The organism is Acinetobacter sp. ANC 3929 (genome assembly GCF_000369405.1).
In the GTDB taxonomy this organism is placed as follows: Bacteria; Pseudomonadota; Gammaproteobacteria; order Pseudomonadales; family Moraxellaceae; genus Acinetobacter.
On the sequence record NZ_KB849998.1, the window covers coordinates 1 to 57,671 of the forward strand.

General features: G+C 41.2%; 55 protein-coding genes (1 of these 55 running past the window's edge). 21 read left to right on the forward strand and 34 right to left on the reverse strand.

The window, feature by feature from the left end:
• The first annotated feature begins 491 nt into the window (after positions 1-491).
• The 7 genes from F909_RS16270 to F909_RS16240 all read left to right on the forward strand — a co-directional run bounded on the left by F909_RS16270 (position 492) and on the right by F909_RS16240 (position 5,629).
• Positions 492-1,382 carry an MlaA family lipoprotein gene (locus F909_RS16270; RefSeq protein ID WP_005146477.1) on the forward strand — a complete coding sequence of 297 codons (891 nt, stop codon included), beginning with the start codon at positions 492-494 and terminating at the stop codon, positions 1,380-1,382.
• 130 nt (positions 1,383-1,512) lie between these two features.
• Positions 1,513-2,481 carry an RsbU family protein phosphatase GigA gene (gene gigA / locus F909_RS16265; protein WP_005146478.1) on the forward strand — a complete coding sequence of 323 codons (969 nt, stop codon included), beginning with the start codon at positions 1,513-1,515 and terminating at the stop codon, positions 2,479-2,481.
• A 102-nt stretch (positions 2,482-2,583) separates the two neighbouring features.
• Positions 2,584-3,105, forward strand: a complete 522-nt coding sequence (gene gigB / locus F909_RS16260; RefSeq protein WP_005146481.1) for an anti-anti-sigma factor GigB — start codon at positions 2,584-2,586, stop codon at positions 3,103-3,105.
• A 28-nt stretch (positions 3,106-3,133) separates the two neighbouring features.
• Positions 3,134-3,958, forward strand: coding sequence for a carbon-nitrogen hydrolase family protein (locus F909_RS16255; RefSeq protein WP_005146483.1), 825 nt, complete (start codon positions 3,134-3,136; stop codon positions 3,956-3,958).
• A gap of 210 nt (positions 3,959-4,168) precedes the next feature.
• Positions 4,169-4,531 carry a DUF4951 domain-containing protein gene (locus F909_RS16250; RefSeq protein ID WP_005146486.1) on the forward strand — a complete coding sequence of 121 codons (363 nt, stop codon included), beginning with the start codon at positions 4,169-4,171 and terminating at the stop codon, positions 4,529-4,531.
• Between the two features lie 138 nt (positions 4,532-4,669).
• Positions 4,670-5,107, forward strand: coding sequence for a MarR family winged helix-turn-helix transcriptional regulator (locus F909_RS16245; RefSeq protein ID WP_005146488.1), 438 nt, complete (start codon positions 4,670-4,672; stop codon positions 5,105-5,107).
• 87 nt (positions 5,108-5,194) lie between these two features.
• A complete protein-coding gene (locus F909_RS16240; RefSeq protein WP_005146490.1) occupies positions 5,195-5,629 on the forward strand; it encodes an organic hydroperoxide resistance protein in 435 nt (144 codons plus the stop codon).
• Positions 5,630-5,691: 62 nt separating this feature from the next.
• On the opposite strand, the gene gspE is transcribed toward F909_RS16240, so the two are convergent.
• Complete coding sequence (gene gspE, locus F909_RS16235; RefSeq protein WP_005146491.1) at positions 5,692-7,182, reverse strand: type II secretion system ATPase GspE; 1,491 nt, start codon at positions 7,180-7,182, stop codon at positions 5,692-5,694.
• Between the two features lie 93 nt (positions 7,183-7,275).
• Between gspE and F909_RS16230 the strand changes: the two genes are divergently transcribed.
• Together F909_RS16230 and F909_RS16225 are read left to right on the forward strand one after the other, a co-directional pair.
• Positions 7,276-8,097 (forward strand): hypothetical protein, encoded by an 822-nt coding sequence (locus F909_RS16230; protein ID WP_005146492.1) that lies wholly within the window; start codon positions 7,276-7,278, stop codon positions 8,095-8,097.
• 9 nt (positions 8,098-8,106) lie between these two features.
• On the forward strand, positions 8,107-9,024 hold the full coding sequence (locus F909_RS16225; RefSeq protein ID WP_005146493.1) for a mechanosensitive ion channel family protein: 918 nt from the start codon (positions 8,107-8,109) through the stop codon (positions 9,022-9,024).
• Here F909_RS16225 and F909_RS16220 read toward each other — a convergent pair whose 3' ends face one another.
• Positions 9,025-11,889, reverse strand: coding sequence for a DUF2339 domain-containing protein (locus F909_RS16220; RefSeq protein WP_005146494.1), 2,865 nt, complete (start codon positions 11,887-11,889; stop codon positions 9,025-9,027).
• A 188-nt stretch (positions 11,890-12,077) separates the two neighbouring features.
• Between F909_RS16220 and polA the strand changes: the two genes are divergently transcribed.
• Both polA and F909_RS16210 read left to right on the forward strand, forming a co-directional pair.
• Entirely contained in the window at positions 12,078-14,843 is a 2,766-nt protein-coding gene (gene polA, locus F909_RS16215; protein ID WP_005146500.1) for a DNA polymerase I, read from the forward strand.
• A gap of 126 nt (positions 14,844-14,969) precedes the next feature.
• The gene (locus F909_RS16210; protein ID WP_005146502.1) at positions 14,970-16,100 is read left to right on the forward strand and encodes an acyltransferase family protein; all 1,131 of its coding nucleotides are present in this window, start codon (positions 14,970-14,972) and stop codon (positions 16,098-16,100) included.
• Between the two features lie 41 nt (positions 16,101-16,141).
• On the opposite strand, the gene F909_RS16205 is transcribed toward F909_RS16210, so the two are convergent.
• From F909_RS16205 to ppx, 5 genes are read right to left on the reverse strand one after another with little or no spacing between them, the layout of a single operon-like run.
• Positions 16,142-16,711 carry a YggT family protein gene (locus F909_RS16205; RefSeq protein WP_005146504.1) on the reverse strand — a complete coding sequence of 190 codons (570 nt, stop codon included), beginning with the start codon at positions 16,709-16,711 and terminating at the stop codon, positions 16,142-16,144.
• Positions 16,712-16,727: 16 nt separating this feature from the next.
• Positions 16,728-17,567 (reverse strand): pyrroline-5-carboxylate reductase, encoded by an 840-nt coding sequence (proC, locus tag F909_RS16200; RefSeq protein WP_005146506.1) that lies wholly within the window; start codon positions 17,565-17,567, stop codon positions 16,728-16,730.
• 3 nt (positions 17,568-17,570) lie between these two features.
• Complete coding sequence (gene tilS / locus F909_RS16195; protein WP_081401898.1) at positions 17,571-18,962, reverse strand: tRNA lysidine(34) synthetase TilS; 1,392 nt, start codon at positions 18,960-18,962, stop codon at positions 17,571-17,573.
• On the reverse strand, positions 18,899-19,723 hold the full coding sequence (locus F909_RS16190; RefSeq protein WP_005146510.1) for an acetyl-CoA carboxylase carboxyltransferase subunit alpha: 825 nt from the start codon (positions 19,721-19,723) through the stop codon (positions 18,899-18,901). Before F909_RS16190 ends, tilS begins: the two co-directional genes overlap by 64 nt.
• Before the next feature lie 28 nt (positions 19,724-19,751).
• Positions 19,752-21,272, reverse strand: a complete 1,521-nt coding sequence (ppx, locus tag F909_RS16185) for an exopolyphosphatase (RefSeq protein WP_005146515.1) — start codon at positions 21,270-21,272, stop codon at positions 19,752-19,754.
• Positions 21,273-21,545: 273 nt separating this feature from the next.
• On the opposite strand from ppx, the gene trxA reads away from it, so the two are divergent.
• From trxA to F909_RS16170, 3 genes are all read left to right on the forward strand, one after another.
• On the forward strand, positions 21,546-21,872 hold the full coding sequence (trxA, locus tag F909_RS16180; RefSeq protein ID WP_005146523.1) for a thioredoxin: 327 nt from the start codon (positions 21,546-21,548) through the stop codon (positions 21,870-21,872).
• A 330-nt stretch (positions 21,873-22,202) separates the two neighbouring features.
• Positions 22,203-23,471: a transcription termination factor Rho gene (gene rho, locus F909_RS16175; protein WP_005146524.1), complete on the forward strand. Its 1,269-nt coding sequence runs from the start codon at positions 22,203-22,205 to the stop codon at positions 23,469-23,471.
• A 396-nt stretch (positions 23,472-23,867) separates the two neighbouring features.
• Positions 23,868-24,110, forward strand: coding sequence for a hypothetical protein (locus tag F909_RS16170; RefSeq protein ID WP_005146526.1), 243 nt, complete (start codon positions 23,868-23,870; stop codon positions 24,108-24,110).
• A 91-nt stretch (positions 24,111-24,201) separates the two neighbouring features.
• Here the strand turns inward: F909_RS16170 and F909_RS16165 are convergent, their stop codons facing one another.
• The 3 genes from F909_RS16165 to pheS are packed head-to-tail and all read right to left on the reverse strand — an operon-like array spanning position 24,202 to position 27,890.
• The gene (locus tag F909_RS16165; protein ID WP_000126166.1) at positions 24,202-24,498 is read right to left on the reverse strand and encodes an integration host factor subunit alpha; all 297 of its coding nucleotides are present in this window, start codon (positions 24,496-24,498) and stop codon (positions 24,202-24,204) included.
• Positions 24,495-26,876: a phenylalanine--tRNA ligase subunit beta gene (pheT, locus tag F909_RS16160; protein WP_005146535.1), complete on the reverse strand. Its 2,382-nt coding sequence runs from the start codon at positions 26,874-26,876 to the stop codon at positions 24,495-24,497. The genes F909_RS16165 and pheT overlap by 4 nt, the downstream gene beginning before the upstream one ends.
• 33 nt (positions 26,877-26,909) lie before the next feature.
• Positions 26,910-27,890, reverse strand: a complete 981-nt coding sequence (gene pheS, locus F909_RS16155) for a phenylalanine--tRNA ligase subunit alpha (protein ID WP_005146537.1) — start codon at positions 27,888-27,890, stop codon at positions 26,910-26,912.
• 230 nt (positions 27,891-28,120) lie between these two features.
• On the opposite strand from pheS, the gene F909_RS16150 reads away from it, so the two are divergent.
• Positions 28,121-29,125, forward strand: coding sequence for a hypothetical protein (locus F909_RS16150; RefSeq protein ID WP_005146539.1), 1,005 nt, complete (start codon positions 28,121-28,123; stop codon positions 29,123-29,125).
• Positions 29,126-29,182: 57 nt separating this feature from the next.
• Here the strand turns inward: F909_RS16150 and F909_RS16145 are convergent, their stop codons facing one another.
• Positions 29,183-29,380, reverse strand: coding sequence for a hypothetical protein (locus F909_RS16145; RefSeq protein WP_005146541.1), 198 nt, complete (start codon positions 29,378-29,380; stop codon positions 29,183-29,185).
• 106 nt (positions 29,381-29,486) lie between these two features.
• On the reverse strand, positions 29,487-29,864 hold the full coding sequence (locus F909_RS16140; protein ID WP_005146544.1) for a hypothetical protein: 378 nt from the start codon (positions 29,862-29,864) through the stop codon (positions 29,487-29,489).
• 72 nt (positions 29,865-29,936) lie between these two features.
• Here F909_RS16140 and F909_RS16135 point away from each other — a divergent pair, with 72 nt between their 5' ends.
• Positions 29,937-31,073, forward strand: a complete 1,137-nt coding sequence (locus F909_RS16135) for a hypothetical protein (protein WP_005146546.1) — start codon at positions 29,937-29,939, stop codon at positions 31,071-31,073.
• A 40-nt stretch (positions 31,074-31,113) separates the two neighbouring features.
• Here F909_RS16135 and rplT read toward each other — a convergent pair whose 3' ends face one another.
• Both rplT and rpmI read right to left on the reverse strand, forming a co-directional pair.
• A complete protein-coding gene (gene rplT / locus F909_RS16130) occupies positions 31,114-31,473 on the reverse strand; it encodes a 50S ribosomal protein L20 (protein WP_004664213.1) in 360 nt (119 codons plus the stop codon).
• An 11-nt stretch (positions 31,474-31,484) separates the two neighbouring features.
• Positions 31,485-31,679, reverse strand: a complete 195-nt coding sequence (gene rpmI, locus F909_RS16125; protein WP_004278281.1) for a 50S ribosomal protein L35 — start codon at positions 31,677-31,679, stop codon at positions 31,485-31,487.
• Between the two features lie 237 nt (positions 31,680-31,916).
• On the opposite strand from rpmI, the gene F909_RS16120 reads away from it, so the two are divergent.
• Positions 31,917-33,170: an MFS transporter gene (locus F909_RS16120; RefSeq protein WP_005146550.1), complete on the forward strand. Its 1,254-nt coding sequence runs from the start codon at positions 31,917-31,919 to the stop codon at positions 33,168-33,170.
• Positions 33,171-33,205: 35 nt separating this feature from the next.
• Here the strand turns inward: F909_RS16120 and F909_RS16115 are convergent, their stop codons facing one another.
• The 7 genes from F909_RS16115 to thrS all read right to left on the reverse strand — a co-directional run bounded on the left by F909_RS16115 (position 33,206) and on the right by thrS (position 38,825).
• On the reverse strand, positions 33,206-33,631 hold the full coding sequence (locus F909_RS16115) for a YqaA family protein (protein WP_005146555.1): 426 nt from the start codon (positions 33,629-33,631) through the stop codon (positions 33,206-33,208).
• A 64-nt stretch (positions 33,632-33,695) separates the two neighbouring features.
• On the reverse strand, positions 33,696-34,547 hold the full coding sequence (locus F909_RS16110) for an arylamine N-acetyltransferase family protein (protein WP_005146558.1): 852 nt from the start codon (positions 34,545-34,547) through the stop codon (positions 33,696-33,698).
• A 120-nt stretch (positions 34,548-34,667) separates the two neighbouring features.
• Positions 34,668-35,111, reverse strand: a complete 444-nt coding sequence (locus F909_RS16105) for a hypothetical protein (RefSeq protein WP_005146560.1) — start codon at positions 35,109-35,111, stop codon at positions 34,668-34,670.
• Positions 35,108-35,728: a glutathione S-transferase N-terminal domain-containing protein gene (locus F909_RS16100; protein ID WP_005146562.1), complete on the reverse strand. Its 621-nt coding sequence runs from the start codon at positions 35,726-35,728 to the stop codon at positions 35,108-35,110. The genes F909_RS16105 and F909_RS16100 overlap by 4 nt, the downstream gene beginning before the upstream one ends.
• 126 nt (positions 35,729-35,854) lie before the next feature.
• Positions 35,855-36,175, reverse strand: coding sequence for a DUF7709 family protein (locus F909_RS16095; protein WP_005146564.1), 321 nt, complete (start codon positions 36,173-36,175; stop codon positions 35,855-35,857).
• A gap of 170 nt (positions 36,176-36,345) precedes the next feature.
• Entirely contained in the window at positions 36,346-36,897 is a 552-nt protein-coding gene (gene infC / locus F909_RS16090) for a translation initiation factor IF-3 (RefSeq protein WP_081401483.1), read from the reverse strand.
• Positions 36,898-36,902: 5 nt separating this feature from the next.
• Positions 36,903-38,825, reverse strand: coding sequence for a threonine--tRNA ligase (gene thrS, locus F909_RS16085; protein ID WP_005146567.1), 1,923 nt, complete (start codon positions 38,823-38,825; stop codon positions 36,903-36,905).
• Positions 38,826-39,086: 261 nt separating this feature from the next.
• On the opposite strand from thrS, the gene F909_RS16080 reads away from it, so the two are divergent.
• On the forward strand, positions 39,087-40,733 hold the full coding sequence (locus F909_RS16080) for an acyl-CoA synthetase (RefSeq protein ID WP_005146569.1): 1,647 nt from the start codon (positions 39,087-39,089) through the stop codon (positions 40,731-40,733).
• A 251-nt stretch (positions 40,734-40,984) separates the two neighbouring features.
• Positions 40,985-42,049, forward strand: a complete 1,065-nt coding sequence (locus F909_RS16075) for a hypothetical protein (protein ID WP_005146571.1) — start codon at positions 40,985-40,987, stop codon at positions 42,047-42,049.
• A 61-nt stretch (positions 42,050-42,110) separates the two neighbouring features.
• On the opposite strand, the gene yjgA is transcribed toward F909_RS16075, so the two are convergent.
• The 9 genes from yjgA to mazG form a co-directional block, all read right to left on the reverse strand.
• The gene (gene yjgA / locus F909_RS16070) at positions 42,111-42,647 is read right to left on the reverse strand and encodes a ribosome biogenesis factor YjgA (protein WP_005146572.1); all 537 of its coding nucleotides are present in this window, start codon (positions 42,645-42,647) and stop codon (positions 42,111-42,113) included.
• Between the two features lie 2 nt (positions 42,648-42,649).
• On the reverse strand, positions 42,650-42,919 hold the full coding sequence (locus F909_RS16065; RefSeq protein WP_004637957.1) for an HPr family phosphocarrier protein: 270 nt from the start codon (positions 42,917-42,919) through the stop codon (positions 42,650-42,652).
• On the reverse strand, positions 42,916-43,767 hold the full coding sequence (gene rapZ / locus F909_RS16060; RefSeq protein ID WP_005146575.1) for an RNase adapter RapZ: 852 nt from the start codon (positions 43,765-43,767) through the stop codon (positions 42,916-42,918). Before rapZ ends, F909_RS16065 begins: the two co-directional genes overlap by 4 nt.
• Before the next feature lie 19 nt (positions 43,768-43,786).
• Positions 43,787-44,632: a pantoate--beta-alanine ligase gene (gene panC / locus F909_RS16055; RefSeq protein ID WP_005146582.1), complete on the reverse strand. Its 846-nt coding sequence runs from the start codon at positions 44,630-44,632 to the stop codon at positions 43,787-43,789.
• A gap of 3 nt (positions 44,633-44,635) precedes the next feature.
• On the reverse strand, positions 44,636-45,445 hold the full coding sequence (gene panB, locus F909_RS16050) for a 3-methyl-2-oxobutanoate hydroxymethyltransferase (protein WP_005146585.1): 810 nt from the start codon (positions 45,443-45,445) through the stop codon (positions 44,636-44,638).
• 39 nt (positions 45,446-45,484) lie between these two features.
• On the reverse strand, positions 45,485-45,973 hold the full coding sequence (folK, locus tag F909_RS16045) for a 2-amino-4-hydroxy-6-hydroxymethyldihydropteridine diphosphokinase (RefSeq protein ID WP_005146587.1): 489 nt from the start codon (positions 45,971-45,973) through the stop codon (positions 45,485-45,487).
• Entirely contained in the window at positions 45,970-47,424 is a 1,455-nt protein-coding gene (pcnB, locus tag F909_RS16040; RefSeq protein WP_005146588.1) for a polynucleotide adenylyltransferase PcnB, read from the reverse strand. Before pcnB ends, folK begins: the two co-directional genes overlap by 4 nt.
• A gap of 139 nt (positions 47,425-47,563) precedes the next feature.
• Positions 47,564-47,992, reverse strand: coding sequence for a ComEA family DNA-binding protein (locus tag F909_RS16035; RefSeq protein WP_005146589.1), 429 nt, complete (start codon positions 47,990-47,992; stop codon positions 47,564-47,566).
• Positions 47,961-48,767: a nucleoside triphosphate pyrophosphohydrolase gene (mazG, locus tag F909_RS16030; RefSeq protein ID WP_005146590.1), complete on the reverse strand. Its 807-nt coding sequence runs from the start codon at positions 48,765-48,767 to the stop codon at positions 47,961-47,963. The genes F909_RS16035 and mazG overlap by 32 nt, the downstream gene beginning before the upstream one ends.
• A gap of 101 nt (positions 48,768-48,868) precedes the next feature.
• Here mazG and F909_RS16025 point away from each other — a divergent pair, with 101 nt between their 5' ends.
• Positions 48,869-49,642, forward strand: a complete 774-nt coding sequence (locus F909_RS16025; RefSeq protein ID WP_005146596.1) for an SDR family oxidoreductase — start codon at positions 48,869-48,871, stop codon at positions 49,640-49,642.
• 46 nt (positions 49,643-49,688) lie between these two features.
• Here F909_RS16025 and F909_RS16020 read toward each other — a convergent pair whose 3' ends face one another.
• The 4 genes from F909_RS16020 to cysM all read right to left on the reverse strand — a co-directional run bounded on the left by F909_RS16020 (position 49,689) and on the right by cysM (position 55,254).
• Entirely contained in the window at positions 49,689-51,995 is a 2,307-nt protein-coding gene (locus F909_RS16020; RefSeq protein WP_005146598.1) for a RelA/SpoT family protein, read from the reverse strand.
• Between the two features lie 31 nt (positions 51,996-52,026).
• A complete protein-coding gene (gene rlmD, locus F909_RS16015; protein ID WP_005146600.1) occupies positions 52,027-53,436 on the reverse strand; it encodes a 23S rRNA (uracil(1939)-C(5))-methyltransferase RlmD in 1,410 nt (469 codons plus the stop codon).
• A gap of 9 nt (positions 53,437-53,445) precedes the next feature.
• Positions 53,446-54,261 carry a 3'-5' exonuclease gene (locus tag F909_RS16010; protein WP_171067272.1) on the reverse strand — a complete coding sequence of 272 codons (816 nt, stop codon included), beginning with the start codon at positions 54,259-54,261 and terminating at the stop codon, positions 53,446-53,448.
• Positions 54,262-54,330: 69 nt separating this feature from the next.
• Entirely contained in the window at positions 54,331-55,254 is a 924-nt protein-coding gene (cysM, locus tag F909_RS16005) for a cysteine synthase CysM (RefSeq protein ID WP_032877665.1), read from the reverse strand.
• Between the two features lie 149 nt (positions 55,255-55,403).
• Between cysM and F909_RS16000 the strand changes: the two genes are divergently transcribed.
• A protein-coding gene (locus F909_RS16000) for a GacS-like sensor histidine kinase (protein WP_005146604.1) crosses the window boundary here: on the forward strand, positions 55,404-57,671 show its 5' portion. It continues 537 nt past the right edge of the window; only the first 2,268 of its 2,805 coding nucleotides appear in the window; its start codon is at positions 55,404-55,406; the stop codon falls past the right edge of the window.

Sequence of the window (57,671 nt, forward strand, 5' to 3'; positions counted from 1 at the left end):
TCGAGAAATTCTTACCATTCAATCAATGAAATATTTTCGATTGATCAACCAGTAAAAATCCACACAAGTTGTTCTTCTATTCTCTTAATGATCTTCTCGATGATTCGTCATCATCAAGCTAGGTCGGCTATATTACTCTAAATTTCTTTAAAGTCAACAGGTAATTTAGATATTTTTAAAACTTATTCTCAAACCCAAAAATTTAACCCTTAAGCCAAATCCTTGTTTCTCAACAAGTTTTTATCTGCATCACCGCCGATGGATGTGCATTCTACAGCATTTCACATCAGACACAACCCCATTTTTTAATCTTTTTACTTGAGTGAACATTTTTAAACCAAATTCACAATTTTTCTTATATTTTTCGACCGAATTTGTTTTAATAATAAGAGAAGAACTAAACTGTATGTCTTATCTTTATGTCTAGCGTTCAGTGACGCACTCATTTTAATGGTTGTATTATTTCGCTCTCACAGCGATTAAGGACTTATATGCATTACTCCAATTTTATCTTGCTTGGGTTGTTAACTGCTGGAGCATGTTCATCAGTATTCGCACAAGAGGCCCCTGCCAGTGATTCAGCCAATCGAGCGAATGCTGTAGCAACTCAAGTCACTGCTGAACAAAAGACATCAACCATTCAAGCAATTAAAGATTTAAAACATCTCACCAAAAACGATTTAAAAGTAAATGCCAATGCAGCGCAACCAGATTCAGTGAAAGATCCATTACAACCCCTGAATCGACAAATTTATGCATTCAACGACATGTTAGACCGTAACCTATTAAAGCCAGTTGCGATTCAATATGTTGCCAAAGTGCCAGAACCGGTACGTAGTCCATATCGCCAGTTTCGTAAAAACTTAGGTGAGCCATGGAATGCAGTAAATCAGTTAATTCAAGGCCGACCTTCACGCGCTGCAAAAAGTTTAGGTCGTTTCACCCTGAATACCTTAACAACTTTAGGTTTTGCTGATCCCGCACGTCGTTTAGGTTTAACCACTGAAGAAGAAAGCTTTGGTGTAACACTCGGCTATTATGGTGTTCCATCTGGCCCTTACGTCATGTTGCCATTTTTTGGGCCGAGTACTTTCCGTGATGGCTTTGGTTTGGCAGCAGATAGTTTCGGTCGCCCACAAAAATACTTATTAGAAGATCAAGATGGGATTTACTGGTCTACTAATGTATTGCAAGCCATTGATGCGCGCTCTCAGATCCTTGATATTGAAGAAAGCTTAAAAGGCGATAAATATTCAATGATTCGCGATTTTTATTTGCAACGTAAATCCTTCCAAATTGCAGAGAAACGCGGTGATACGAATGATGTATCTTTCATTGGTGATGCGGATGACGTTGACGATGCTTCTTCTGACGATAAATGATTAAGCTAAAATAATGTTTTACAAACTAATGTATTGCCAGAGAATTTAAACTCTGGCAATACTATGTATAAGGTCATGTTTCATCTATGATGAATTTTAAGTGATCATACAAAGGATTGACTATTCATCTATGTATTTCATACAACCCACGCGTTCCGTACCTTGTTTAGATCAAGCTTTAACTGAGTTACCGAGTTTGCAGATCATTCAAATTGATGATTTGGATTTGTATGATCAAACCATCATTGCGATTGCTGATGTACAAGACTTTTTAAAGTATCAGTGGAAACTTCCAACAATTGTGCTTGCATTTGAAGATGAGGGTACAGCGTTAGCGCAAGCATGGGAACAAGGTGCATTAGCAGGTTGGATTTGGGATAGTTTGCCAAAAAATCCGATTCATTCTTTGTTTAAAATAGATGCTCAATACAAACGTAATCAAGATAGTCGAGATTTACCCTCTGCTGCCGAATTGCAAAAACGTCTTTTGCCAAACCCAATTGAATTACCAAACTATCAGTTTGAATCCCTTTTTCAGCCGTCCGCTTACTTGTCTGGCGATTGGTATGATTATTGGCGCTTAAATGATGAAGAGGTTTTGTTTTATCTTGCAGATGTATCGGGACATGGTGTCACCAGTAGCTTATTGACATCTTGGATGGCAGCCTTTCATGGTCGCTCAAAAACACCAAGCCAATTGATTCAAAAGCTTAATGCGATGTTGGTCCAAGAGAATATTGAAAAACACATTACCATGGTTGCTGGCATCTTAAACTTAGTTACCCATGAAGTGCGTTGGTCAAGTGCAGGACATTACCCTCCCCCTATTATTTTTGAACCGAATCAACCGCCCCAGATATTAACCACAAGTAGCTTCCCACTGGGCTTGACTGAGGAGCTTGAAGTCGAAGAACATCATTGTAAATTAAGTCGCCATGCACGGTTTATTTTATGTTCAGATGGTGCCTTGGAGCCCTTCGATGGCGGCCTCAATGATCAGTTCAATCAATTGGTCGAACATCTTAAAAATGACTCATTCAAAGCCCCTGAACATGTAGCTGATGACATTGCAATCTTAAGCATATGTCGAATGAATTAACATTAAATTCAATATCTTAATTAAATCTCACCTCTCAACCACTTGTGTCTACAATATCACTATGGGATAATTTGATATCCTTTCTCTGAAAATGGCATTTATATGTCAACAGGTCATGTTGAATATGCAAGTTTGAACGGAACGCATATTTTCAAGCTTATTGGCGAAGTGCGTGCTCACTCTTGTATAAGTCTAGACAAACTACTCAATCGAATTGAACAACAGCAGAATGTTGTTGGCGCAATCGTTGATTTAACTGAAACCACGTTTATTGACAGTACTGTTTTAGGCATACTGGCAAAACTAGGTTTAAAGCTTAAGCAAGTTCATCACATACAAGCTGTTATGCTCTCGACAAATCCAGACATTACGACCTTGGCCAATAGCATGGGGCTCGGACAAGTGTTTGTGATTTTAAACTACTGTGGCGATCCAAGTGTATGTACTTTGGAGCTTACAGAAGAGCAAGTGACGCATAGCGCAATGCTCAACACTGTGCTCGACGCACACAAAACACTGATGCACTTGAACGAAAACAACCAAAATATGTTTGAACCACTGGTTAAGCAATTGCAAAAAGAGCAAGAATGCTTAAATCTCGACGTACAAAAACAAAATGCTTGATCGTTAAACTCAGTATCGTGATCTCCCTATGACCTTACTTTCTGTTGCACAGATGAATTCTCAAAATGACATTGAAGCAAACTTCGATGTCATCGAATCATTACTTCAACAAAGTAAGAGTCAAGGTGCTGAGCTGATCGTTTTTCCTGAGAATTTTGTTTGCTTTGCTGCAGGTAAGCAGCGTGAAACCGCAGCACAATTCGAAGTCATTCAAGCGCGTTTAGAACAATTGGCACACCGTTATCAAATCTGGATTGTTGCAGGTACACTCCCATGCCCTTTCCGTCCAGATGGCTCAATCATTCAAGATGGCCGTGTTCGCACTGTCAGCTTATGTATTAGTCCTGAAGGGACTGAAGCACGTTATGACAAAATTCATTTGTTTGATGTTCAAGTCGGTGATGCTGTAGGCGGTTATCAAGAATCTAAATTCTTTGAGCCTGGCGATCAAGTGGTGGTTGCAAAAACACCTTTTGGCAATATCGGCCTGATGGTTTGCTATGACTTACGCTTCCCTGAACTTGCCTTAAGATTACGTCAAAAAGGTGCAGATCTTCTAACAGCTCCTGCGGCCTTTACTTACACCACTGGTCAGCTTCACTGGCAATTGTTACTACAAGCACGCGCCATGGACAGCCAATGTTATGTCTTAGGTGCCGCACAGCAAGGCTGGCACGGCGAACAGCGTCAAACCTGGGGACATGCAGGTATTACTGATAGCCGTGGACAACTGCTGCAAAGTATCGATACAGATGGACACGGTTTAATTAGCACAGAATTTGACCTAGAAGCACAAAACAAGCTTCGTCTTGCGATGCCGCTAATGCAGCATCGTAAAATTATCGCCTATTAATCTCCACTTTATCCTTAGAACAATTAAAGGTTCTACTGTACAAAATACAAACACCCAAGATCAATCTGACTGTAATGATCAACTTTTATAAATGTCTAATATATAGAATCATGATTTAATACAAATTATTGATCATAGTAGAACAAAGTCAGCTAACTTTGGGCTATGCATGATGTAACATCATCCGTTAATTCTTATTAAGTTTTATACATGTTTAGATTTATTGTTATTTTCTTTTTTTTGGGGACAGCTGCACAACTTCACGCAACATCAGTGGATGTAGATGGTGATGAATCCACTCAATCATCTCGCGTTTTGTCTACGCCGCAAAACTTATCGCTCAATGCTTTCGGACAATGGATCATCGGCTGGGGAACGGGTGCTGAAGGTGCAAGGCAGAGACTAGACAATATCCAACGTGAAGATGTTGCCGTGATTAAGCAAAAAGGCACAACCCTAGAAATGATTAAAGCGTGGCAGCAACATTTTGAACTTGAAGCACAAAATAATCTCAGCAATCCTACCGCACGCTATCGGGCAAGATTAATGAAAAAAATTGCTGAGCTTTGGTAATTTCCAATTTAAGTTATCTATAGAAAGCATAGGTTTTTGTAACTTATGCTTTTTTCATTTGAATTGATGCGTAAACTGTTTAGGTAATCGATCAGAGCAAGATATACTGATCCTATTCAATTACCATTTGAGGACGGCATGGGCGAAGAACATCCGCAACTGTTATTAGATAATCAGTTATGTTTTCTGATTTATTCGACCAATCTTGCCTTGAATCAAGTTTACCGTCAATTACTTGCGCCACTTGGCCTGACCTATCCACAATATCTCGTGATGTTAGTGTTATGGGAAAAAGATCAGCTGACGGTTTCAGACATCGGTGAACGGTTATTTCTAGAGTCATCTACACTCACGCCATTACTTAAAAAGCTTGAAGTAGCAAGCCTAATTACTCGCAAACGCTCAAGTAAAGATGAACGACAAGTGATTATTACTCTGACCGCACAAGGCCAAGCTTTACAATTACAAGCCACTGATATTCCAAATCAATTGGCTCAAGCTGCATCGTGCTCAGCGACGACATTATTGGCATTAAAAGATCAGCTTTCCGAACTCCGTAGCAACCTAAACAAATAAGCTTAAAATTTACACAACAACAACTTGTATTTTTATTTATATCGTGTACGATTTAATTGCGTTCAATAATATTTAGGAATAATAATCATGTCTCTAGAACAAGTGGTTTATCGTGCTAAAGCAAAAGCAACTGGCGGTCGTGATGGTCGTGCAACGTCTTCTGACGGTGTTTTAGATGTTCAGTTAGGTGTACCAAAAGAAATGGGCGGTGCTGGCGGTGCAGTGACCAACCCAGAACAACTGTTTGCAGCGGGTTATTCCGCATGTTTCTTAGGTGCAATGAAGTTTGTTGCAAACCGCGATAAATTCAAGATTACGAAAGATGCCTATGTTGAAGGTGAAGTCGGTATTGGTCCGATTCCGAATGGCTTTGGTATCGAAGTAACCCTGAATGTTTATTTAGTTGGAATGGAACAAGCGGAAGCAGAACAATTGGTTGCTGCTGCACATATTGTGTGTCCTTATTCAAATGCGACGCGTAACAATATCGATGTGACTTTCAATATCGTGACCACTGCATAATCCTCTCGCTCAAAAAAAACAGCATGGTTTGACCATGCTGTTTTTTATTTAAAGATAAAAGCTTACTCTTCTGCAGCTTCATTGGTCACACGAAGCACTTCTTCCAATGTGGTTTTTCCAGCTAAGACCTTCAATAGACCATCATCACGAATCGACGCTGCGTAACGACGCGCATGATTTTCCAACTCAAATTCAGCCGCATTCCCATGAATCAAACGGCGCATCGACTCATCCACTGGCACGATTTCATAAATTGCCGTACGTCCACTAAAACCGACGTGTGAACATTTTTCACAACCATGTGGTTGCGGCAATTCTATATATTCATCTACTTTTAAATGTTGAAAGACTTGACGCTCAAAGTCGTCAGCTTTACGCCAAGTCACACAATGCGGACATAAGGTACGAACTAGACGCTGCGCAATCACACCAATCAAGGAGCTCGCCAATAAGAAAGGCTCTATTCCCATATCCTTTAATCGCGTTACCGCCCCAATCGCGGTATTGGTGTGCAGTGTGGAAAGTACCAAGTGACCCGTCAAAGAGGCTTGTACTGCAATTTCCGCAGTTTCTAAGTCACGAATCTCACCCACCATCACCACATCTGGGTCTTGACGCAACATTGCTTTTAATGCACGTGCAAAGGTCATATCCACTTTGGTATTTACTTGAGTTTGCCCAATCCCCTCCAATTGATACTCAATCGGATCTTCGGCAGTCAAAATATTACGGGTATGGTCATTCAGATCAGACAATGCGGCATACAAGGTGGTAGTTTTACCCGAACCTGTTGGGCCTGTCACCAAGATAATGCCATGTGGTCGATGGACCAATTGCGTCAAACGATCATAGTCATTTTGCATTAAACCGAGATGTGTCATGTTTAAACGGCCAGCTTGCTTATCCAGCAAACGCATGACCACGCGCTCACCATGCGAAGAGGGTAAGGTCGAGACACGCACATCAACTTCACGCCCCGCAAGACGTAATGAAATACGACCATCTTGTGGTACACGCTTTTCAGCAATATCCAGTCTCGCCATGACCTTGATACGCGATACCAGCAACGGCGCAAGCTCACGACGTGGCTGTACAATTTCACGCAACTGCCCGTCGACACGTAATCGTACAGAAAGCTTTTTCTCAAAAGCTTCAATATGAATATCGGAGGCACTGACACGAATCGCTTCAGACAACAAGGCATTGATTAAACGAACAATCGGTGCATCATCTTCCTGATCCATCAAATCTTCAGCTTCAGGTACCTGATCCGCCAAACTCAATAAATCTGGATGATCTTCCAAGCCTGCCGCAACTTGTTGCGACTCGCCTGTATCCCCTGCATAGCTAGAACTGAGTAAGGCATGAAACTCTTGATCGGTACACAATTGATCGTGAGCAGATTTCCCCAGAATTCGACGAGCTTCCTGCAAAGCAATACGCGCGGTGTCCTTGCGTCGTACAATAAAAATTTGATCACCTTCATAGCGCAATAAAACGCCATGTCGTTTCGCAAAACTATAAGGAATTTGTATTTGTTTAAGTATTTGCATCACACAAATAATGATAAGAGAAAGTATTGAGTGTACTCTAAGCAGATTACAGCGTGAAGTCTGTTTAGCATACTCACACAGGAATTTTGCATCTTGTCTCAAAATAATCAATTTGAAGTACCGCCTTCCAATACTTTGAAATGGTGGGGTGAACAACAATTCGAACTTCAACAGGCCAAAGCTTGGCAATTCGGTTCATTGCTCTTTCGTCTGACCCGCGGCATCAAAGAATGGCGTTTGGAATATCATCGTCCTCAGTTTCAGTATGACTACGAACAACAGTGGCGAATATTGAACGATATTGAATTTGCCATGCCACCTCCAGCAAAAATTGAACGCTACATGTTTCATAAAACCAATAGTACGTTTCATTTAATGCCGCGTCTGGCTGATCGTTCAGTGGTGATTCGTCCTGTGGATCCGATTTATATTCCAGCGGGTCAGCGCGGCACTTTATATATCAGTACTCCCTTGTGGATTGCAGGTCTGGTGGACGGCCTTTCTGAACCTCTATTTGATATTCCTGTGATTCAACCGAAAGACACTTGGTTTGGCAAAGACCCACAAAATGGTGAAATCTGCTACGCCACCTCTGTGGATGGTCGTATCGATTTAAATCTGCTTAAACCGCGTGCTTTCCGTGCGGTGACCCCAATTGAGTTTCACAACACCAGTCATCATCAATTGCGCTTTGATCGTATGAATGTACCTGTACCTGCCCTACCATTATTTTATAGTGAAAGTACAGGACGCTTATGGACCTCGCAAATTAAGGTCTATTATGAAGGTACTGATCATCCAGCGCGAATTCGTATTGAAAATAAAACCCCGACCCAAGCGGGTGAAGTCACCTATGTGCATCCCCCTCGTGCACCAGGTAGTACTTTATTCAATATGTTTGATTCATTTTTTTAAGGGGTTGCGATGCCTAATTCAAATATTCCAAAAGATGTGGCTGGCAGTCTCACCAGTTTTTTCACCAATATTAACTTTGAGCGGCTTAGCGAAATCGTCGTCGCCATTATTTTGTGTTTTATCGGCTTCGTGATTGCACGTCTAGTCTCAAACACCTTTATCCGTACCATTGGTAGTCGCTTTAATGCCCATCAACGCCTGTTATGGCGTCGAGGTATTTTTTACTTCATCTTCCTGTTGTTCATTATGACCAGCTTAAGAGAAGCAGGTTTTAAACTCAGTGTATTTTTGGGTGCAGCAGGAATATTAACCGTCGCGCTGGGTTTTGCTTCTCAAACCTCAGCCAGTAACTTAATCAGTGGTTTATTTTTGATTGGTGAAGGCTCTTTTGAAGTTGGTGATACCATTCAGATCACCTTGATTCGCGGTCAAACCATTGAAGGTGAAGTGATCTCAATTGATCTACTCTCCGTTAAGCTTCTGACACTGGACAATGTCTATATTCGCTTGCCAAATGAGCAGTTGATCCGAACACCCGTAATGAATCTATCTAAGTATCCAATACGACGTATTCCAATTACACTGGCGATTAACTTCCATGAAGACATTCACAAAGTTCGACAGGTCTTATTGGATGTTGCTGCCAAGTATCCATTGGTCATGGATGATCCAAAAGCGACGGTCACTGTTACAGCGTTTAGAGAGTCTTCCATTGAGCTGTTATTTGCGGTGTGGTGCCGTCAGGAAAACTCACTCAAAGTTCGCGATGAAATGCAGGAACGTATTCGTAACGGCTTCCTAGAAAATGAGATCGAAATTCCTGTACCGAAGATGGGTCTGATTGATCGACCTCTACCATTAGAAAATGATGAAATCGATCAATACGCCAATCAAAAAGAACTGAAAAGAGATGAGAAAGAAAGATAATTAACTTTCTTTCTTGGGTTCACTTAACGCAGGTGGCAACGGTGCTAGATAAGCAATCACCAGCATCACCGCTCCCGAGCCAATAAAAGAAATCACACGGGTTAAAGTGCCACTTTGCGATAAATCCAATAACAACAGTTTCGCCACCACGATGCCTAACAACGCTGCACCGACAAACCAGATTTGTCGGATGTAGCGACGGCTGGAAAAGGTCATTAGAACGAAGGCCAAGATCACCCACAAGAGCGTCAAACTGAGTTGTACATCCCCATTCGACCAAATTGCGGTGCTCCAAAATGGTGTGCCCAGATAATGATGCATGGCACGGACCACCACACTACTCAGTACCAACAGGCCAATTAAAATAGTTGTCACTTTAAAACCCCATTCCATCGAACGCTCAGCACTAAAGTCATGATGATAAATGATCCAAATCAGACCAAAGAACATCACTAAAGACAGAAGATCAGTCAGATTAAGCAGCGGTAGAAAATAATATTGCTGCGCAGAATACGGATCAAGACTGACCAATAGCAACCAAAATAGCGTTAAACACCAGATCGGTAACTGATGCAGCAATTCGGTTTTATGCGATATGAATCGCCAAATACTATAAATCGCGGGAATAATCGCAAGTGCTGCAATTGGCATGATTGGAAAAATAGCCAAACCAATACTGGCGAGGCTGAGCCAAAGCAACGTAGACCACGGCATAACAAATGCTTTAGATGTGTGAGCACTCAAACTGATCAGTATCAAAGTAATCACAATAGATGCCACTGCAAATGTCACTTGATTTAAACTGCTTGACCAATGCCAAACCACATAAACATTTTGCGCAAAACTTTCGCCATAAAGTAAAGCTAACAAACTACCCAATAAGATGAGTTGTACATTACCCCACTGCAATCGTGATTTCACATGCACTGCTAGACTAAACAACGCCAGTAGTATTGCAGCAATTGCCAGATAAGGACTCAGCCCATGTTGTTGCCACTGCATGAATTCAACACCTGCAATCGCTCCTGAATATAGCCCAAGTGCTAAAAATACGCCGCTTAACATCCGCGCACTGAAATATTTCTCAACCGCTTGATAGTGCAATAAATAGAAGGCAGAAATAAATTGAGCCAAGGCATAAATCAGAGTACTAAGAATTGGGAAATGATCGTTTGACCAGACTTGGAAAAGTAAGGCCACCGAACTAAGTAAGACCAAGGCGACGCCAATATATCGACTTAAACGGTATCGCTCAGTAACACCCCAAACAATTAATGCAGTTCCCTGAATCACCCAACCCGTTGAGGTCCAATGTGCACCTTTGGCCAATGGGAAAATTAATGCGACAAACACCACCGCAAGGATAAAGAAACTTTTGGCTAAAATTGAAAGTTGTGGATGCTGACGCTTAATCCAAATATTGAGACTGATATAAACAATCGCGAGAGCAACCGCGCCCCAAGTGAGTGCTGTGGTCGAGTTATGCATCAAATAAGCATGTAAGGAAAAGCCTAGCACCGGCACACTAAAGATCAGCCCGACATCTAAAATAGGCTGTAAACGAGCTGACTTCTGATCTATTTGCTGCTGCTCATTCTGAGCACGCAACATCAACTGGCTATAACGAATACTGAGCCAGATGAATAAAGCCATATGCAACCACAGGATCATATCCAAGGTATCAAACTGTGATGTTTTTGCGTAAATCCCAATGGTCGAACCACCAATAAACATGGTGGCAAAAAATGCAATTTGATGCAGGATTTTCCAAGGTTGAATAAAGTTCAACGCTGCCACGGCCAAGTTAATCACAAAGTAATAACCAAACAAGAAAATCACATCAGGATGATTTTGTGGAATCACCAGTGGAGCTAGATAGGCCATGCTCAATGCCAGCATAGCCAAATACAAGGCCCGTTGCTTTAAGCTTAGATAAACCGTCGCCAATAATAAAATGACAAACAGCATACTGGCGGTGCTCAAACTGGCAATCACTGCAAAATGATGTGAAAAAATCAAGGTTAAGAAGACCACCGCCAGCCCTACACCTTGTAGAGCGACTGCAAATAATTGATTTTTCTTTTGTAATAAATATCCTGCGACCGTGGTGATAACGCCTGCAATCGCAATAAAACCCAGTTTCACGCCTAGGCTGAGTTGCCAGTGCTCACTGGCAAAACGTAATAATAAAATCACACCAACCATTAATATGGCGACAGCAACACGGAGAATCGGATTGCCGTGCATCATCCAGTCCAGTGCAGGCTGCCACCAAGCAGGTGTTTGCAGCTGAGTTAAATTGGGTAAGTGTACAGGGGTAGGATCAATTGAATGCTGTGAAGATTCAGGTTTAGCCTGCATCCAAGCAGGTTGTTGTTCTAAGCAAGAAACGTTTGAAGCTGTCGTTTCAACGAATTCAATAGATTCTTCAGTACTTGGAGCCTGTTGTTGAGCTTGAATTGAAATATCTGAGTCTAGTGATTGAGTGGCATATTGCTCTAAACGCAATAATCGAGTCTGAAAGGCACTGATCGTTTGAATCAGGCACAAGAGCAATACCAATAAAGCGCCACCTGCGAGCCACATCCATGTATTGGCATAGGCAAATAGCGCAACGAGTGCCGCGCCATATATCACAATTTTTTGTACGCCAAGGCCAGCCCCCACTGCAAAATAGCTTGGTGCTGCTTGTTCTAGTTGAAGCAAACGCTGATGAATTTCAGACAGGATGTGCACAATAACAACGGTCAAACCAATTGTAGCGGCAACAATTGTCCCTTGCCATTTAAAGGCAATTGCACAAGCGAGCAATATCGTCAGCGCGATTAGAACAATGACAATTCCCTGTTTGTCTTTTTTATACATAGACTTATATCAATTCTGACAGCTTCATTGCAGTCATATTACTTGATCACTAGTTCAGCAGGTAATGTTACATACAAAATACTGCAAATTTTCAACGACACAGCTAGCCGTACTCTTCCACGTTCAAATAAGACAGCCACGGCTTTTTCACGTAAAATACCAGCTAATTTATAATTAGGATTTGCGCAATGCCACCTTTTGTCTTGGTTGACGGGTCTTATTTCTTATTTCGTGCTTTTCACGCTTTACCACCATTAACCACGTCTACAGGCTTACATACCAATGCAATACGTGGTGCAATTTCAGCAATCCAAAAACTGATGCGTCGCACTCAGCCGACTCACATGGCTGTGATTTTTGATACCCCCGAGCCAACCTTTCGTCACAAGTTATCGCCGATCTATAAAGGTGATCGCCCTAGTATGCCTGAGGAATTATCTCAACAGATTCCTTATCTACATGCGTTGATTAGAGCACAAGGTATTCCTTTATATTATCTCGCTGGTGCGGAAGCGGATGACATCATTGGGACGTTAACCAAACGTGCCTTGGCAGAAGGTCATCATGTCCTCATCTCGACAGGTGACAAAGATATGGCGCAGTTGGTTAATGAACATGTCAAACTCGAAGACAGTTTTAAAGAACGTGTTTTAGATGAAGCAGGTGTTTTTGAAAAGTTCGGTGTACATCCAAATCAAATCATCGATTATCTTACCCTGATGGGCGATGCTTCTGACGGTATTATGGGCGTTCCAGGAGTTGGCGCAAAGACAGCGGCGAAGCTGTTAAATGAATACGGTACATTGGATAATATTATTGCCAATGCCGATCAGCTCAAAGGTAAACTCAGCCAGAATATTAAAGATAATGTAGACAACATCAAAGTTGACCATCAACTTGCCAGTATTGTCTGTGACCTTGATCTCGCCTTAGATTGGCATGACCTGAAACTGTCCAATCCAAATGTAGATCAGTTACGTAATCTGTATACTGAATTAGAATTCCGTAATCAGTTGCAATCGCTCGATCATCCAAATAATCCGAATAGTTCAGCTTATCAACAAACCTCTCAAAGTATTGCCAAAGCTGAGCAAAAACCTGAGCAAGTGGTAGTTGAAGATCATGCCAGCCTGACCAGTCAAGATGATCAATTGGGCACAGCCACCTATCATACTGTGCTGAGCCAGCAAGATTGGGATGCTTTATTGCAACGTATGCAGCAAGCCGATCATTTTGCGATTGATACAGAAACCACCAATTTAGATTATCGAGTGGCTGAATTGGTCGGTTTCTCAGTCGCTTTTGATGCCAACGATGCCTATTACGTCCCTGTTGCACATGATTATGAAGGTGCACCTGAACAACTCAATCGTGAACAACTGCTCGCTCAAATCAAACCGATTCTTGAAAATGAACAGGTCAAGAAAATTGGTCATCATTTAAAATATGATGCGCATATCTTTGCCAATCACGGTATCACGATTCAAGGCTGGTATTTCGACACCATGCTCGCGTCATATGTATTGAATGCTGCTGCGACGCGACATGGTATGGATGATGTTGCTCGTCTCTATCTCAGTCATTTAACCACGACCTTTGAACAGATCGCAGGTAAAGGTGCAAAGCAAAAAACCTTTAATCAAATTGAGCTTGAAGTTGCAGCACATTATGCCGCTGAAGATGCACATGTCACTTATCGCTTGTATGAGGTACTCGCTGCGAAATTAAAAAGCTCTCCTGAACTGGTCAATATTCTACATAATATTGAAATGCCGGTTGCCCGTGTCCTCACGGGCATGGAAGAAGATGGCATTAAGCTCGACCATCAATTCCTCGATCAACTCAGTGTCGAGTTCTCAGAAACCATTCAAACGCTTGAAACTCAAGCAGCGGAACTAGCAGGTGAAGCCTTTAATGTTGCCTCACCAAAGCAAGTCGGTGAAGTCCTGTTTGAAAAGCTAGGACTTAAAGGTGGTAAGAAAACTGCAACAGGTCAATACAGTACCAGTGAAAGTATTTTAGAGAAAATCGAACATCCGTTGGCTGAAGTCATCTTGGAACATCGTGGCTTGGCAAAACTCAAAAACACCTACACCGATCGCCTGATTGAACAATCGCATGACACGACACATCGTGTGCATACCAGCTATCATCAGGCCTTGACTGCAACAGGTCGTTTGTCTTCAACCGATCCAAACCTACAGAACATTCCAATCCGTACCCCGATTGGGCGTCAAATTCGTAAAGCCTTTATCGCACCTGAAGGTCGCATATTATTGGCAGCCGATTACTCGCAAATCGAATTGCGTTTGATGGCACATTTCTCTCAAGATGATGCGTTAGTGCATGCCTTCCAACAAGGTCAGGATGTACACCGTCGTACCGCTTCTGAGGTACTAGGTATTGATATTGAAGATGTGACCAATGACCAACGTCGCCAAGCCAAAGCCGTTAACTTTGGTCTGCTGTATGGGATGTCTGAATTTGGCTTAACACGTCAGCTCGGCTTTACGCGTGAAGAGTCACGTAGCTATATCGCACGTTACTTCCAGCGTTATCCAGGCGTATTGGACTATATGGAACGCACCCGTCAGATTGCACGTGAACAAGGCTTTGTGGAAACCATTTTAGGTCGTCGTTTATATACACCCGACATTATGGCCAGCAATAAAATGATCAAACAAGCGGCTGAACGTGCGGCAATCAATGCACCTTTACAAGGCAGTGCGGCAGATATTATTAAGCTTGCCATGATTGCAGTCGATAAAATGCTACCTAAAGATCAGGCCAAGCTGTTATTACAGGTGCACGATGAACTTGTATTTGAAGCGGATGCTGCGATTGCGGATGAACTGTCAAAACAAATTGCTGAAGTGATGCAATCTGTATTGCAAATTTCTGTGCCATTTGTGGTAGAAGTCGGTCAAGGACTAAACTGGGACGCTGCGCACTAAGCCAGCCCCACCTCATAAAAATATAATGTTTCTTGCAGACAGGGGATCAACCCCCTGCGCTACAAGAAAACTGAAAATAAAGAATATCTTATAAAAATTAATTCGCATAGGAGAAAGGAATGCAATATGTCCTTTAATCAAGTTCAATTTAACCGCTTTCACTCTATTGATTCATTACGCTGTATTTCAATTTTCTTAGTCTTACTGCATCACTTCAATATTCCTTATAAGCTCTTTGACACCTCGATCAATTTTCAGGTTTTGGGTGAAAACATCACCACGCTTTTAGCCCGAAATGGTAACTATGGTGTCACCATGTTCTTTGTGATCTCTGGTTATCTCATCACATCACACACCATCAAACGCTGGGGTGCATTACACCAGATCAATACTCGGGACTTTTATATCTCACGATTTGCGCGCATCATGCCCACCTTGATCTTGCTGATCTGTTTGGTTAATTTTTTAGCTGCTTTTGATCTAAAACCCTTTATGACACAAGCCCCTAATGGCATTGTGGTGGCTCAGTCAACCGTCAATCTTGCAGCACTGACCTTTTGGATGAACATCCTAATTATCAAGAATGGTTGGGTCAACTATGCGCTTGGCGTGTTATGGTCTTTATCTGTGGAAGAGGTTTTCTATCTACTTTTCCCTCTCACAGCACTGCTATTTAAGAAAAAGTCCTACTTTCTATTTGTCTGTTTCGCGCTGATTGTATTTGCACCTTATTTTAGATATTTACATTATGGTGAGGAAAGTGGCGCCTACTTATATCATTACTTTTCTAGTTTTGATGGCATTGCCTTTGGCTGTATTGCAGCACTCATTGCACCGCTATTTAAGTTGCAAACCAAAATCTGGTTAGGTCTGAAATACCTTGCGATTGCGACCATGTTTATCATTTATTTTTCTGCACCGATCAAAGAAAACTGTGTCTGGGGAGTCAGCCTATTTGCGCTTGCAACAGCCATCGTTATTGTTGCAAATGTAGCAAATGAACAGGCAGGTATGCTGCAGCAACGCTTTCAATTGCTACAAAACATCGGTAAGAACAGTTATGAAATTTATTTATTCCATCTCATTATTTTAGGTTTTTTTAAACTGTTTTATACGCCAGCAATCACCGAGGGAAATATTAAACTGGTCTTATTATTGATCTATTTCATCCTTGCGCTTGGAGTGGGTGCTTTCATTGCACGCTACTTCTCCAATCCGTTAAATCGAGTCATACGACAACGTTTAATCAAGAAATAAAAAATGGGCATCACGCCCATTTTTTATTGAATCAAACTTGCTTAAAGGCCCGTTAATAGTACCTTAGCTGCTTCATTCATTAAGATTTCAGCCACATATAGAGCCAAAAATGCCAAAATTGGAGAGAGATCAATCATCCCCATATTGGGTAATAAACGACGGAAAGGAGCAAGTAAAGGCTCAGCAAGTTCCTGAATCACTTCGATATAAGGTGAGCGCGACTGTGTAAACATCACCACCCAACTTAAAATGATCGTTGCAAAAATCAAATAACGACAGAAACGAATCAAGTCTTGAATCATGGTCACAAATGTCGTGATCACCAGATACACGGCACTATGCGGCATCTGTCCAGACAAATACATCAAGCCGAACATTTTCAGTAAATACAGCACCACTAACAAAGCAACAGCCGCTAAATTGACACGCCCCTTGCCCACAGTCGGGAAAATGCGACTAAATAAATCGACAATCTTAGTGGCTTTCACTGTTGAAAGGACCACGGGATTGTATGGACTCACTGCCGCCAATTGCATTAGAAAACGGAAAAAGACCAATAAAATTGCAACATTGATCAAAACACCAAAAATTAGCGCAGAACTTGCACCCATAATTGTCTTATCCTACTTAAACCGATTTAGTCTTGTCACTCAACTCTTGCGCAAGCTCTTGGCTACGCTTCTGAGCTGCTGCAAGCGCTGCTTGAATATTTTGTGAAATCTGCGCACGATCAAACACTTCTAAAGCTGCTTGGGTGGTGCCATTTGGAGATGTCACATTTTTACGTAATTCTGCTGGAGAGTTTGAGCTGGTAATCGCCATTTGCGCAGCACCTAACGCTGTCTGCAAAGTCAATGCCGTCGCGACTTTCTCATCCAAGCCCAAGTTTTTACCTGCACGAATCATACTCTCCATCAAATAAAAAAAGTATGCAGGGCCAGAACCAGAGACTGCAGTTACTGCATCAATTTGGGCTTCACTCTCTACCCAAATGGTTAACCCTGTTGCCGCTAAAATTTGACTGGTTAACTCACGATCTTGAGCATTAACTGCTTCTGATGCATAAATCCCATGTGCACCAGTTTGAACCAATGCCGGTGTATTTGGCATTACACGCACAACACGTTGACTACCCCCAGTTAAATCTGAAATTGTTTGAATTTCAGCACCCGCAATAATTGAGATCACGAGTTTATCTGACAATAAGCCTTTTAATGGTTGTAATACCGTTGCCAACACCTGTGGTTTTACTGCCAACACCACCACATCTGCATGTTGAACTGCTTCAACATTATCGGTTGTGGTTTGAATTCCTTTTTCTTCTAATATGTGACGAATTTGCTCTACAGGATCAGAAACGGTAATGCGGGTTGTCGGTAAACCGCGAGAAAGCAGCCCACCAATCAAGGCTTGCGCCATGTTACCACCGCCAATAAAACAAATATTTTTATTCAATGCTGTCGCCATGTCCTACTCATCATATGATAAAGACGGATGAAAAAAGTCATCACTGTCAGAAATTAAACTTGGTTGCCAACCACTCTGCTCGATATAGTCAGATTGCGCCAACCAAAAACCCTTTGGGCTAAAAACCCCAAGCATAACATTATCTACGACTAATATTTGAATTGTATGACGTAACCAAGGCAAAATCTGTAACTCTTGAATGGCTTTTTTCAGAGGCCAATGTCCAATACGCCCATAAAGATGAATTTTTTCACCGCCCTGCCGTTTGAGCAACGTTAACTCTCGTCCTAAAAGCTGTGAGGAAAGACCAAGCACTTGTGATTCGATTTTAAATTGTCCAGCCGCAACGTTGATGATTTCGCCCATCTCAAACTGTTTTGACAACGTATGCGGAAAGGAAACTAGTTTTTCTGCATACAACTCATCATACGTTAAACGATATAACTTCTTCTGATAGCGAACGAAATAATGTTGATTGATATGTAATGTTGCCTGAGCATCTGGTTTTGCGAGAATCACTTCATTTTGAAGACGCAGCACCATATCGTAGCTCGGTCGATATTGCTCCGAACCCTTCATCCAAGCAGATAATAATTGACGTTGCCGCGCACTAGAAAGTTGCTCCAACTCGATCAAATCCAGTTCACGATCGACTGCACATTGTTGCCAATCTTTTTGCAACACATCATCCAATATTTCTGTGGCATCTCGCATTAAATAACTGGTCCGTGCGATAGCAGACTGCATTTTAGGAAAGCGTTTTTGTAAGACCCCCCATAACTCTTCTCGGCACCATGCTCGATCATAATACGTATCGTGATTGGTTGGGTCGGTCACATAATTAAACCCAATTTGCTGCGACCATTGTTCAATTTGCTCACGACTTAAATCTAAAAATGGTCGCCAAATGGTCATGTCTTGACGAATATCAAGTTGCTGCATTGCTGCCAAACCTTGAACGCCAGCTCCAGAAAACAATCTTAATAGAAGCGTTTCAGCTTGATCCTGCTGATGATGTGCTAAAACTAGAATTTCATTGGATTGTAAATGTTGTTGATAAGCTTGATAACGCGCTTGACGCGCCTGCTGCTCTAAATTACCTGTTTCCACAGAGACTTTTTGCAAGATACAAGGAATATTGAGGAGTTCAGATTGCTGTTGAACCAACATCCCCCATTCATCACTCATCACTTGAAGTTGATGGTCTACATAAATCGCGCGTATTTGAGTCGGGAAAAGTTCAGACATTAGAAACAGCAACAGCATGGAATCCATGCCGCCGCTACACCCAATCAAGAATTGGGTTTGTTCAGAAAAATGCTGTGTTTGTGCTAAGACGCGATGCCTAAATTGCTGCTGCCAAACTTCATTAAACGTTGATAACGTGCGTCGCATCGTTCTTGTGCATCCATCGGTTGCAATTCATCTAAAGCTTGTTTTAACACATCTTTTAAATCATGCATGACTTTTTCAGGTTGCAAATGCGCACCGTCACCTTCATCCACAACATATTCAACAATGCCTAAAGCTTGAAGTTTGTCTGCAGTTAAAGAAAGAGCCTCACTCGCTTGCGCTGCTTTATCTGCGGTCTTCCACAGAATAGAAGCACAACCTTCAGGTGAAATCACGGAATAAATACTATGTGACAGCATAATCACACGATCGGCCACACCAATTCCAAGTGCGCCCCCTGAACCACCTTCACCAAGTATTGTTGCAATAACAGGAACTTTTAAGCTTGAAAGTTGTGCCAAACTGGTTGCAATCGCTTCTGCTTGACCACGTTCTTCTGCCCCAACACCTGGGTATGCTCCCATCGTATCAACAAAGGTAAACACAGGTAAATTAAAACGTTCCGCCATATCAAGCAAACGTTGTGATTTACGATACCCTTCTGGATTACACATCCCAAAGTTATGCTGCAACTTTTCACGTGTGCTGCGACCACGATGTTGACCAACCACCATTACCGGTTGTCCGTCAAAACGTGCCAAACCGCCAATCATAGCGCCGTCATCACCAAATAAACGGTCGCCATGAAGTGCATCAAATTCAGTAAAAATTTCACTGACATAATCTAGAAATTGCGGACGCTCAGGGTGTCGTGCAATTTGAACCGTAGCCCAAGCCTTGGACTGAGTTGCTTTATTTTTCATAAGTCAAGAATGGTCCATAATAATATGGTTAATCAACAAATTTGTCTGACTGAATATTTAACTCAATGTCCCAATGCTTAAATTGCACCTGCTCATCATGCAGGTCAGCAACCAATAAAGGCCATTGTTTAGCATCGCCAGAAACGCTGAGTTGCCATTGTTGATCATTTACAACACTCAATTCAATGGCAGGAAGCATCTGATCACTACGACTATGGTTTAGCAAAACTGCGAGACGAAGCAATAAACAAAGATAAAGTAAATGGCTACCACCAACCTTTAAAACGTCATTTTTTGCATCTGCACGCAACTTACGACGGTGATGCGAAACCAAATGCGAGAGATGATTTTGATCAATTTGCGAGAAACCTGGAATGTCTGAATGTTGCAGTAAATACGCCCCATGACGGTGATAACCACCATGACTAATCGCCAATCCAATTTCATGCAAATATGCCGCACGACGCAGTAAGTCACTGTCTTCAGTCGTTAAATTTAAAGCGTCAGCAACACCATCAAACAATTCTTGTGCCGTATTTACCACACGTTCGGCTTGTTTTGGATCTGCGTTATAACGTCCCATTAATGCCTGTACACTGCGATCACGAATATCTTCATGTTTGAAACGACCGAGCAAGTCATACATCACGCCTTCACGTAATGCACCGTCAGAATATGCCAATTTGTCGATATCTAAAACTTCAAAAATCGCATATAAAATCGCAAGACCCGCTGGCAAAACTGCTCGACGGTCTTCACGTAGACCTTCAAAATCGATTTCAGTGACATGTTTAAATTTCAGTAATCGATCTTTTAATTTATATAAACCGTCACGAGTCAGATTTTCTTGTTCGTCACTTAAACCGAGATTAACCGCGATCTGACGACAAGCTTTGATGGTTCCACTTGATCCGACAACGGTATCCCAACCCACAGATTTATAAGTATTGGCAATAGCAGACATTTCTTTACGTGCAGCAACCACGGCTTTATCAAATGCTTTGCTGGTAATTTCACCATCAGGGAAATAGGTTTTGCTGTAGGCTACACAGCCCATTTGTAAGGATTCAGTATGTAGCGGTTCAAATTCTTCACCAATGATGAATTCAGTTGAGCCACCACCAATATCAACCACTAAGCGTCGACCGCCATTGGCCATAGTATGTGAAACACCTAAATAAATCAGACGTGCTTCTTCACGACCCGCAATGATTTCAATCGGTTTTGGTAAAATTTCTGCGGCTTTTTGAATAAATTCATGGCCATTTTTAGCTTGTCTTAACGCATTGGTCGCAACAATTCTCAACCTATTTGCCTGTACAGAGCTTAAACGTCCAACAAAACGGGCTAAACAAGCCAATCCACGTTGTTGTGCAGCTTCAGTTAAATTTTTATTTTCATCAAGCCCAGCAGCTAACTGTACTTTTTCTGACATTGAAGCAACTTTCTTAACTTCACCGTGATCAACACGAGCGATTGCCAGATGGAAACTATTCGATCCCATATCAATCGCAGCAAGTAATTCTTCATCAATCAGAAAATCAGACATTATTCATATAAACCCATGCTCAATTCACGCATTAGAGTAATTCACATGCTTACAATTTTAAAGTCATTTTAAGCAATAAAAGTACTGTATTTACGCTTTTACTTGATAAATGATTGTAGAAGTCGATGATCAACATCGTGAGCATCCATTAGACTTTTCGTTTTCAAACTTGAATAATCAGAACAAACCCTTACATTGAATAAAGTAGCAATGTAATATTCATCGTGATGATGATCAAATTCGCACTTTATTTCTTAAATTTGGAGCAACCTCATGTCTGCGACTATTGTTAATACAACTGATACAAACTTCCAAGCAGATGTTTTAGATGCTGAAACTCCTGTACTTGTTGACTTCTGGGCTGGCTGGTGTGCACCTTGTAAAGCGATTGCACCTGTTCTAGAAGACTTATCAAATGAATATGCAGGCAAAGTAAAAATCGTTAAAGTTGATGTGACTGCATGTGAAGATATTGCTGTAAAATATAACATTCGTAATATCCCAGCATTATTAATGTTTAAAAATGGCGAAGTTGTTGCTCAACAAGTAGGTGCAGCACCTCGTTCAAAACTTGCAGCATTCATTGATCAAAACATCTAATACAATTGTTAAATGGTCAATCTGAGAAATACGCGATTCAATGAATCGCGTATTTCTCGCTGAAAATTGACAAATTCCTTGATTTCCACTATATTTCTCAATCAAGAAGCTTTGAATGGAATCTACTTCATTGCGCTTCTTACCAAGACACAAAACATAAGATCGCCGCTCGGCAATAAACAATTGTTTTCACATTTCTCTCTGAAACAATGAACCAGACTACTGAATCGTGGTTGTGTAAATACAATTACATCAGCATGTATGTATGCGGTCGATTTTTATTCTTTCCCTAACGTAGTCCTCCACTTATTCCATTCTGTCTGACCACTTATGAACTTAACTGAACTCAAGAAAAAACCCATTGGCGAACTCATTAAAATTGCGGAGTTTATGGGCCTTGAAGGCATGGCACGTAACCGTAAACAAGATATTATTTTTGCCATCTTAAAACGCCACGCCATGAATGGCGAAGAGATTTTTGGTGACGGTGTTCTCGAAATTCTTTCTGATGGTTTTGGCTTCCTACGCTCTGCTGCTGGTTCTTATCTCGCAGGGCCAGATGATATTTATGTGAGCCCATCACAAATTCGCCGCTTTAATTTACGTACGGGTGATACCATCACTGGCACAATTCGTCCACCAAAAGAAGGTGAGCGTTATTTTGCGTTGTTGAAAGTAAACCAAATTAACTACGATACACCTGAAAATTCACGTAATAAAATTTTATTCGAAAACCTTACGCCATTATTCCCTACCGAGCAATTGGTGATGGAACTGGGTAATGGTACCACTGAAGATTTAACTTCTCGTGTCGTCGATCTTGTCGCGCCTATTGGTAAAGGTCAACGTTCTATTATTGTAGCACCGCCCAAAGCGGGTAAAACAATGTTATTGCAAACCATCGCGCAGTCGATTGTGCGTAATAACCCAGAAGTCTTCTTAATCGTACTTTTAATTGACGAACGTCCTGAAGAAGTCACCGAAATGGAACGTACGGTTCGTGGTGAAGTGATTGCATCTACATTTGATGAAGCTCCTGCTCGCCATGTCCAAGTTGCAGAGATGGTGATTGAAAAAGCTAAACGTCTAGTTGAACACAAGAAAGATGTTGTGATTCTACTTGACTCAATTACCCGTCTTGCACGTGCTTACAACACTGTTATTCCATCATCAGGCAAAGTCTTAACGGGTGGTGTAGATGCTCACGCCCTAGAACGCCCTAAACGTTTCTTCGGTGCAGCGCGTAATATCGAAGAAGGTGGTTCTTTGACCATCATTTCTACTGCTTTAATCGAAACAGGCAGTAAGATGGATGATGTGATTTACGAAGAGTTTAAAGGTACAGGTAACCAAGAGATTACCCTTGATCGTCGCATCGCTGAGAAACGTGTGTTCCCTGCAATGAACATCAAGAAATCAGGCACTCGTCGTGAAGAGCGTTTAATGGATGAAGATAACTTACGTAAGGTTTGGATTTTACGTAAACTGTTACACCCAATGGATGAGCTTGCAGCGATGGAATTTTTATTGGATCGCATGAAAGAAACCAAAACCAATGATGATTTCTTCGATCAAATGAAGCGTAAAGCATCCACCTAAATCCTAGAAGCAAATAAAAAAAGCCACCTCAATGGTGGCTTTTTTTATTTGGTTGACAGACTTACAGAATTTTTACACATTAATTAAAAATTTATCCAAAATTTTATTTAATTGATTTATATAGAGATACTAAAATAAAATTCGTTATTTTTCCCAATCTGCCGATTTAAAACCAATATTTCATAGTTATTTCCTATCAAAAAATAGCCAAATTCTGCCCATTTTTGTCGTTTTGTTGGACAGAACAGTAGTAATTCATGAATTGCTTTGATAGGATAGCATCAGACCAGTTAGACTGCTCCCTGCGTTGTTACCTAAAGCGTTTAGGAATAATAAAAGCACAAACAGACTAACTTAAGGTTTTTTTTAATCTCACAATTTTATGAGAGTGATGCCATGTTATTCAAAAAATTCGCTGTTGTTGCTGCTATTGCTACTACTTTAGCTTTCGTTGGTTGCTCTAAGAAAGAAGCACCTGCTACTGATGCTAACGCTGCTGCTTCTGAAGCTGTAGCTGCTGCTTCTGAAGCGACTACTGCTGCTTCTGAAGCGACTACTGCTGCTTCTGAAGCGACTACTGCTGCTGCTTCTGACGTTGCTGCTGCTGCTTCTGACGTTGCTGCTTCTGCTGCACACTAATCTAGTTTTAGATTAAAAAAGAGAACCTTACGGTTCTCTTTTTTTATGTCTAAATTTTATTAAAGTAAAATAAAAAGTATAAAAAAGCAGATCAATCGATCTGCTCATTCCCAACACGCTGTCTAAATTTCTGTCCAGCTCGGAATGTTACCACGCGACGAGCAGAAATCGGAATTTCTTCGCCCGTCTTTGGATTACGTCCTGGACGTTCACGCTTGTCACGTAACTCGAAATTACCGAAGCCAGAAAGTTTGACTTGTTCACCCGCAATTAATGCCTGGCTAATTTCGTCAAAAAATAACTCGACCATTTGTTTTGCTTCGCGGCGATTTAAGCTAGTAAGCTCACTTAAATGGTCCGCCATATCTGCTTTAGTTAATGCTGTCATGAGGCCCTCAATGTCGCTTGGTAAGTGTCTTCCAACACTTGAATAATGTTATCCATACCAGATTTAATTTCAGCATCTTCAAGCGTACGAGTTGGATGTTGCCATAGCACTGCAAAAGCTAAAGAGCGTTTGCCTTGTTCAACCCCTTGCCCCGTATACACATCGAACAACCATGTCGAGTCGAGTAACTCTCCACCAGTTTGCTCAATTAACCGCTGAATATCTCTTACCTCAATATTATCAGAGATTAAAAGCGCAATATCACGTCTAACCGATGGAAAACGTGATAATTCTGTAAAATTAGATACATAAGATTGCAAAACTGCCTGTTGATCCAGCTCTGCGACCCAAGTTGTATCTAAATCAAGCTCATTCTGCAAAGATGGATGCAAGCGTCCCAAATAACCAATCGATTGTCCATTGACTAAAATCTCTGCAGATTGGCCTGGATGTAGCCATGCACGTTCTGTACGAGCAAATTCAACACTGATACGTCCAGCTGCTAAAATTTCTTCAATCTCACCTTTGAAATCAAAGAAATCCATTGCTTGTGGTTTTGCATGCCACGACTCTGGTGTACGTGAACCCACCGCAATCAATGCCAAAGTTGGAATTTGTTTGAGATCATGAATGCTTTGTGCATTCTGATAATCAAAACGTAGACCCAACTCAAAGAAACGAACGCGATGTTGTTGGCGATTTAAGTTGTACTGTACACATGGAATCAAACTCGACAACAAGGTACTACGCATTGCAGCCAAGTCACTTGAAATTGGGTTCGCTAACATCAACGGCTGTACATTTGGATTCAACTGCTTCTCAAGTTTTGCGTCAGCAAAACTAAAGCTGATCGCTTCTTGATAGCCTAATGTTGCAACGGTTTGACGTAATTGTGAAATTTCAAAACGATCTTGATATTTCTCTAATTTTGCATCAATTTTTGGCAAACTGATTTGAATATTGTCATAACCATCAATACGAGCAACTTCTTCAATTAAGTCTTGATAAATTGCCATATCATAACGATGCGAAGGCGGAACAACACGCCACTCGCCTTGCGCTTTGGTTTCAACAACACAGCCCAAACGCGTCAAAGCATCGGCAATAAAATCACCTGCAACTTGATAACCGAGTAATTGGTCAACTTGTGCTTGCTTTAATTCAATCGCTTCACGTTTTGGCAATAAAGCCACTTGCTCAGCAACGGTTATAGGACCAAATTCACCACCAGCAAAGGCTTGAATCAACTCAGAAGCACGATGCATTGCAATCATTGGCAATTCAAAATCTACGCCACGTTCATAACGTTGAGATGAATCTGTATGTAAACCAAAACGACGCGCACGGCCAGCAATGGCTAAAGGCGCAAAGAAAGCACTTTCAAGGAAAATGTCTTGAGTATCATCCGTAACCGATGAGTCCAAGCCACCCATAATACCTGCAATAGCGAGAACTTTCTGATCATCTGCAATGACCATCATGTCATCTTGCAGCTCAACTTCTTGATCATTTAATAAAGTCAGTTTTTCTTGCGCTTTGGCTTGACGAACTTGAATTGAACCTTCGATTTTTGCCAAGTCAAAGGCATGCATTGGTTGACCCAACTCAAGCAACACATAGTTGGTAATATCGACCAAAATACTATGCGTGCGGATACCTGAACGCGCTAGCGCTTGTTCCATCCACTCAGGAGTTGCCGCTTTGACATTCACATATTTGATGATACGACCTAAATAACGTGGCGTACCTTCAGTACTAATCGTTACTGATTTCTCATCCGTAATTGTTGCAGGTACAGACTGAATCTTAGGCTCATTCATCTTCAACTGATTGATCACTGCGATTTCACGTGCAATTCCACGGATACTGAAACAGTCACCACGGTTTGGCGTAATACTGATATCAATCACATTGTCATCAAGTTTTAAATAATCACGGATATTCACCCCCACTGGTGCATCAGCAGGTAATTCCAACAAACCATCGATTTTGTCTTCTAAATCAATTTCAGAAGCACCGCACAGCATCCCTTGTGATTCCACACCACGTAGTTTACCTTTTTTAATTTTGAAATCGCCTGGAAGTACTGCACCAATGGTTGCAACGGGTGCTTTCATGCCAACACGAACATTTGGCGCGCCACATACAATTTGTAATGGCTCACCAGAACCAATATTAATCGTCGTTACACGCAAACGATCCGCATCTGGATGTTGTTCAACAGTGAGTACTTCACCCACGACAACGCCTGTAAATGGTTTTGCTACAGGTGCTAATTCATCAACTTCCAGGCCCAACATAGTCAATTGATCAGAAAGTGCTTCACTATCAATTGCTGGGTTCACCCACGTGCGTAACCAATTTTCACTAATTTTCATTTGTATAAACCTTATTTAATCCTGAAAAAATGTTTAGGCAAACTGGCGTAAAAAACGCACATCATTTTGGTAGAACATACGTAAATCATTGATGCCATAACGCAACATTGCAAAACGCTCTACCCCTAAACCAAAAGCAAAGCCTTTGTATTTATCAGGATCAATCCCTGCGGCACGCAGTACATTTGGATGTACCATGCCACAACCTAAAACTTCTAACCAACGACCACGCTCATCCATAATATCTACTTCAGCGCTCGGCTCAGTAAATGGGAAATAAGAGGGACGGAAACGTACTTTCAAATCTTTTTCAAAGAATTCGTTTAACAGGTTAATCAATAAACCTTTTAACTCAGCAAAGCTGGTGTTTTCCGCAACGTACAAACCTTCAATCTGATGGAACATTGGCGAATGCGTTTGATCCGAGTCACAACGATATACACGACCTGGACACACGATGCGAATTGGTGGCTGACTAGTTTCCATGGTACGAATTTGTACACCCGAAGTATGGGTACGAAGCAAATGCGTTGCATCAAAATAGAAAGTGTCATGCATGGCACGAGCTGGGTGATGCCCTGGAATGTTTAAGGCTTCAAAGTTGTGATAATCATCTTCAACCTCAGGTCCATACGCAATCTGGAAACCCGCTTTGGTAAAGAACTGGCAAATACGCTCTTGTACCTGAGTCACAGGATGAATACTTCCCATGCGCTGACCGCGGCCAGGTAAAGTAATATCGATCGTTTCACTTGCTAATTTCTTTGCAAGTTCAGCTTGTTGTAATGTCTGTTGACGCTCAGTCAAAGCGGTATTGATTGCTTCACGAACAGCATGGATCGCAGCACCTTGTACTTTCCGCTCTTCAGGATCCATTTTTCCAAGTGCTTTCGACTGCTCTGCAAGCTGGCTTTTTTTCCCTGTAAATTGCACACGAACTTGATCGAGTGCAGCAAGGTCTTGAGCCGCTGCAATGGCAGCAAGCGCTTCAGTGGTCAGGGCTTCCAGTGACATAGTAACTCTCAAAGCAACAAAATATAGAAATATAATAAAACGCTATAGTTTATCAGCTTTTTACCTATTTTATGAAGATAAACCACGGTTTAAATAAGTGACTTTTTCAGTGTCAATGTAAAGATAAAACAACAGGATGATGGAATAGATAACTTAATTTTTTGAAAAAAATGATCAATAATTAAATAAAATAGATAAGATAACCATATCGTCAATGAGAAAGAATAACGATGGCGCTTGATCAGATTTGGAAACAACAGCTTACACTTGTCACCTATGGCAATGAATTCCTTGCAGGAGGACTTCATTTTAGCCGCTGGGTAGAACACCCAATTTTCAATCAGAAAAGCCTAATTTTTAGAGATTTACTTTCTCAACACCTCTTGGCCCAACATTTTCAAGTTTGGCTTGAAGGCCTAAAAAAACAAGGGGTTAACAAACTCAGCTTACATTTATCAAGCTTACTCAGTGATGAACAAAATCCCAATGCCAATGTTGAGCTATTGCCCTTCACTCATTTCATTGTGAGCCACCAAGCCAACAAGAAAACAGCTTGGATCTGTGGGCATGAACTGCCAGAATGGTACAACAGCGATAAAGAATTTGAAGCCCCAGTTTCCCAGCAAAGTAGTTTGCGAGAAGAAACATTTTGGCGTTATGAGTTGAATGATAAATTTTCCAAAAAAATTAATACGGATTTACAAAAACTAAATTGGAATGATGTTGCGTCCTTCTTGGAACGTGAACTGTTCGACAGCAAATATGCAGAGTATTTTTCAGAACCAGAACAACAAGACTTGCCATTTTATGGGTACAACATTGATCCAACTGTACTATCAGAACAACAACTTGCATTGATTCCAACAGATTATCCAGCAGATTGCGCTCACAGCTTATTGCATCGCACTCAGGCATTAACGGATTACTTAGAACAACAAAGGCTACACCCTTACAATGCTTCAGGCGAACTGATTAGCCCCGAAGAGCAAATTAATTTACGTAATTTTTCGCAAAAAACCGATGATTTATTTGCCAAGCTGATTGTGAAAACGGCAAATCATTATCAAACCGCTCAACTCACTGCCGCTGAACCTGAAATCATTGATCGAACAATGGAGGTGCCACAGCATCAGCTGGATAAAACCCAACATCATAAAGTTGGCGCCTCAGGCGTGATTAAACTGATTATCCTGACCGTGATTATTTGTCTCGTTGCTTACTATTTTGGCCTATAACAATACCAGTCATAAAAAAACCTAGATTTCAAAATCTAGGTTTTTATTTTTCACTACTTAAAAAGTAGGTCTGATTTTTAAAATAACCTTATGTCCACCATCATGCTGATTAATGACATGATGGACATTTTCAATTAAGCCCTCAACTTCAGCATCTGGTCCGTAAAAAATTCGAATGGTCTCACCCTTTCTCGGTAAAATACTGAGTTCTATTTCAATCGCGCCTTGTTCCAGACCTTCTACATTCACCAACATATTTTTTACCTTCCTCTTGTTTCCTTTACTGTAAAAAGATTCAAGTCAAAATGTCTAATCAAACATGTTCAGATTATGTAATCTTTAAATAAATCATAGCCTTGATTTACTCATCGTAGTTCAAATCATCTTCATCGACATTAATAAAATCAGGTAAAGGGGTTTGCTCAAATTGTACGGCCAAAATATCAGTCTGCTTGAGTAAACGAGCCTTGGCTACACGGTGCATTCCATCCATCACTCGACCTTCAGCGCACAGGATAATCGGATAACTCAGATCAGCATCTTGCACCAATTGAAAGTGTTCAATGATTTGCTGCGTGGTCGGATACTGATCTGGAAACCAATAGGCTTCATTGAGTTCTTGAATATCAACAAGTTGTACTTTCTTGATCACAAGAGTTTTGGTTAGCTCAACCAGATGATGTACATCCCAAATATAAGTATCTTGACCCACTTGCCTAAAGTGATATTGCCTACGCACGTTTTAATCCATCGTTAATTTCAGATATGATAATAAGCTTAGCTTCTCACCAATAACAGCATACATAAAACAATGACCGATAATTACTGGAAGTTTATCTTAGGCTTACAACATAATGCCCAACAATTTTTTAAAGACCTAACTTCTCATCATACTGTTCGTCACCATTGGAGCATTCGTAATCACGATATTTTTATGGTTCGAAATTTAGAAGATTCCTCTCTCGTTTATGACTCAATTGATGCCTTAATATTTGATCTATTTCATCAAGGTGCCTACGATTGTTCGCTTTATCCTTTTGATCTACTTTTTCCTAAATTTGAAAAAATTCAATCTAATTTTTTACTTGAAATAAATAATTATCCAGTATTAATCTTCAAGCTAAGGCACACTAATATCGCATTAATAAAAATAGAAAGAGAGGTTGTAAAAGAGATTCAACCTATAGGTGATCCTAGAGAGTTTTGGGGAACTCTATCTACACAAGACGTGTCTAACTATATGTTGTTTACTCTTATTCCTCTAAATTTGGAGCAAAACAAAAAAATTAGAATATTTGATAGCTGTCTGAATTGGGAAAACTTCTATAAACAAACCCAAGAGATTATTCGTTCTACACCTTATCAATTTTATGGAACCTATGATATTTCATTCATAAACAACTTACATCTTTACCCTCACGAAGAAGAAGGATGTACTTTTCCATTGCTAGAGAATCCCTCTTCACAAAATAATCTTGCATTCACCCTGTTTCAACAATTCGAAACTTTACAAATTAATCTTCGAGGCTTTAAACATCCACGTAATGAAATGGCTGAATATCAAAACTTTGATCTGGAAGAAATCAATAAACTTAATCTCTATGAGGAATCAATTAATCAACAATTTGTCCAACTCATTTGCCATACTGCTAATAGTTATCAAACATCTTATATCTCGGTAAAAACTCAAAATGAGTTAGAAAAAGAAATAATATTATGTAAAAAACAATCTGGTTTGCAAGATTCATCAGTTATTGAAAATACCACTTCGCCAGAACCTGAAACTATTTCTGGTTGGCGAGCACTAACCACACTATTCATCGTCTTAGCAATACTCTTAATAATATTATATGGCCTATTTTTATTAGTTCAGAAATATGAATTTGCTCAGTTTTTATTACTTATTACCACAATCTTGTCTGTACTTATAGTTATAGGACGGAAATAAAAAAGACCGCTAAAAAGCGGTCTTCTTTGAATCTCTAAGCTTATGCAGCTAATGCACCTTTAGCTTTTTCAGCTAAAGCAGCAAATGCAACTGCATCATGCATAGCGATGTCAGCTAATACGCGACGGTCGATGATCACTTGAGCTTTTTTCAAGCCATCGATCATACGGCTGTAAGACAAACCGTTAAGACGAGCACCAGCATTGATACGCGCAATCCATAAAGCACGGAATTGACGTTTCTTCTGACGGCGGTCACGGTAAGCGTATTGACCAGCTTTGATTACCGCTTGGAACGCTACGCGATAAACGCGTGAACGAGCACCATAGTAACCTTTAGCGCGAGCAAGAATTTTTTTGTGACGACGATGAGCCACTACACCACGTTTTACACGAGCCATTTATAATCTCCTTAGATGTATGGGCACATACGACGAACTGATGCAACGTCACTTACGTGAACCATTACACAGCCGCGCAATTGACGGATACGCTTAGCAGATTTTTTGGTCAAAATGTGGCGTTTGAACGCTTGTTTACGCTTAAAGCCGTTTGCAGTCGCTTTGAAGCGTTTAGCTGCACCACGGCGAGTTTTCATCTTAGGCATAACAACCTCTTTTGAACACCTGTTCGGAACGTTTGCACCATTGCAAAAACGACCTGCAGGTAAGGGAGCAAGTATTCTAAAGCATAGCAAGCTAAAACAAAAGTAAAATGCTCATTTTTTGATAGTAAATCGTCTATTTTTTATAAACGTTATTTTCTATAACCAATTCTCAAATTACGAGAAACATCCACAAAATTAACACCTATAATAAATACAAGCTCTTAAATTCAAACAAATATGACTATACAGAATGATGCTTTCGCTGCATTGCGGTATCGGGATTTCTCTATTGTGACCATTAATCAATTCTGCTTAACACTGGCAATTTTGATTCAGGAAATTATCGTCGCCTATTCACTCTATCAAATCACCCGCGACCCTCTGACCTTAGGTTTCATTGGTCTGGCAGAAGCGATTCCATTTATCACGCTTTCGTTATGGGGTGGCTATTTCGCGGATAAACTGAATAAACAGACCATCATGAAAATCTGCTTATTCTTTTCGATTCCTTTACCGTTAATTCTATGGGCACTGTTTCATTTACATGGTTTAGAAAAAATTGGAATTAGCACCCTTTCTTGGGGCATCTATGCCGTCATTTTTGCTTTAGGTACCATCCGAGGCTTCTATAATCCATCTGCGACCTCACTCAAACCCTTTCTGATCCCACGTGAACTCTATGCCAATGGTGCAACATGGACCACAATTGGTTGGCAAAGTGGTGTGATCATTGGCCCAATGCTCGGTGGTTTTATGTTGGCTTTTCTGGGGCGTGAAACCAGCTTATTTGCTGTTACTACTTTATTGGCCACCTGCTTTATCCTAATTACACGTTTGCAGAAACGTACTTTCCCGAAAATGGAAACGGAGAATGTATTACAAAGCCTGACTGACGGTTTCCGCTTTATCTGGAAAACTAAAATCGTTTTATGGGCAATTTCACTCGATCTGGTCTCTGTACTCTTTGGAGGTGTGATTGCATTATTGCCAATTTTTGCCGAAGAAATTTTAAAAGTCGGTCCTGAAGGTCTTGGTTATTTGCGTGCTGCGCCATCCATTGGTGCTCTCATGACCATGATTGCGCTGACCAAATTCCCACCTATGCAACATGCTTGGCGGAATATGTTATTGGCCGTTGCTGGCTTTGGTCTCTTCACTATCCTCTTTGCTTTTTCAAACCATATGTGGCTGTCTCTATTCGCACTCGCGATGACAGGTGCCTGCGATAGTATTTCCGTGGTCGTTCGCCAAACTGTATTACAAATCTTCCCGCCAGAAAATATGCGAGGCCGTGTTGCAGCGGTCAACGGTATGTTCGTTTCGTCGAGTAATGAACTTGGTGCTTTTGAGTCAGGTCTGGCTGCCAAATATTTAGGTACAATCACTGCAACTATTCTTGGCGGTTGTATGACACTTGCTGTAGTGAGTTATTGCTGGTTTAAAACCAGTGATTTATTCAAAGTTGATATTACCAAGGGTTCGGATCACTAAATAAAAGGGAAAGAAAAGCATCTTTCCCTTTCTCATTAAAAGAGACCAAGATATAAAGCGTACAGCGTTAAATAGCGACCAGCTTTGGCGATGGTAACAATCAATAAGAATCGCCAAAAGTTCTCCTTCATTAACCCTGCAATTAATGTGATCGGATCACCAATCACGGGGGTCCAACTGAGTAACAGCGAATAAAAACCATATTTATGATAAATCTGTTGTGCCTGTTCTAAACGCTGAGCTGAAACAGGAAACCACTTTTTATCTTTAAAGTGTTCAATTTTTAGTCCTAGCCACCAATTCACGCAGGAGCCCAATACATTACCAATGGTCGCAACGATGATCAGATAAAAAGGATTGGAAAGCCCTTGTATCAACAGCGTTATTAATACCGCTTCAGACTGTAACGGTAATAAGGTCGCAGCACCAAAGGCTGAGAGAAATAATAAAAAATAGGACATTAACTCAAGGATTCACTCAAAACGGGACAACACATCGACCTGAACAGACAATATCGTGTGAACCTTATGGATTCAAGGCCAATTTTGCCCAAACCGCTTTAAGCTTTTGTTGCGCAATATCAATCCGAAAAACGCTTTTAATGGTTTGTTCAAAATCATCAAAAGTGGATAACTCTTTCTTGTCAGAGTTTCCTTTGCCATGTGTTCTTAAAACACGATCTTTTAAGGTAATTCGCATTTCTGCATTGGCAGTAGATAACATTAAATACTGGGTAAATAATGATTTGGGCGATGTTGAAATATACCAATTGGCAATCAAGGCATCAGCCGTTGCAATCTGCTGTTCAGGATTAATTGCATAGATATTTACCCATTCATCATGAATACAAGCTTGCAGCATATATTTCATTTCTGTCAGCGCCGCACTATCTAAATCACACTGTGCCACATCAACAAATCTAAAATCTTCCAATGGCGTCGGCTGCGTCTCACCAATATTATTCAGAGACACAATCGTAGTTGGAGTCATGCCTCCAAAGCCAGGATCGTATAAAAATAATTGCTGCTCAATACGGACCAAGGTCACCAAGTGCGTACGAACCGGAGATGTTGTCGGTGTGCTTTGATAGTACACCCGACCAAGTACGTTATACGCCTCATACCCCAGTTCCGTTAGGACAATTCTGGTGAGGGTACTGTGTTCTAAACAGTAAGCTTCACGATTTTCAATCAATAATTTTTGGACAAGTTGATCTGGCTCTAATGAAACCTCATCCCCTAAAAAAGAGGAAAAATTACCAAAAGGAATAGCTTGCACATGAAGGCTTAATAAGCTTTTTAGATTAGCCAAGGTTGGAGAGAAATCACCTTCAAAACCAAGCCTGGATAAATAGCGTGTAGAAATTTTGGATTGCATGATGCTTTATCTTTGATGAACTGAAATCATCCTATCTTGATCGCACCAAGACAAGATGAAAAATTACACAATTATAAAATAGTCATGCTTACACGGCTAAAAGAATGGTTTTGGCACAGATTATTTCTTCGTTTTCGCAACCTTGGATCGGACAGAAAAATACATAACTGAAAAAACGAATGGAAAAAGAAATAAGAGCCAAAATGTAAGATCAGATCTAATAATTTTTTGGTACAGGGTAAGTTGCATTTCCCCCGCAGAAACCGCAGCCCAGTCAATAGATACAGTATGATCAAGATAGCTACATAACACCAATGATAAACTTAAAAAGCCAGCAAAAAACCAGCTACTACAATATGATTTTTTGGTCTCTAGCTGTAGCCAAGCAAAGAGTGTAGAAAATAAGAGCCCTAAAACAGTAATAAAAATAAATACCAAAACCGCTAAATGGCTCTCTGAATAAAGCATTTGCAGCTGAGCACAAAGGCTTGCTGTAAGCAACAACAAACCCATCGCAATTGCCCAATGCTTAAAATAGCTGTCCCTTCCAATGCCCTGATTCATCCAACTTTAATCGACAAGGCCTTTTGTATCGCAGGACGAGCGGTTAAGCGTTCGATGTAATCTTTCACATACGGATAGTCTTCCAGCTGAATGCCCTGCCATTCATAACGTAATGCCCAAGGTAAGATCGCCATATCCGCAATTGAATATTCACCTGCCACAAACTTTTGACCAATCAACTGTTTGTTCAAAACACCATACAAGCGCTTGGTTTCATTCACATAACGATCAATCGCATAGGGAATACGTTCAGCGGCAAACTTATTAAAATGGTGATTTTGTCCAAGCATTGGACCAAAACCACCCATTTGCCACATCAACCATTGTTCAACCTCAACTCGTTCTTGCTCATCGCCTGGATAGAACAAACCTGTTTTTCGGCCTAAGTATTGTAAGATCGCCCCTGACTCAAACACTGAAATCGGTTCACCACGTGGACCATTTTGATCAACAATCGCTGGAATTTTATTATTTGGAGAGATTTTTAAAAAATCGGGTTGGAACTGATCATTTTCCAAAATATTGATGGGGAAAATCTGATACTCAAGCCCCATTTCTTCTAAGGCGATTGTTATTTTATGGCCATTGGGTGTACCCCAATAATATAAGTCAATCATTTATATTGTCCTATTCATCGTTATCTTGACTGTTGTTGCGTTATAGCACATTTCCTACTTATTGATCAGTAGACAAGCACGAAAAGAAACAATAAAGCAGTGTTTTCAAAGACAATGTTCAAAGATTTAAGCTTGATTATCCAAGAATTCTTTGGCTTTCTCTCCAACAAATTTACGCCCTGCATTACTGCCATTGATCCACTCTTCCACAGAGAACAAATCAAACATACCCACCTTAAATAAGGTTGGCACAGCGAGGATCAATTCCTCTTCAACCGCCCCCCGAACGCCTGCATTATATAAATTAATATTGTGCAGCATGGTCGCGACAGTCCCCGTTTGTACACGGCTGCCATCTTTCAGTTTGACTTGTGGAAGCACTTCACCTTCTTGTACAACTTTTTGATTAATTTCAGAGAGTTCTTGAGTACCTATAACTGTAGACATGTATTTTTCCTATTTTGAAATAGTGTAATTATCTATCCACCCTATCACATCTGGTTTTCACCTGTTGTAATGATGCTTAGAAATTTTTAACCCAGTTAACGCTGATTTGATTATAAGTATTTAGACATAAAAAAAGCACCGCTGAGTGCGGTGCTTTTTCATAAGAAAAATTACTTTTTCTTTTTCGGACCAATTAACATGCCCATTTGACGACCTTCCATCTTAGGCGCTTGTTCAATCACGCCAAATTCAGCAACGTCTGCTTCAATTTTTTGCAATTGAGCCAAACCAAGCTGTTGATGCGCCATCTCACGACCACGGAATCGTAAAGTGATTTTTACCTTATTTCCTTCTTCAAGGAAACGTAAAATTGCACGCAATTTAATTTGGTAATCACCTACATCCGTTGCAGGACGTAATTTGATTTCTTTCACTTGCACTTGATGCTGTTTTTTCTTCGCATCTTTTTGCTTTTGCTTTAAGTCAAATAAGTGCTTGTTGTAGTCCATGATTTTACAAACAGGTGGTTCTGCATTCGCAACGATCTCAACCAAGTCAAGATGAGCTTCTTCAGCAGCACGCAACGCTTCAGTTAATGAAACGACACCTTTTTGTTCTCCATCTGCAGCGACGAGGCGTACTTCTTTTGCACGGATCTCTTCGTTAATTGCAGGACGGTTACTTTTAGCACCTTGTTGTTGGTTACGGTCAGGCTGTTTAATCTTTATTACTCCACGATATACCGGCCACGTTCGGCAACGGCAGATTTCACTAAGTCAATAAATGCATCTACTGACATAGTACCTAAATTTTTTCCTGAGCGAGTACGCACATTGACTGTACCTTCTTCAACTTCTCGATCACCGAGAACAAGAAGGTAAGGAATACGCTCTAGGGTACGCTCACGAATCTTAAATCCGATCTTTTCATTTCTCAAGTCAGAAATAGCACGAAGACCATTTTCTTTGAGTTTTGCGACCACTTGCTCACTTGCTTCCGCTTGTGAATCAGTAATATTCATGACACAAGCTTGGATTGGTGTAAGCCATGGTGGCATGAAGCCCGCATAATGTTCAATTAGTATACCAATAAAACGCTCGAAACTGCCAAGAATTGCACGATGAAGCATGACCGGTTGATCACGATCATTATCTTCAGTGACATAAGATGCATCTAAACGGATTGGTAAGTTGAAGTCACACTGGATTGTACCGCATTGCCATACACGGCCTAAGCAGTCTTTCAATGAAAATTCAATTTTCGGACCATAGAATGCGCCTTCACCTGGTTGCAAGTCCCAAGCTAAGCCAGCATCATCTAAAGCATCCGCCAAAGACTTTTCAGCCAAGTCCCAAAGTGCATCGTCACCAACACGTTTTTCTGGACGTGTCGACAATTTCATTTGAACTTCTTCAAAGCCAAAATCTTTATACACATCTAAAGTCAGTTTAATAAAGTCGGCAACTTCTTTACCAATCTGTTCTTTAGTACAGAAAATATGTGCATCATCTTGGGTAAAACCACGAACACGCATAATCCCGTGTAAAGAACCCGATGGTTCATTACGATGACAAGAACCAAACTCAGCCAGGCGAATTGGTAAATCACGGTAAGATTTTAAACCTTGGTTAAAAACCTGTACGTGACATGGGCAGTTCATTGGTTTGACTGCATAGTTACGACTTTCAGAATGGGTCGTAAACATGTTTTCAGCATAGTTTGCCGCATGCCCTGACTTTTCCCAAAGCGTAAAGTCTACGATTTGCGGTGTTTTGATTTCTTGGTAACCATTGTCTTGCTGAACTTTACGCATGTATTGTTCAAGCACTTGGTAAATGGTCCAGCCGTTCGGATGCCAGAACACCATGCCCGGTGCTTCTTCTTGCATATGGAACAAGTCTAATGCTTTACCAATTTTACGATGGTCACGCTTTTCAGCTTCTTCGATACGTTTGATATAAGCAGCTAACTGTTTTTTATCAGCCCAAGCTGTACCATAAATACGTTGTAGCTGTTCATTCTTCGCATCACCACGCCAGTAAGCACCAGAGATTTTAGTGAGTTTGAATGATTTTAAGAATTTAGTGTTGGGTACGTGTGGACCACGACACATATCCAAATAGTCTTGATGGTAGTACAAGCCCATTTGAGTTTCATTCGGCATGTCTGCAATCAAGCGTAACTTGTATTCTTCACCGCGTGCTGTAAATTCAGCGATCACATCTTCACGTGGTGTCATCTTTTTAATAACGTCATAGTCTTGGTCGATGAGCTTTTTCATGCGCTCTTCAACCGCAGCCATATCATCCAAAGTAAATGGACGTGGCATCCAGATGTCGTAGTAGAAACCTTCTTCGATCACAGGACCGATCACCATTTTCGCTTCTGGGAACAATTGCTTAACCGCATGTCCTACCAAGTGCGCACATGAGTGACGAATGATTTCTAAACCTTCTTCATCTTTAGGGGTAATAATCTGAACTGTTGCATCTTCTGTGATTAAATCACAAGCATCCACCAAGCGATCATTGATACGGCCAGCAACAGTATTTTTTGCAAGACCTGGACCAATGCTCTGAGCAAGTTCCATCACAGAAATCGGATGATCAAACTGTCTCTGATCACCATTTGGTAAAGTAATGATTGGCATAATAAAATCCTTAAGGAGTGATGCCCTCTACGAAGGAGCATATCACCGCGAGATTATGTATTGAGGCAAGCCTCAAAAAATAAAAAACGGCGGATAAAAAAGTATCGAAGATTTTACACGGGTTTAGCTGTGGATGAAACCTCTGAACCAGAAAAACCTAAGATCAGTTGGGATTCATCTCCGACTAAAGCCTAAATGATTTAGACTCAATGTCGGATTAGCTTAGTAATCAATGAAAATAACAGGAATGGAGCAAGACACATGGTAAGTGCATATGATGAGTTACCCAAAAATCCAGCAAATTTTGTTGCCTTATCGCCTTTGCGTTACTTAGAACGGGCTGCTTATATTTATCCCCATCAAGCCGCAATTATTCATGGTGAACGTCAAATCACATGGCAACAAACCTATCAGCGCTGCCGTCAGTTCGCTCATCAATTAACAAATTTGGGTATCAAAAAAAATGATACCGTTTCAGTACTGCTACCCAACATCCCAGCCATGATTGAAGCGCATTTTGCAGTCCCGATGGCCGGTGCAGTACTGAATACATTGAATACTCGTCTCGATGCCAAAACCATTGCTTTTATGCTAGAACATGCAGAAGCCAAGGTCCTGTTAGTCGATCCTGAGTTTCGACAAGTTGCAGAGGAAGCACTTAAGCTTGTTCCACAAGACATTATTGTGATTGACGTCTTTGATGCTGAGTTCGATGGTGAACAAATTGCGATAGGGCAATATGAATATGAAGGATGGATCGCCCAAGGCAATTCTGACTTTGAATGGCTACTTCCTCAAGATGAATGGGATGCGATTAGTCTCAGTTATACTTCTGGCACCACAGGTAACCCTAAAGGTGTGGTTTATCATCACCGTGGTGCCTACTTGAATGCAGCCAGCAATATTTTGGCTTGCGGTATGAAACCCCGCGCTGTATACCTTTGGACACTTCCTCTATTTCATTGCAATGGCTGGTGCTTTGCTTGGTCAATTGCAGCCAGTGGTGGCACCAACATTTGTTTGCGTCGTGTCGATCCTGTACTGATTTTCAAATATATCGCAGCATATAAAGTTGATTATTTCTGTGGTGCACCTATTGTGCTCTCCATGCTGATCAATACTCCAACAGAGCAAAAAAACCGATATGAGCATCATGTCGAAGTCATGGTCGCTGGTGCTGCACCACCTGTGGCGATCATTGAGGGCATGCGCAATATCGGGATTAACGTCAACCATGTTTATGGTTTGACTGAAACCTACGGTCCTTCTGCCTTATGTGCTTCACAGGCTGGCTGGAATGATTTATCCATTCAGGAGCAAGCGCAACTACACTCTCGCCAAGGCGTACCTTACCCCTTGCAAGATAGCATGCGTGTGCTTGACCCAGACACCATGCAACCTGTGCCCAATGATGGACAAACCATGGGTGAAATCATGTTCCGTGGCAATATCGTGATGAAAGGTTATTTAAAAAATGCCCAAGCCACAGAAGACGCATTCAAAGGTGGCTGGTTTCATACTGGTGATTTAGCAGTGAGTCATCCTGATGGCTATGCCAAGATTACCGATCGCTCGAAAGATATTATTATTTCAGGTGGAGAAAATATTTCCTCGCTCGAAGTTGAAGATGTGCTTTATCGCCACCCTGCTGTACTTACTGCCGCAGTGGTAGCCAAACCTGATCAACGCTGGCAAGAAGTGCCATGTGCTTTTATAGAACTCAAACAAGGTGCATCCGCATCGGCTGAGGAGATCATTGCCCATTGTCAAAAGGAACTCGCACGCTTTAAAGTTCCCAAAGATGTGGTGATTACTGAGATTCCAAAAACCTCGACAGGAAAATTACAGAAATTTATTTTAAGGGAATGGGCAAAACAACGGGCAATCGATAGTTCAGTAAACTCATAATCAAAAAAAGAAGTTTCCTTGGAAACTTCTTTTACTTTCAATTGATCCCAATTTATATTTATCGTCATATAAAATAAGCTAAGAAATTGAATATAAGCATTCTTAATCCATTTTAACCGAGTATATTAATCAACATTATTCCCCCGAAAGTCACAAGAACAATTTAATAACAATTCAAACTAACCAACTCAAAAACCAACTAATTATTTTATGGTAAATTCATTTCTTTTTTTACTTTAGAAATTTATAAAATGAAAGTATTCAAATTTAATTCAATTTCAATCTATTTTATTTTAGCAGCATCTATTACAGCGTGTGGTGGTGGCTCATCTAATTCTAGTTCCAATCCAGCTTCGCTCACTTCCGATACAACATCTGCGATCACCTGTGTCAATGGCATCCCCAAAAACCTAAAAACACAAGGAACAGGTATTTTTGATGAAGAATGGTTTTCTTTAGAAGAAGGTGATGATAGCGAAGCTACACCTGTGGTTTTCTACTCCAATAAACTCATCAATGGCATCTTTTATCAGAATACAACCAATTTAATTAAAGGATCTGCTGTTAACAATGACTCAGACTATCTCGATGATTATGTTCTAACACCAAATACATTTACAACCGCTTTCCAATACAAACAAACCAGTTCAGGCTTCCCTCTTGGCTATGTAATTTCGCAAAGTGACAATACATTACAACTGAACCGCTTTAATGACACATGTAATATTCATTCCGATCAACAAATTAATCAGCGTTTTAAGAAAATTGATATTTCAGGTAAAAGCGTTAGTGATTTATTTAAATATTATGAATTCCCTCAGACGATCCAAACTGAACGTTATATAAGTTCAGGCGTTGTTTATAATTTAGAAAGTATAAATAAAGATATACTAAAGAAGTTATTAAATGATCAGACCAAATTTCCTCAAGGTTCAACGCTTAGCTATGTAGACCAGCAAATCTCTACCGCCCCAGAACTCTTCTTCTCCAAATCCGATCAAACCGATTTCCGAAACTTGGAGGAGTTTAAAAAGGCAACCGTCCTTCCTAAAGGCTATCAATGGAAAGATGATACTTTTTCGAACCTTAAAGTCACTTATCTTGTTAATTCTTTAACAGGGAAACGCACTACACTTACAAATGCTTATGCTGGTGTTCAATTAGATGGAAAAATCTATCAAGCATATCTCATTGCGGAAGGTGATCTAGTTCAAGATCAAAAACAACTGCCAAATGAAAGTATGGATATGTCCGAAACCTATTTCAATAAGGCTGCGGTACAAACCATGGCAGATGCACTCAATCGTGTACTTTAGTTATAGAGTTTAAATAAAAAAACCTCGTTAACGAGGTTTTTTTATTTAATCATAAATTTAATTAACCTTGTTCAGATAACAAAGCAACTTGTTGTACGTAATTCACAAATTTAAGCTTAGATGCGGCAAGCTCTTCTTCACTGACTTGCTGCTTTATATCACGGTGAATTCGTAATACATGTTGACGCAAAGTATGGCGTTCAGATGCATTAAACACCTTACTAAACTCATTAATTACTGGATCGCCTTGATCAATCATACGATCAACCCAACGCATTAATTGCATCTGTTTTTTAGCACCTTGTTGCGGTGTTAAATAAGATAAAATGATAGTTTCATCTTCATTTCGCAATAATTTACCGATACGTAAAAATTGACGACGGCGTGCTTCGTGCGCACTAATATTTTGTATTTCAAGCAAAGCATCAATGAGACGCTCATCAACCGGAAGTTTCTGAATCTGTTTTTTATTCAGTTGAGCCAATTGCTCACCCAAAGCTGCCATTCGCTGCACAGCTTTTTTTTGCTCAGTTCTACTCGCACGTCCATCTAATGACTCAAAATCTTCATCGGTATAACGCTGGGTACCACGTGCCACTATTACTCTGCCTCGTAAAATTTTGCTGCGAACAGCGTTTGAATTTCTTCTAGTGCCTTGTCTTCATCAGCACCATCAATCACCAATCTTAATGTGGTGCCTTTACCTGCACCTAACATCAACAATGACATAATATTTTTTGCATCAACCAACTTATCGCCCTTACCAATTTGGATAGAAGAACGGAATTTCGTCGTCACTTCAATCAGTTTACCAGATGCACGAGCGTGTAAGCCGAGTTTATTAATTACATCAATTGTTGTGTCTATCATGACCAGTGCTTCATTTCTCTATGTAAGATTTGGACAGCCCATTTTGCCTCAAGGGCTTGTTTGAGTCTATCTACAATATAAACCGACCGATGTTGCCCGCCTGTACATCCCACAGAAATGGTCATGTAATGGCGATGCCCTTCTGCAAATGCAGGTAACCACTTATCCAAGAAAGTATAAATGTCTTCAAACATCTCATTGGTTTGTTGACTCCCTTCCAAAAAGCGGCGTACAGGTTCATCTAAACCTGAAAAACGACGTAATTCTAAATCCCAATGCGGGTTTGGTAAATGTCGTACGTCAAATACATAATCAGCATCCAACGGAATGCCGTGTTTATAACCAAAGGACTGCAGAATCACAATTAAGTTATCTGACTGCCCGAGTTTAGACAATAGAATATGTTTTAAATCATGAACACTTTTATCGGTTGTATCAATATGTACTGTTGAACGGAATTGTATCGGGATGAGCAATTGCTTCTCTTCTTGGATACATTGCAGCAGACTATTGAAACGACTGGCCAAAGGATGCGGTCGACGTGATGCACTAAAACGTGCAATCAAATCTTGATCCTGAGTGGTCAGGTAGATCACATCAACCGAACCATGTCTTTTTAATTGCTCAAAAACATGATCAAACTCTTGCATATCTGCACGGGTACTTCGAATATCGACCCCAAGTGCAAGCTGCTCCAGATTATTTTCATGATCCAGTTTTGCTACAATTTCAGGTAACAACGCCAAAGGTAAGTTATCTATACAATAATAGCCCAAGTCTTCAAGCACTTGTAAGGCAGAGGATTTTCCTGAACCGGATTGACCTGTAACGATAAGAATACGCTTCATGGCGTTTTTACCTTCATTTTTATGTTTTAAAATCGATTTGTAAGTTATCAATCAAACGTGTTGAACCCAGCTTCGCTGCAATAAATAACACCAAGTTTTGGTCAAATTGCTGAATCGGTTGCAAGTTGGTTTGACGAGCCTCCACATAATCCACAACAAAACCTGCTTGTGTCAATTGAGCAGAGATATTTTCTAACACTTGTGTCAGTGCCTGCCCTTCATGCAATTGAAGTTCAGCCTGTTTGAGCAATTGGTAAATTGTCGGTGCAAGTGCACGTTGCTGTTCAGTTAAATACCCATTACGTGAGCTTAAAGCCAAACCATCTTCAGCACGAATAATTGGTACACCAATCACTTCAAGTGGCATATTCAAGTCTTGCACCAACTGACGAATCACAGCCAGTTGTTGATAGTCTTTTTGGCCAAAGAAAGCATAATCAGGCTGTACAATGTTGAATAACTTTGTCACCACAACCGCAACACCATCAAAGTGACCCGGACGTGATTTACCACAAAGATCATCAGTAATTTGACTGACATTGATATTGGTCAAACGCGGTTGATTGCCATACATTTGCTCAACAGAAGGCGCAAAAATAATATCGCAACCTGCATCTGCCAATAAACGGCTATCTTGCTCTAAAGTACGTGGATAACTCTCAAAGTCCTCGCCCGCACCAAACTGAATTGGATTGACGAAAATACTGACCACCACCACGTCACAGAGTTTTTTTGCCTCACGCACCAAAGTCAAATGACCTTCGTGTAGATTGCCCATGGTTGGCACAAAACCAATCAATTTTTTTGAACTGCGCGTAGGTGCAAGTGATGCAGTTAAGCCTTGTATCGTTGTTTCAGTTTTCATGAATTAAAGCTCAACTTGGAACGTATGCTCTTTCGCTGGGAAAGACTGATCTTGAACTGCTGCATGGTACGATTTAAACGCATCTACAATTGCCGTTTCACCTGCTTGCTCTTTCATAAAGTTACGAACAAAACGCGCAACACGACCAAAAGTTAGACCTAACATGTCTTGCACAACGAGGACTTGACCATCGGTTTCATTGCCCGCACCAATCCCAATCACTGGAGTATTCGGGAATAATTCAGCAATTTCTTTACCGAGCTGAGCAGGTACACATTCAAGCAGTAAAACTGCTGCGCCCGCATCGACCACGGCCTGACAATCTGCGATCAACTGATCTGCTGCTTCACGTGTTCTAGCTTGCAGTTTATAGCCACCAAAGACATGTACTGACTGTGGCGTTAAACCTAAATGTACACAGACTGGAATACCATTACGGGTCAATACCGTAACTAATTCGCTTAACCATGCACCGCCCTCGACCTTGACCATTTGAGCACCAACCTGCATCACGGTCTTGGCATTTTTCAAGCCATCTTCAAGCGTTGCATAGCTCATAAATGGCAGGTCAGTCATGATTAAGGCATGTGAATTACCACGGCGTACAGCAGCGGTATGGTAAACCATATCTTCGACAGTAACAGGAAGTGTAGAGTCTCTGCCTTGAATCGCCATTCCTAGAGAGTCACCGATTAAAATCGTATCAATTTCAGCCAATTCCATTGCTTTAGCCATACTTGCATCGTAACAAGTAAGACATGAGAACTTACGTCCTTCAGCTTTAAACTTTCTTAAGTCACTTAGACTAATCATGATGATGTCCTCTACAGGCGTTTCCAGAACGAAACAGTCTTAGGCAGTTGCCCAAGACCGGTCTGCTATTACAGTCAAGTTTGCTTGCTGTACCAGTTCTAAATCTTTTAAAGAATGACCATTTAATTGTAAATGAGCATCTAAATCTAATAAGGGAAGAATCACAAAATCACGTTGTAAAACACCAATATGCGGCACAGTTAAACGTTCATTTTGAATCTGCTCTTGACCATAGATCAGTAGATCCAAATCAAGCGTACGCTCACCCCAGCGGCGTAAACGAATACGACCTGCTTCTTGCTCAAATTGTTGTAATTGATCTAACAAGGCAAGTGGCCCAAGTGTCGTATCCAGTTGAACAACGGCATTTAAAAAATTGGGTTGATCTTGCGGCCCCATCGGCGGACTTTGATAGAGCCGTGATACTTTTACACAGCCCAAAGTCGCGAGCTTCGCAACAGCTTCACTGAGAATCTGTTGCGAATCACCTAAGTTACTGCCCAGACCAATATAACTACGAATGGTCATTGCGTTGGCCCAAAAACCACTTGGCTTAAATCACGTTGTACGCGTTTACGCTTGAGAATCGGGTGATCAGCGTTAATCTGATTCGGATTGGTTGTCGCTTTTTCAACAAAGCGTCCAACCGACTCATCCGTTCTCACACGTTCTTTACGACCACGACGATTTCTCGGCTCAGGCACATCCACCAAAGGCTCAATCTCTGTAAGTTTCGTTTCATCTACATCAACCGCTTTACGACGTGTTTTACTACGCTGACGATTGTATTGACGAATTGCAGCTTCTTTTTGATCAAGAGACATTTCTTGGTAGGCTTCCCACCAAATGCCCATCCCCTCAGTGCTGCTATCACCTGATTTCTCACGCAATAACAAAAAGTCGAATCCTGCACGGAAACGTGCATGCCCTGCCAATGCTTCAATCTGCTGTGGTTTTGGATTCAGCAAACGCGTTTGCATCTCCCAAACTTCACGGATAAAAGTTTCAGCAAAACGAGGGATAATGGTGCGTGTGGCCTGACGCTTAAGCACATCAAGTCCTGCTTGCGCACGCGCTTCCGCAGGAACAACACCTTTGGTTAAATAAAAATCACAACGCTCTAAAAATGGCTTCCATAACAACACCGCATAGAAAAATGCAGGGTTAATGGTTTTACCAACTTGAATTCGTTGATCGGTATTTCTTGCCGCGCGCTCAATAAATGCAGTGAGATTCGGTGGGATTTCAGCAAATAATTGCTTCCAGACACCAAATTCAATCAACATTGGTAATACACGGGTGAGATGTCCCATGGTAAATAATTTTTGCGACTCGTCGTATAGACGATGTGGCGAGACATCACGCAACAGTTGCGTCATATCCGCATCAAAAACATCAAGAATGGACTGATCAATTTGAAAATTCAATTTTGCGGCAAAACGCAAAGCACGCAACATGCGCACGGGATCTTCTTCAAAACGCTGTGCAGGTTCACCCAGAAAACGTAAGGTCCGCGTATTGATATCATCTACTGCATGGCAGAAATCAAGTACGATGCCTTTTCGTGGCTGGTAGTACAACGTATTGATCGAAAAATCTCGACGAGCAAAATCTTGCTCAATCGTTCCCCAATTATTATCTCGAAGAATCATACCAGAGGCGCTGGTAACTGCTTTTTTCGGTGGGGCACGAAAGGTCGCAACTTCAATCAACTCGCGACCAGAATAAACATGTGCCAATTCAAAACGTCGTCCGATAATTCGGCAACGTCGACCAAAAACCTCTTTTACTTGGGCTGGTGTAGCATTAGTAACCGCGTCAAAATCCTTTGGATTAAGACCTAACATCATATCTCGAACACCACCACCTACAATATATGCCTCGTAGCCTGCTTTAGTCAGACTATCAATCACATCTAGAATTGAGGAAGGAAGTTGAGTTGTGGATAAACCACATTTTGACGCACGCAAAGTTTGCAAAAGACACTGTCTCCTACGTCAGGACGTAAATAACAATTTGTCGCTAATCATAGCTCTAACACACACAAAGGGCAATTTATTCTGTTGCAGTTTCAATAGATCTGTATGCGAAATTAACAACAACATCTCACTTTCCTGCTTATAACATGAGCCTTGCTCTGTTTTTCTCAAGCAGTTTTGGCCCAATCCCTTTGATGTTCATCAACTCATCTATGCTTTTAAAAGCACCATTTTTTTGGCGATATTCCATAATCGCTTGCGCTTTTTTCTCACCAACACCACTGAGCATCTGTAATTGCTGTAAATTCGCTTGGTTTAAGCTAATTTTACCGCCTTGAATATTTACGGATGATGAAAGGTGTAGGGAATTTTGCTGTTGTGTGGGTCGAGATAAATAATAATTATTGTTCGACTGTTTCGCCAATTGCTGATCGCGGGCTTGCTGCTGTGTTTTCCATTGCAGATAAGATTGATCAAATTGCTGTGCGTTGAGATGTGAAACACATCCCAAGCACAAAATCATCAATAAAAAAGCCTTATGTTTGCTGCTTAACTGCGGCAATGTCATCCTTCCTCTCCTGCGATTTTAATTGTCTTTTCGCTTGCTCCCATAGTTCATCCATTTCTGCCAAACTCATTTCTTGCAAGTCTTTCTGTTGTGCTACCGCCTGTTGCTCAATAAATGCAAAACGGCTTCTAAATTTATCAATCGTTCCCAACAATGCGGTCTCACTAGATATACCAAGCTTACGACCCACATTAATCAAAGAGAACAAACAATCCCCAAATTCTTCTTGAATTTCAGCAGCATTTTGATTTTTTAGCGCTTGCTGTAATTCCCCCAATTCCTCATCTAATTTGCTATAAGCATCTTCAACGGTTTCAAAATCAAAGCCGAGCTGTGCTGCTTTGCTCTGAATTTCATGTGCCTGTACCAGCGCAGGTGCATGTTTAATCTCATCTAGCCGTGACTGTACTTTACCTTGTTTTTCTTGTTGTTTGATTTGTTTCCACAACTCACTCACTTGCTCAGACGTTAGATTTTGATATTTTTCGGCCTCAAAAACATGAGGATGGCGACGAATTAATTTTTCACTAATCGCTTCCACCACATCTTGAAAATTAAATAATCCTTTTTCATCAAACATTTGAGATTGAAAGACCACTTGCAACAATAAGTCACCCAATTCATTCCGGATTTCATCTACCTCTCCTGAGCGAATCGCATCCTCAACTTCATAAGCCTCTTCAATGGCATATCGCGTCAAACTTTCTGGGGTTTGCTGTTGATCCCATGGACATTTTTGTCTTAACTCTTGCATGATTGCCAATAACTTTTCCATGATGATCTCCAAACCCAAACAAGCAAATTGTTGCAGCATCAAGCTGCTTATGCGTAATATACACGCACGCAAAAATTATCAATATAAAGCAAGGGAAAGCAATGCAATATAGTGTTTTTATTAGTGGGGCTGCTCAGGGGATTGGTGCCGAAATCGCACGCTTGTTTCACCAAAAAGGCTTTAAAGTTGGCATCTATGACATCAATGAAGAACAAGCTCAAGCCTTAGCTGAACAACTCGGAAGCAATGCCAAAGCAGGTTATCTTGATGTCAGTAATCACCGTCAATGGCAGATCGCATTACAGGAGTTTAAAAGCTGGGCGGGCGAACTGAATATCTTGGTCAATAATGCAGGAATTCTATACTCTGGTGCATTCGAAAACACTCCCATTCAATCCCATCACCGTACCATTGATATTAATGTCAAAGGTGTTTTAAATGGTTGTCATGCAGCTTTGCCTTATCTACAACAAGCCAGCTTTGCACGTGTGATTAACCTGTCTTCGGCCTCTGCGATTTATGGTCAAGCAGACCTTGCGTCTTACTCGGCCAGCAAATTTGCCGTGCGTGGTTTAACTGAAGCCTTAGACGTCGAATGGCAAAAATATAATATTCGCGTTTTAGATGTGATGCCGCTCTTTGTGCAAACCAATATGGTGAAAGATATGGATGCTGGCAGTATTCAAAATATTGGTGTGGATTTAACCCCTGCCGATGTGGCGAAACAGGTACTGCATTTGGCGCAACAAAAAGATCATGCTCTAATCCCGACCCACACACCTGTTGGGATAAAAACCAAATTGATGTATCAGCTGTCCAGTATTAGCCCACAGTTTTTAAACCGACTCACTAATATCTTTTTAGCCAAACGCTAAAAATAAAAAAAGCTGCATCGAGATGCAGCTTTTTTTATTTTATTGTCTAGCTTCCTTGAACCAAACGTCTTGCACTGATAATGCCTGGCTGTTGCTCTAAACGAGCCAATAAACGAGACAGTTGTGCCAAGCCTTTCACTTCAATCAACAACTTCATATTGGCAATACCATCTGCCTCAGAAATTGTATTCACCTGACGAATATTGATTTGGTCTGAGAAAATCACTTGAGTTAAGTCTTTCAATAAACCACGGCGATCATAAGCTTCCACCACAATCTGCACACTCTGACCACGCGTTGGCTGCATTTCCCAATCTGCTTCAACAGCACGCTCAGGTTCTTGCGTAGTCATCCGTAAGTAATCAGGGCACGCGATCTTATGAATGCTCACACCACGATTCAACGTGATATAGCCACCGATCGACTCACCATGTACTGGTTGACAACATTGCGCAATATGCAGCTCAACATTATCCAAACCATCAATCAAAATCCCATGTGCCGATAATGTATGGCTAGCGCGCGGGTTTAAAGCTGGTTTTAACACCAGTTCAGGTTCGTCTTGATCCAAGTGCATCTGACGATTCACTTGGTTCATCAAAGCATGCAGACTGACATCACCGCTGACCAACGCAACCAAAATATCATCACCCGATTTCAGGTTGAAATGAGATGAATAATCTTTGAGATCAATACTTTTTGGGTGAATTGCTAAACGCGCCAACTCTTTGGTCAGAAGCTCACGTCCAACTTCAACGTTCTTGCTACGATCCTGCTGTCTAAACCAATGACGTAACTTGTCACGCGCGCGTGCTGTTTTGATATAACCCAGCGAGTTCACCAACCAGTCACGGTTCGGTTCACGGTCTTTCTTGGTTAAAATCTCAACCTGCTCACCCGTCTTTAAAGTGTAGGTTAAAGGCACATAACGCTGGTTTACCCGTGCCGCATAGCACTTGTTTCCCACCTCGGTATGCACATGATAAGCAAAGTCCAGAACAGTTGAGCCACGAGGTAACTCTTTGATGTCACCATCACGACTAAACACATAGATTTTTTCAAAATTTTCAAAATCTTGAATTTGATCAATGCCATTTGACTCTTCATCTTCACCATGCGGTGTAGTTTCAGTGCGCTCTTGATAATGCTCAAGTACCGCACGTAATGAATGCAAACGATCATTAAAAGAATGGTCGGTATTCTTTGCACCTTCTTTATAGTTAAAGTGCGAACATACCCCAAGCTCTGCTTCGTTATGCATCTCAAAAGTACGAATTTGTACTTCTAAAGATTTATTCTCTGCAATCACCGCCGTATGCAATGAACGATAGCCATTGGCTTTCGGGTTGGTCACATAATCGTCAAACTGGTTCGGAATGTGACGCCATAACTGATGCACAATCCCCAATGCGTGATAACAATCAGGGACACTTTTCACCAACACGCGCACTGCACGAATATCATAAAGTTGGTCAAAGCTGAGGTTCTTGCTTTTCATTTTTCGATAAATCGAATAAATGTGCTTCACTCGCCCTGTGATTTCAGCTTGAATGTCGTATTCGCCCAGCTCAGTTTTGAGTTTATCAATCACAAACTGAATATACTGTTCGCGTTCTAAACGTTTTTCATTCAATAAAGATGCAATTTCTTTATAACGTTCTGGCGCTAAATAACGAAAGGCAAGATCTTCCAATTCCCACTTGAGCTGAGCAATACCTAAACGGTGTGCCAATGGAGAGTAAATGGTGAGAATTTCGCGTGCCACACGCTCCTGACGCTCTTTGCTTGCTGTCGCCAACTCACGCAAAGCATAGGTACGCTCTGCCAATTTGATCAAAACAACACGAACATCTTCCGTCACTGAAATCAGCATTTTATAAATGCCATTTAAGTGTTCACGCTGGTTATTATTAAAATGATCTTCTAGACGTTTATTTTTTTCAATCAACTCAGACAGTTTACCCATCGCCAGTGTGCCTTGGACCAAAGCCAAAACTTGCTCGCCAAACTGTTGTTGAATATCCTCTAAGGTGATTAATCCCTCACGTACACTACGATATAACACCGCCGCTGAAAGCGTGTCTTCATCAACACGTAAATGGGCCAAAATATCCGCCATACCAATCCCTGTACTAAAGGTATTGATACGATGATTCACCGTCGCTTGTAATTCTTTTGCTAAGGTAAGCTCTGCAACTTGTTGAAGTTGTTTCAGCTCAGCCCCATCCAAAATACCACGCACTCGATCTAGCCAAGACACTAGACTACTTTGCGCTTCAGCGGCATGTTCTACAGTCGCTTCCTCAGACAACTCTTGGAGTCGTCCAGGTAACTGCTCACGTACTGTGACCATACCTTTCTCCTCTGGATATGTAACTCATTTTTTAATCGTTTATCTCTTCGATTTTTTCACGCCGCTCAATTTTTTCAAACAAGGCAATCGATTCAACATGTTCAGTATGCGTAAACATGTCCATCACCGCTGCTTTCTTCAACTGATAGCCATATTGTGCCAGTACACCTGCATCCCTTGCCAGTGTTGATGGGTTACATGAAACATAAACGATTCTTTTTGCTCCAAACTTTGGTACATATTGCATAACTTCAAATGCACCTGAGCGTGGAGGATCAATTAATAATGCATCAAATCCTTGTTTCGCCCAAGAATGATGCGAAAAGTCTTTTGTTAAATCTTGTGAAAAGAATACTGCCTGTGACAACTGATTGGCTTTCGCATTTTCAGTTGCTCGTTGCACCATCTCATCACTCGCCTCAACGCCGACCACCTGACCTGTCTCACCCACACAACGTGCAATGGGTAGAGAAAAATTACCTAACCCACAGAATAGGTCAAGTACTCTTTCCCCTTCCTGTAACTGAAGCAATTCACATGCCAACTGAATCATTTGTGCATTTACACCACTATTCACTTGGGTAAAATCCAAAGGTGAAAACGCAAATTTGACTGCAAAATCATCTAAACTGTAATGCAAACGCATTGGAGCTTGTGAATCATCTACGCGATGTAAACTCTCCCCCCCTCTAGGTTGCAAATACAACTGCCATCCTTTGAGTAACGTAAATTGACGTAATTGGTTGACATCCGACACATTTAATTCATCTAAATGACGAATCAGCAATGCAACCTCGCTGTCTCCCATTGCCAATTCTATATGACCAATATGTGCCTTGCCTGTTAGACTTTCGAGTAGTTTTTTCAATTCTGGTAAAGTTTCGGATAAACTTTGATCCAATACTTTACACTGCTGAATGGCAGTCAAATGATTGCTGTGATGCTCACGAAACCCCATCACCAAACGATCCTGTTTCGCCATATAACGCACCCCGATTCGGGCACGTCGGCGGTAATCCGTTTTGACAGAACGTATTGGGTCCAACCATTGCTCCGGTTGCAGACCCGCAAAATGCTGTAAATGGGATTTTAAAACATTCTGCTTCAGTAAAATCTGATGGTCAGGATGGATATGTTGCAGACTACAGCCGCCGCACACACCAAAATGTGGGCAAATCGGATCAACACGTTCCTGCGCAGCATCACTTGCAAGCGTGATCATATCCGCTTCTTCTAGACGCGTGGTCTGATTGGTGATCTTGGCTTGTACCGTCTCACCCACCAAAGCATAACGAATAAAAACTTTCTTGCCCTGCTTTTCTTTAGGATGATCTGGATGCGTTCCATAATGCGCAATACCACGCCCCTCATGTGAAAAAGCTTCAATCTGAAAGGTATAGGTTGGGTATTGAGCAGGACGTTGTTTGGCTTTGTGTTTCAAAAGATGAACCTAATTTTTTGGCGCAAAAGTATCTGCGGTGAATACAGTATATTGCGATGACTGCTGCCATACCTGTAAGAATTCTGTTTGTTGCGTTTGCGTTTGTAAATAATCAATCGTTGATTGAACCAAATGCTGATGATCGGATTGATTGAGCTGCCCTTTGAGTAACAACCAGCGTAAATACACTAGCCAAGTATTCAGCACATCCCCTTCGCAATAGCTGGTCAATTTCAACCACTGTTCCGTACGCACATATTCGGGCACATGATAGCCAGACTCGCCTCGTTTCCCAGGAAAGCCGAGCAAACAGGCAATATCATCCAGTTTCTGAAAATTGCGACCATTAAACATCGCCATTACATCCATCAGGTCAACATGACGATGGTGATAACGGTTTTGATAGTTATTAAAACGCTTTTGCTGATCAATTTCGCCTTGATCAAATAGACTTGGCGCGGAAAGTCCATGATACATGGCACGGAATAGGATCACAGGCAAATCAAATTGCGAACCATTCCAACTGACCAAAGTCGGTTGTTTCTTATCAAAAATAGACAGAAACTTGGTCAACATTTCAGCTTCGGTGTTGTGTTCCTGATTAAATGAGAACAGGCGAAAACCTTTTTCATCGATCCACAGTCCAGAAATACAAACGATTTCATGCAATGGCAGTCGTTGAAAATCCATGCCTGACTCTTGACGACGAATTTTGGTCAACGCTTGTTCTACATCGCTTTCAGGTAAGTCAAGATGATAAAGATGTGCACCAGCTTTTATATCAGTCAGTGTTTCAATATCAAAAACTAAAATCGGAAAACGCAAATTCATCTTAACATCTCTTCAAATCCCTCCTAGCCGCCCTTTTATAAAGGGAGGAGTTTAGGGGGGATTCTAATCTTGAACTGAAAATAAGCCAGTCGATAAGTAACGATCCCCACGATCACAGATAATGCAGACAATCACCGCATTAGGATTTTCCTCAGCAATTTTAATCGATGCCCATACCGCACCGCCTGAAGATGTGCCTGCACTAATACCTTCAATACGTGCCAATTTACGCATGGTTTTTTCTGCTTCAATCTGTGGAATATCGATAATACGATCGACACGACTGCGATCAAAAATCGTTGGCAAATATTCTTCAGGCCAACGGCGAATCCCAGCAATACTTGAACCATCAGAAGGTTGCAGGCCGACGATCTGAATGTCTGGATTTTGTTCTTTTAAATATTTAGAGACGCCCATAATCGTCCCTGTTGTACCCATTGAGCTGACAAAGTGAGTAATTTTCCCACCTGTTTGCTTCCATATCTCGGGACCTGTGGTCAGGTAATGTGCTTCTACATTATCTGGGTTACCAAACTGATTGAGGACAAAACCTTGACCTTCTGCCTGCATTTGCAAAGCAAGATCGCGAGCACCTTCCATCCCTTGTTGCTGCGTGACTTCAATCAGCTCTGCACCATAAGCCAGCATCGCATCTTTACGTTCTTGGCTCATATTGTTCGGCATGATCAGCTTCATTTTATAGCCGCGCATCGCTGCAACCATTGCCAAAGCAATACCTGTGTTGCCACTGGTCGCTTCGATCAAGGTATCACCTGGTTGAATTTGTCCACGCTTTTCCGCTTGTACAATCATGTTATAGGCAGGACGGTCTTTGACCGAACCTGCAGGGTTATTCCCTTCTAATTTTGCTAATACCGTGGCTTGGGTATGACACGCTAAACGCTGCAAACGCACCAAAGGGGTTTTACCGACATAGTAATCCAGTAAAAAATCATCTGCTAAAAAATCAGTTTGCGTATTCGTCATGATCGACACCGATATCAAGGTGGCGACTATTGTATGAAAAAAATAGAGATACTGCACCTTTTCACTATGCTTTTTATTGGCAAGCAGATGTCCTTGATTTTCACAAAGCATGCTAAGATGTTGCGCAGAATGATAAATCTGACCGTACTATGTCAAATTTCAATAAGACCATATCGAAACGCTTACGCCTGAATCATGCTTATGGGCAATTGATTGCACTTATTTTAGTGCCGATTGCAATTTTGACAGGTGTTGGAATTCTTTGGGTTTTATCCGAAACCACAAGCTCCGCAAAATCACAACAACGTTCGGATGCTTCGGCCATTTTGGCGCGCTACCATCAAACTGCAAATGATTTATTACGCTTGGTACAAGAGCAACCTGATCAATATGATCGTGCGCAAAACATCATGCAAAAAATGTTTGATGAAAAAAATTTACAGCGTGCAGTGCTTATTGATACTCGTGGGCAAACCTATTTAAGCATTGGCTATCAAAACAACCGCTTTTGGCCAAACTTTCCAGAAAATAGTAATTTCTTTGGACCAATTACCCACAACCACAACAACATCTATGGTTCAAAGCTGGACAGCGGAAATTCCGTTTGGTTAATGATTGAATTAGACAATCAACCACTTGAACTTGCTCGCTATAAAATTCTGCTTTCACTGGTGGTGACCGGACTGCTCACCTTACTCATTTTACTGTTCTGTTTAAATGTCTTTTCTCGTCGCTGGCTTGCACCGCTGTATGAAATCCGCATGCAGATGCAACGCTTAAATGCCGATACGCTAGATCAACATATTGTGGTGAATAGTACTGGTGAATTACGTTTGTTACAGCGTGATATCGCCAATGTAGTGAAACGTCTGCACTTTAGTTTCCTTGAATTAAAAGAACATACTGAACAAACCGAAGAAGATTTACGTCGTACACTAGACACCTTAGAAGTTCAGAATATTACCTATCGTCAGGCACGTGACCAAGCGATTTCATCAAACCAATCCAAGTCTGTGTTTTTGGCCAACATCAGCCATGAACTTAGAACACCACTGAACAGTATTGATGGCTTTATTCACTTACTGCTACGACAGCAGAATCTAAGCAATGAACAGAATCTTTATCTGCAAACCATCCGAAAATCTTCTGCACACTTATTGGCATTGATCAATGATGTACTGGATTTCTCTAAAATTGATGCAGGTAAACTCGAACTTGAAACTGCACCATTTGACCTCGAAGAAGCCATTTTCGATGTGATGGATATGCTCTCGCCTTTGGCGGCACAAAAACATATCAACATGGCCTTCTATTACGCCGAGAATATTCCAAAGCATGTAGTCGGTGATGCCTTACGCTTTAAACAGATTCTGACCAACCTAATCTCCAATGCGATCAAATTCACGCCTGATGGGGAAATCATTGTGCGGGTGCGTATGGAAGATGATGAAATTGGACAATGTTTACTGCACTTTAGTGTTCAAGACAGCGGAATTGGCCTCAGCGGTACGGATCGCAAAAAGCTGTTTGAATCATTCTCTCAGGGTGATGCTTCAGTTACCCGTCAATTTGGTGGTACGGGACTTGGTTTAGCGATTTCCAAACAGCTGGTGCATTTGATGCATGGTCAAATCGGTTTTGAAGATAACCAAGAACGTGCACCGACAGAGAAAGGCTCAACCTTCTGGTTCACAGCTTCATTTAAAGTTGAAGAACAAGATGAGTTTGTTGAACACCCTCATTTCGATCATCTGCAAGTGGTGTCATATCTTGCCCACCCTGCAACGGCTAGCGTACTCCGTTCATATTTAGAAAATTATCATGTCTCCCACATTGAGACACAATCGATTCTGGACCTCTTCAGCCGCTTAAATCATCTCAACCAGCAGGAAAATACATGGCTGATTGTTGATCATAGCGGTGATACAGAAGCTTTACTCAAAGAGATTCGTCAACGCTACCATGGCAACTTAGCTGTTTATGGTTATCAGATGAGCCTTGAACCCAACATGCTCAATGAATATCGCGCGCGCCCGCTGTATCAACCGCTAAGTCGTCGTGAGTTGGTACAACTGCTCGGCAATGAACCTGTGTTTGAACAAGAACCTGAAGACTTTAATGGTCAAGGTTTACACATTTTGGCAGTGGATGATCATTTGCCTAATTTGATTGTCCTTGAGGCCTTGCTCGGTGAACTCAATGTCACCACGACCAAAGCATTAAGCGGCCAGAAAGCCATCGACATTATTCAAGAGCGAATCGAACAAAAATCGCCGCCGTTTGATTTGGTATTTATGGATATCCAAATGCCTGTCATGTCAGGGATTGATACCACTCGTGCAATTCGCTCATTAGAGTCAACGCTTGATAATGGCATGCAACTGCCGATTATTGCACTTACAGCGCATGCTCTGGCC

What these genes read in the sequence shown, in the direction of transcription:
- F909_RS16270 (WP_005146477.1), top strand. Translation starts at nt 492, where the DNA reads ATGCATTACTCCAATTTTATCTTGCTTGGGTTGTTAACTGCTGGAGCA.
- gigA (WP_005146478.1), top strand. Translation starts at nt 1,513, where the DNA reads ATGTATTTCATACAACCCACGCGTTCCGTACCTTGTTTAGATCAAGCT.
- gigB (WP_005146481.1), top strand. Translation starts at nt 2,584, where the DNA reads ATGTCAACAGGTCATGTTGAATATGCAAGTTTGAACGGAACGCATATT.
- F909_RS16255 (WP_005146483.1), top strand. Translation starts at nt 3,134, where the DNA reads ATGACCTTACTTTCTGTTGCACAGATGAATTCTCAAAATGACATTGAA.
- F909_RS16250 (WP_005146486.1), top strand. Translation starts at nt 4,169, where the DNA reads ATGTTTAGATTTATTGTTATTTTCTTTTTTTTGGGGACAGCTGCACAA.
- F909_RS16245 (WP_005146488.1), top strand. Translation starts at nt 4,670, where the DNA reads ATGGGCGAAGAACATCCGCAACTGTTATTAGATAATCAGTTATGTTTT.
- F909_RS16240 (WP_005146490.1), top strand. Translation starts at nt 5,195, where the DNA reads ATGTCTCTAGAACAAGTGGTTTATCGTGCTAAAGCAAAAGCAACTGGC.
- gspE (WP_005146491.1), bottom strand. Translation starts at nt 7,182, where the DNA reads ATGCAAATACTTAAACAAATACAAATTCCTTATAGTTTTGCGAAACGA.
- F909_RS16225 (WP_005146493.1), top strand. Translation starts at nt 8,107, where the DNA reads ATGCCTAATTCAAATATTCCAAAAGATGTGGCTGGCAGTCTCACCAGT.
- F909_RS16220 (WP_005146494.1), bottom strand. Translation starts at nt 11,889, where the DNA reads ATGTATAAAAAAGACAAACAGGGAATTGTCATTGTTCTAATCGCGCTG.
- polA (WP_005146500.1), top strand. Translation starts at nt 12,078, where the DNA reads ATGCCACCTTTTGTCTTGGTTGACGGGTCTTATTTCTTATTTCGTGCT.
- F909_RS16210 (WP_005146502.1), top strand. Translation starts at nt 14,970, where the DNA reads ATGTCCTTTAATCAAGTTCAATTTAACCGCTTTCACTCTATTGATTCA.
- F909_RS16205 (WP_005146504.1), bottom strand. Translation starts at nt 16,711, where the DNA reads ATGGGTGCAAGTTCTGCGCTAATTTTTGGTGTTTTGATCAATGTTGCA.
- proC (WP_005146506.1), bottom strand. Translation starts at nt 17,567, where the DNA reads ATGGCGACAGCATTGAATAAAAATATTTGTTTTATTGGCGGTGGTAAC.
- tilS (WP_081401898.1), bottom strand. Translation starts at nt 18,962, where the DNA reads ATGCGACGCACGTTATCAACGTTTAATGAAGTTTGGCAGCAGCAATTT.
- F909_RS16190 (WP_005146510.1), bottom strand. Translation starts at nt 19,723, where the DNA reads ATGAAAAATAAAGCAACTCAGTCCAAGGCTTGGGCTACGGTTCAAATT.
- ppx (WP_005146515.1), bottom strand. Translation starts at nt 21,272, where the DNA reads ATGTCTGATTTTCTGATTGATGAAGAATTACTTGCTGCGATTGATATG.
- trxA (WP_005146523.1), top strand. Translation starts at nt 21,546, where the DNA reads ATGTCTGCGACTATTGTTAATACAACTGATACAAACTTCCAAGCAGAT.
- rho (WP_005146524.1), top strand. Translation starts at nt 22,203, where the DNA reads ATGAACTTAACTGAACTCAAGAAAAAACCCATTGGCGAACTCATTAAA.
- F909_RS16170 (WP_005146526.1), top strand. Translation starts at nt 23,868, where the DNA reads ATGTTATTCAAAAAATTCGCTGTTGTTGCTGCTATTGCTACTACTTTA.
- F909_RS16165 (WP_000126166.1), bottom strand. Translation starts at nt 24,498, where the DNA reads ATGACAGCATTAACTAAAGCAGATATGGCGGACCATTTAAGTGAGCTT.
- pheT (WP_005146535.1), bottom strand. Translation starts at nt 26,876, where the DNA reads ATGAAAATTAGTGAAAATTGGTTACGCACGTGGGTGAACCCAGCAATT.
- pheS (WP_005146537.1), bottom strand. Translation starts at nt 27,890, where the DNA reads ATGTCACTGGAAGCCCTGACCACTGAAGCGCTTGCTGCCATTGCAGCG.
- F909_RS16150 (WP_005146539.1), top strand. Translation starts at nt 28,121, where the DNA reads ATGGCGCTTGATCAGATTTGGAAACAACAGCTTACACTTGTCACCTAT.
- F909_RS16145 (WP_005146541.1), bottom strand. Translation starts at nt 29,380, where the DNA reads ATGTTGGTGAATGTAGAAGGTCTGGAACAAGGCGCGATTGAAATAGAA.
- F909_RS16135 (WP_005146546.1), top strand. Translation starts at nt 29,937, where the DNA reads ATGACCGATAATTACTGGAAGTTTATCTTAGGCTTACAACATAATGCC.
- rplT (WP_004664213.1), bottom strand. Translation starts at nt 31,473, where the DNA reads ATGGCTCGTGTAAAACGTGGTGTAGTGGCTCATCGTCGTCACAAAAAA.
- rpmI (WP_004278281.1), bottom strand. Translation starts at nt 31,679, where the DNA reads ATGCCTAAGATGAAAACTCGCCGTGGTGCAGCTAAACGCTTCAAAGCG.
- F909_RS16120 (WP_005146550.1), top strand. Translation starts at nt 31,917, where the DNA reads ATGACTATACAGAATGATGCTTTCGCTGCATTGCGGTATCGGGATTTC.
- F909_RS16115 (WP_005146555.1), bottom strand. Translation starts at nt 33,631, where the DNA reads ATGTCCTATTTTTTATTATTTCTCTCAGCCTTTGGTGCTGCGACCTTA.
- F909_RS16110 (WP_005146558.1), bottom strand. Translation starts at nt 34,547, where the DNA reads ATGCAATCCAAAATTTCTACACGCTATTTATCCAGGCTTGGTTTTGAA.
- F909_RS16105 (WP_005146560.1), bottom strand. Translation starts at nt 35,111, where the DNA reads ATGAATCAGGGCATTGGAAGGGACAGCTATTTTAAGCATTGGGCAATT.
- F909_RS16100 (WP_005146562.1), bottom strand. Translation starts at nt 35,728, where the DNA reads ATGATTGACTTATATTATTGGGGTACACCCAATGGCCATAAAATAACA.
- F909_RS16095 (WP_005146564.1), bottom strand. Translation starts at nt 36,175, where the DNA reads ATGTCTACAGTTATAGGTACTCAAGAACTCTCTGAAATTAATCAAAAA.
- thrS (WP_005146567.1), bottom strand. Translation starts at nt 38,825, where the DNA reads ATGCCAATCATTACTTTACCAAATGGTGATCAGAGACAGTTTGATCAT.
- F909_RS16080 (WP_005146569.1), top strand. Translation starts at nt 39,087, where the DNA reads ATGGTAAGTGCATATGATGAGTTACCCAAAAATCCAGCAAATTTTGTT.
- F909_RS16075 (WP_005146571.1), top strand. Translation starts at nt 40,985, where the DNA reads ATGAAAGTATTCAAATTTAATTCAATTTCAATCTATTTTATTTTAGCA.
- F909_RS16065 (WP_004637957.1), bottom strand. Translation starts at nt 42,919, where the DNA reads ATGATAGACACAACAATTGATGTAATTAATAAACTCGGCTTACACGCT.
- rapZ (WP_005146575.1), bottom strand. Translation starts at nt 43,767, where the DNA reads ATGAAGCGTATTCTTATCGTTACAGGTCAATCCGGTTCAGGAAAATCC.
- panC (WP_005146582.1), bottom strand. Translation starts at nt 44,632, where the DNA reads ATGAAAACTGAAACAACGATACAAGGCTTAACTGCATCACTTGCACCT.
- panB (WP_005146585.1), bottom strand. Translation starts at nt 45,445, where the DNA reads ATGATTAGTCTAAGTGACTTAAGAAAGTTTAAAGCTGAAGGACGTAAG.
- folK (WP_005146587.1), bottom strand. Translation starts at nt 45,973, where the DNA reads ATGACCATTCGTAGTTATATTGGTCTGGGCAGTAACTTAGGTGATTCG.
- F909_RS16035 (WP_005146589.1), bottom strand. Translation starts at nt 47,992, where the DNA reads ATGACATTGCCGCAGTTAAGCAGCAAACATAAGGCTTTTTTATTGATG.
- mazG (WP_005146590.1), bottom strand. Translation starts at nt 48,767, where the DNA reads ATGGAAAAGTTATTGGCAATCATGCAAGAGTTAAGACAAAAATGTCCA.
- F909_RS16025 (WP_005146596.1), top strand. Translation starts at nt 48,869, where the DNA reads ATGCAATATAGTGTTTTTATTAGTGGGGCTGCTCAGGGGATTGGTGCC.
- F909_RS16020 (WP_005146598.1), bottom strand. Translation starts at nt 51,995, where the DNA reads ATGGTCACAGTACGTGAGCAGTTACCTGGACGACTCCAAGAGTTGTCT.
- cysM (WP_032877665.1), bottom strand. Translation starts at nt 55,254, where the DNA reads ATGACGAATACGCAAACTGATTTTTTAGCAGATGATTTTTTACTGGAT.